Origin of the sequence: Nocardia shimofusensis NBRC 100134 (genome assembly GCF_001613125.1) — a bacterium.
Lineage (GTDB): Bacteria > Actinomycetota > Actinomycetes > Mycobacteriales > Mycobacteriaceae > Nocardia > Nocardia shimofusensis.
On the sequence record NZ_BDBT01000013.1, the window covers coordinates 57,053 to 114,723 of the forward strand.

At 70.3% G+C, this 57,671-nt stretch carries 51 protein-coding genes and 1 tRNA gene (2 of these 52 running past the window's edge); 26 read left to right on the plus strand and 26 right to left on the minus strand.

The window, feature by feature from the left end:
- Window positions 1-1,140: the 3' portion of an MFS transporter gene (locus tag NS3_RS16255; protein ID WP_067860490.1), read on the plus strand. The gene continues 291 nt to the left of window position 1, outside the view; only the last 1,140 of its 1,431 coding nucleotides appear in the window; its start codon lies off the left edge, out of view; its stop codon occupies window positions 1,138-1,140.
- A 10-nt stretch (window positions 1,141-1,150) separates the two neighbouring features.
- Window positions 1,151-1,414 (plus strand): hypothetical protein, encoded by a 264-nt coding sequence (locus NS3_RS16260; RefSeq protein ID WP_067860493.1) that lies wholly within the window; start codon window positions 1,151-1,153, stop codon window positions 1,412-1,414.
- A 67-nt stretch (window positions 1,415-1,481) separates the two neighbouring features.
- On the opposite strand, the gene NS3_RS16265 is transcribed toward NS3_RS16260, so the two are convergent.
- The 3 genes from NS3_RS16265 to NS3_RS16275 are packed head-to-tail and all read right to left on the minus strand — an operon-like array spanning window position 1,482 to window position 4,337.
- Window positions 1,482-2,900 (minus strand): NAD(P)(+) transhydrogenase (Re/Si-specific) subunit beta, encoded by a 1,419-nt coding sequence (locus NS3_RS16265; protein ID WP_067860495.1) that lies wholly within the window; start codon window positions 2,898-2,900, stop codon window positions 1,482-1,484.
- Between the two features lie 4 nt (window positions 2,901-2,904).
- Window positions 2,905-3,219 carry an NAD(P) transhydrogenase subunit alpha part 2 gene (locus tag NS3_RS16270; protein WP_067860497.1) on the minus strand — a complete coding sequence of 105 codons (315 nt, stop codon included), beginning with the start codon at window positions 3,217-3,219 and terminating at the stop codon, window positions 2,905-2,907.
- The gene (locus NS3_RS16275) at window positions 3,219-4,337 is read right to left on the minus strand and encodes a Re/Si-specific NAD(P)(+) transhydrogenase subunit alpha (RefSeq protein WP_067860499.1); all 1,119 of its coding nucleotides are present in this window, start codon (window positions 4,335-4,337) and stop codon (window positions 3,219-3,221) included. The genes NS3_RS16270 and NS3_RS16275 overlap by 1 nt, the downstream gene beginning before the upstream one ends.
- Window positions 4,338-4,566: 229 nt before the next feature.
- Between NS3_RS16275 and NS3_RS16280 the strand changes: the two genes are divergently transcribed.
- From NS3_RS16280 to NS3_RS16290, 3 genes are read left to right on the plus strand one after another with little or no spacing between them, the layout of a single operon-like run.
- A complete protein-coding gene (locus NS3_RS16280; RefSeq protein WP_067860501.1) occupies window positions 4,567-5,007 on the plus strand; it encodes an HIT family protein in 441 nt (146 codons plus the stop codon).
- Window positions 5,004-5,879, plus strand: a complete 876-nt coding sequence (locus NS3_RS16285) for a maleylpyruvate isomerase family mycothiol-dependent enzyme (RefSeq protein WP_245649647.1) — start codon at window positions 5,004-5,006, stop codon at window positions 5,877-5,879. The genes NS3_RS16280 and NS3_RS16285 overlap by 4 nt, the downstream gene beginning before the upstream one ends.
- A gap of 10 nt (window positions 5,880-5,889) precedes the next feature.
- On the plus strand, window positions 5,890-6,528 hold the full coding sequence (locus tag NS3_RS16290) for a Type 1 glutamine amidotransferase-like domain-containing protein (protein WP_067860503.1): 639 nt from the start codon (window positions 5,890-5,892) through the stop codon (window positions 6,526-6,528).
- A gap of 105 nt (window positions 6,529-6,633) precedes the next feature.
- Here NS3_RS16290 and NS3_RS16295 read toward each other — a convergent pair whose 3' ends face one another.
- Complete coding sequence (locus NS3_RS16295; protein ID WP_067860505.1) at window positions 6,634-6,954, minus strand: hypothetical protein; 321 nt, start codon at window positions 6,952-6,954, stop codon at window positions 6,634-6,636.
- A 194-nt stretch (window positions 6,955-7,148) separates the two neighbouring features.
- Between NS3_RS16295 and NS3_RS16300 the strand changes: the two genes are divergently transcribed.
- The 3 genes from NS3_RS16300 (at window position 7,149) to NS3_RS16310 (ending at window position 9,247) form a co-directional block, all read left to right on the plus strand.
- Window positions 7,149-8,507, plus strand: a complete 1,359-nt coding sequence (locus tag NS3_RS16300) for an FAD-binding oxidoreductase (protein ID WP_067860507.1) — start codon at window positions 7,149-7,151, stop codon at window positions 8,505-8,507.
- A 61-nt stretch (window positions 8,508-8,568) separates the two neighbouring features.
- Window positions 8,569-8,856 carry a GNAT family N-acetyltransferase gene (locus NS3_RS16305; protein ID WP_067860509.1) on the plus strand — a complete coding sequence of 96 codons (288 nt, stop codon included), beginning with the start codon at window positions 8,569-8,571 and terminating at the stop codon, window positions 8,854-8,856.
- Between the two features lie 64 nt (window positions 8,857-8,920).
- Window positions 8,921-9,247: a hypothetical protein gene (locus NS3_RS16310; protein WP_067860511.1), complete on the plus strand. Its 327-nt coding sequence runs from the start codon at window positions 8,921-8,923 to the stop codon at window positions 9,245-9,247.
- 152 nt (window positions 9,248-9,399) lie between these two features.
- On the opposite strand, the gene NS3_RS16315 is transcribed toward NS3_RS16310, so the two are convergent.
- The 4 genes from NS3_RS16315 to NS3_RS16330 all read right to left on the minus strand — a co-directional run bounded on the left by NS3_RS16315 (window position 9,400) and on the right by NS3_RS16330 (window position 13,159).
- Window positions 9,400-10,560 (minus strand): acyl-CoA dehydrogenase, encoded by a 1,161-nt coding sequence (locus NS3_RS16315; protein ID WP_067860513.1) that lies wholly within the window; start codon window positions 10,558-10,560, stop codon window positions 9,400-9,402.
- A gap of 133 nt (window positions 10,561-10,693) precedes the next feature.
- A complete protein-coding gene (locus NS3_RS16320) occupies window positions 10,694-11,389 on the minus strand; it encodes a TetR/AcrR family transcriptional regulator (RefSeq protein WP_084495611.1) in 696 nt (231 codons plus the stop codon).
- 89 nt (window positions 11,390-11,478) lie between these two features.
- Window positions 11,479-11,994 carry a 5-(carboxyamino)imidazole ribonucleotide mutase gene (gene purE / locus NS3_RS16325; RefSeq protein WP_067860517.1) on the minus strand — a complete coding sequence of 172 codons (516 nt, stop codon included), beginning with the start codon at window positions 11,992-11,994 and terminating at the stop codon, window positions 11,479-11,481.
- Window positions 11,987-13,159, minus strand: coding sequence for a 5-(carboxyamino)imidazole ribonucleotide synthase (locus NS3_RS16330; protein ID WP_157101376.1), 1,173 nt, complete (start codon window positions 13,157-13,159; stop codon window positions 11,987-11,989). The genes purE and NS3_RS16330 overlap by 8 nt, the downstream gene beginning before the upstream one ends.
- 87 nt (window positions 13,160-13,246) lie before the next feature.
- On the opposite strand from NS3_RS16330, the gene NS3_RS16335 reads away from it, so the two are divergent.
- Entirely contained in the window at window positions 13,247-13,789 is a 543-nt protein-coding gene (locus tag NS3_RS16335; protein ID WP_067860521.1) for a GtrA family protein, read from the plus strand.
- Window positions 13,790-13,834: 45 nt separating this feature from the next.
- Here the strand turns inward: NS3_RS16335 and NS3_RS16340 are convergent, their stop codons facing one another.
- The 4 genes from NS3_RS16340 to NS3_RS16355 form a co-directional block, all read right to left on the minus strand.
- Window positions 13,835-15,142 (minus strand): sensor histidine kinase, encoded by a 1,308-nt coding sequence (locus tag NS3_RS16340; RefSeq protein WP_067860523.1) that lies wholly within the window; start codon window positions 15,140-15,142, stop codon window positions 13,835-13,837.
- Between the two features lies 1 nt (window position 15,143).
- Window positions 15,144-15,821, minus strand: coding sequence for a response regulator transcription factor (locus NS3_RS16345; RefSeq protein ID WP_067860525.1), 678 nt, complete (start codon window positions 15,819-15,821; stop codon window positions 15,144-15,146).
- Window positions 15,822-15,938: 117 nt separating this feature from the next.
- Entirely contained in the window at window positions 15,939-16,442 is a 504-nt protein-coding gene (locus NS3_RS16350; RefSeq protein ID WP_067860527.1) for a PH domain-containing protein, read from the minus strand.
- Between the two features lie 75 nt (window positions 16,443-16,517).
- A complete protein-coding gene (locus NS3_RS16355) occupies window positions 16,518-17,345 on the minus strand; it encodes a biotin--[acetyl-CoA-carboxylase] ligase (RefSeq protein WP_067860528.1) in 828 nt (275 codons plus the stop codon).
- 155 nt (window positions 17,346-17,500) lie between these two features.
- Between NS3_RS16355 and NS3_RS16360 the strand changes: the two genes are divergently transcribed.
- The 3 genes from NS3_RS16360 to NS3_RS16370 all read left to right on the plus strand — a co-directional run bounded on the left by NS3_RS16360 (window position 17,501) and on the right by NS3_RS16370 (window position 20,293).
- Window positions 17,501-19,141: an acyl-CoA carboxylase subunit beta gene (locus NS3_RS16360; protein ID WP_067860530.1), complete on the plus strand. Its 1,641-nt coding sequence runs from the start codon at window positions 17,501-17,503 to the stop codon at window positions 19,139-19,141.
- A 162-nt stretch (window positions 19,142-19,303) separates the two neighbouring features.
- Complete coding sequence (locus NS3_RS16365; protein ID WP_373865315.1) at window positions 19,304-19,618, plus strand: acyl-CoA carboxylase subunit epsilon; 315 nt, start codon at window positions 19,304-19,306, stop codon at window positions 19,616-19,618.
- A gap of 33 nt (window positions 19,619-19,651) precedes the next feature.
- Entirely contained in the window at window positions 19,652-20,293 is a 642-nt protein-coding gene (locus NS3_RS16370) for a Maf family protein (protein ID WP_067860660.1), read from the plus strand.
- On the opposite strand, the gene NS3_RS16375 is transcribed toward NS3_RS16370, so the two are convergent.
- Window positions 20,219-21,058, minus strand: a complete 840-nt coding sequence (locus tag NS3_RS16375) for a helix-turn-helix transcriptional regulator (RefSeq protein ID WP_067860534.1) — start codon at window positions 21,056-21,058, stop codon at window positions 20,219-20,221. The genes NS3_RS16370 and NS3_RS16375 overlap by 75 nt on opposite strands.
- A gap of 193 nt (window positions 21,059-21,251) precedes the next feature.
- On the opposite strand from NS3_RS16375, the gene NS3_RS16380 reads away from it, so the two are divergent.
- The 3 genes from NS3_RS16380 to NS3_RS16390 all read left to right on the plus strand — a co-directional run bounded on the left by NS3_RS16380 (window position 21,252) and on the right by NS3_RS16390 (window position 25,238).
- Window positions 21,252-22,172 carry a sulfurtransferase gene (locus NS3_RS16380; protein WP_067860536.1) on the plus strand — a complete coding sequence of 307 codons (921 nt, stop codon included), beginning with the start codon at window positions 21,252-21,254 and terminating at the stop codon, window positions 22,170-22,172.
- A gap of 251 nt (window positions 22,173-22,423) precedes the next feature.
- Window positions 22,424-24,214 (plus strand): acetyl/propionyl/methylcrotonyl-CoA carboxylase subunit alpha, encoded by a 1,791-nt coding sequence (locus NS3_RS16385; RefSeq protein WP_067860538.1) that lies wholly within the window; start codon window positions 22,424-22,426, stop codon window positions 24,212-24,214.
- A 70-nt stretch (window positions 24,215-24,284) separates the two neighbouring features.
- Window positions 24,285-25,238 (plus strand): patatin-like phospholipase family protein, encoded by a 954-nt coding sequence (locus tag NS3_RS16390; RefSeq protein WP_245649648.1) that lies wholly within the window; start codon window positions 24,285-24,287, stop codon window positions 25,236-25,238.
- On the opposite strand, the gene NS3_RS16395 is transcribed toward NS3_RS16390, so the two are convergent.
- Window positions 25,235-27,220: a protein kinase domain-containing protein gene (locus NS3_RS16395; protein WP_067860541.1), complete on the minus strand. Its 1,986-nt coding sequence runs from the start codon at window positions 27,218-27,220 to the stop codon at window positions 25,235-25,237. The genes NS3_RS16390 and NS3_RS16395 overlap by 4 nt on opposite strands.
- A 311-nt stretch (window positions 27,221-27,531) precedes the next feature.
- Between NS3_RS16395 and NS3_RS16400 the strand changes: the two genes are divergently transcribed.
- The gene (locus NS3_RS16400) at window positions 27,532-27,870 is read left to right on the plus strand and encodes a hypothetical protein (RefSeq protein WP_067860661.1); all 339 of its coding nucleotides are present in this window, start codon (window positions 27,532-27,534) and stop codon (window positions 27,868-27,870) included.
- A 209-nt stretch (window positions 27,871-28,079) separates the two neighbouring features.
- Here the strand turns inward: NS3_RS16400 and lat are convergent, their stop codons facing one another.
- Window positions 28,080-29,435 (minus strand): L-lysine 6-transaminase, encoded by a 1,356-nt coding sequence (lat, locus tag NS3_RS16405; protein WP_067860543.1) that lies wholly within the window; start codon window positions 29,433-29,435, stop codon window positions 28,080-28,082.
- Window positions 29,436-29,499: 64 nt separating this feature from the next.
- On the minus strand, window positions 29,500-29,952 hold the full coding sequence (locus tag NS3_RS16410) for an Lrp/AsnC family transcriptional regulator (protein WP_067860545.1): 453 nt from the start codon (window positions 29,950-29,952) through the stop codon (window positions 29,500-29,502).
- Between the two features lie 121 nt (window positions 29,953-30,073).
- Between NS3_RS16410 and amaB the strand changes: the two genes are divergently transcribed.
- From amaB to NS3_RS16435, 5 genes are all read left to right on the plus strand, one after another.
- Window positions 30,074-31,639, plus strand: a complete 1,566-nt coding sequence (gene amaB / locus NS3_RS16415) for an L-piperidine-6-carboxylate dehydrogenase (RefSeq protein WP_067860547.1) — start codon at window positions 30,074-30,076, stop codon at window positions 31,637-31,639.
- A 65-nt stretch (window positions 31,640-31,704) separates the two neighbouring features.
- A tRNA-Met gene (locus NS3_RS16420) sits at window positions 31,705-31,778 on the plus strand.
- Window positions 31,779-32,020: 242 nt separating this feature from the next.
- Window positions 32,021-34,579 (plus strand): sensor histidine kinase, encoded by a 2,559-nt coding sequence (locus NS3_RS16425; RefSeq protein ID WP_245649649.1) that lies wholly within the window; start codon window positions 32,021-32,023, stop codon window positions 34,577-34,579.
- Complete coding sequence (locus tag NS3_RS16430) at window positions 34,557-34,982, plus strand: roadblock/LC7 domain-containing protein (RefSeq protein ID WP_067860551.1); 426 nt, start codon at window positions 34,557-34,559, stop codon at window positions 34,980-34,982. The genes NS3_RS16425 and NS3_RS16430 overlap by 23 nt, the downstream gene beginning before the upstream one ends.
- Window positions 34,979-35,353 (plus strand): DUF742 domain-containing protein, encoded by a 375-nt coding sequence (locus NS3_RS16435; RefSeq protein WP_067860553.1) that lies wholly within the window; start codon window positions 34,979-34,981, stop codon window positions 35,351-35,353. Before NS3_RS16430 ends, NS3_RS16435 begins: the two co-directional genes overlap by 4 nt.
- Before the next feature lie 116 nt (window positions 35,354-35,469).
- Here the strand turns inward: NS3_RS16435 and NS3_RS16440 are convergent, their stop codons facing one another.
- The 3 genes from NS3_RS16440 to NS3_RS16450 form a co-directional block, all read right to left on the minus strand.
- A complete protein-coding gene (locus NS3_RS16440) occupies window positions 35,470-37,425 on the minus strand; it encodes a GMC family oxidoreductase N-terminal domain-containing protein (protein WP_067860555.1) in 1,956 nt (651 codons plus the stop codon).
- A gap of 135 nt (window positions 37,426-37,560) precedes the next feature.
- Entirely contained in the window at window positions 37,561-38,340 is a 780-nt protein-coding gene (locus tag NS3_RS16445; RefSeq protein WP_067860557.1) for a DNA-formamidopyrimidine glycosylase family protein, read from the minus strand.
- A 9-nt stretch (window positions 38,341-38,349) separates the two neighbouring features.
- Window positions 38,350-42,963, minus strand: a complete 4,614-nt coding sequence (locus NS3_RS16450) for an ATP-dependent helicase (RefSeq protein WP_157101378.1) — start codon at window positions 42,961-42,963, stop codon at window positions 38,350-38,352.
- 72 nt (window positions 42,964-43,035) lie between these two features.
- Between NS3_RS16450 and NS3_RS16455 the strand changes: the two genes are divergently transcribed.
- From NS3_RS16455 to NS3_RS16465, 3 genes are all read left to right on the plus strand, one after another.
- Window positions 43,036-43,587, plus strand: coding sequence for a histidine phosphatase family protein (locus NS3_RS16455; RefSeq protein WP_067860664.1), 552 nt, complete (start codon window positions 43,036-43,038; stop codon window positions 43,585-43,587).
- Between the two features lie 176 nt (window positions 43,588-43,763).
- Window positions 43,764-45,125 carry a hydroxysqualene dehydroxylase HpnE gene (hpnE, locus tag NS3_RS16460; protein ID WP_067860560.1) on the plus strand — a complete coding sequence of 454 codons (1,362 nt, stop codon included), beginning with the start codon at window positions 43,764-43,766 and terminating at the stop codon, window positions 45,123-45,125.
- A complete protein-coding gene (locus tag NS3_RS16465) occupies window positions 45,122-45,742 on the plus strand; it encodes a TetR/AcrR family transcriptional regulator (RefSeq protein WP_307610141.1) in 621 nt (206 codons plus the stop codon). The genes hpnE and NS3_RS16465 overlap by 4 nt, the downstream gene beginning before the upstream one ends.
- 47 nt (window positions 45,743-45,789) lie before the next feature.
- Here the strand turns inward: NS3_RS16465 and NS3_RS16470 are convergent, their stop codons facing one another.
- The gene (locus NS3_RS16470; protein WP_067860563.1) at window positions 45,790-47,523 is read right to left on the minus strand and encodes a glycerol-3-phosphate dehydrogenase/oxidase; all 1,734 of its coding nucleotides are present in this window, start codon (window positions 47,521-47,523) and stop codon (window positions 45,790-45,792) included.
- Window positions 47,524-47,736: 213 nt separating this feature from the next.
- On the opposite strand from NS3_RS16470, the gene glpK reads away from it, so the two are divergent.
- On the plus strand, window positions 47,737-49,236 hold the full coding sequence (glpK, locus tag NS3_RS16475) for a glycerol kinase GlpK (RefSeq protein WP_067860666.1): 1,500 nt from the start codon (window positions 47,737-47,739) through the stop codon (window positions 49,234-49,236).
- A 10-nt stretch (window positions 49,237-49,246) separates the two neighbouring features.
- Here the strand turns inward: glpK and NS3_RS16480 are convergent, their stop codons facing one another.
- From NS3_RS16480 to NS3_RS16495, 4 genes are all read right to left on the minus strand, one after another.
- Window positions 49,247-50,434: an aminotransferase-like domain-containing protein gene (locus tag NS3_RS16480; RefSeq protein WP_067860565.1), complete on the minus strand. Its 1,188-nt coding sequence runs from the start codon at window positions 50,432-50,434 to the stop codon at window positions 49,247-49,249.
- Between the two features lie 90 nt (window positions 50,435-50,524).
- Complete coding sequence (locus tag NS3_RS16485; RefSeq protein WP_245649650.1) at window positions 50,525-51,694, minus strand: DUF8176 domain-containing protein; 1,170 nt, start codon at window positions 51,692-51,694, stop codon at window positions 50,525-50,527.
- Between the two features lie 72 nt (window positions 51,695-51,766).
- On the minus strand, window positions 51,767-52,831 hold the full coding sequence (locus tag NS3_RS16490) for a hypothetical protein (RefSeq protein WP_245649651.1): 1,065 nt from the start codon (window positions 52,829-52,831) through the stop codon (window positions 51,767-51,769).
- A 292-nt stretch (window positions 52,832-53,123) separates the two neighbouring features.
- Window positions 53,124-54,527, minus strand: a complete 1,404-nt coding sequence (locus NS3_RS16495; protein ID WP_067860569.1) for an NAD(P)H-quinone dehydrogenase — start codon at window positions 54,525-54,527, stop codon at window positions 53,124-53,126.
- Between the two features lie 139 nt (window positions 54,528-54,666).
- On the opposite strand from NS3_RS16495, the gene NS3_RS16500 reads away from it, so the two are divergent.
- Window positions 54,667-55,146 carry a gamma-glutamylcyclotransferase family protein gene (locus NS3_RS16500; RefSeq protein ID WP_067860571.1) on the plus strand — a complete coding sequence of 160 codons (480 nt, stop codon included), beginning with the start codon at window positions 54,667-54,669 and terminating at the stop codon, window positions 55,144-55,146.
- A gap of 63 nt (window positions 55,147-55,209) precedes the next feature.
- On the opposite strand, the gene NS3_RS16505 is transcribed toward NS3_RS16500, so the two are convergent.
- Together NS3_RS16505 and NS3_RS16510 are read right to left on the minus strand one after the other, a co-directional pair.
- The gene (locus NS3_RS16505; RefSeq protein ID WP_084495635.1) at window positions 55,210-56,364 is read right to left on the minus strand and encodes a M20 family metallopeptidase; all 1,155 of its coding nucleotides are present in this window, start codon (window positions 56,362-56,364) and stop codon (window positions 55,210-55,212) included.
- A gap of 173 nt (window positions 56,365-56,537) precedes the next feature.
- Window positions 56,538-57,671, minus strand: the 3' portion of a protein-coding gene (locus tag NS3_RS16510; protein ID WP_067860573.1) for a M20 family metallopeptidase. Its footprint extends 81 nt past the window's final position; the window shows 1,134 of its 1,215 coding nt (coding positions 82-1,215); its start codon lies beyond the right edge, outside the window; it ends in the stop codon at window positions 56,538-56,540.

A 57,671-nucleotide genomic window follows, 5' to 3' on the forward strand; every position in this document is an offset into this window, starting at 1 on the left:
GGCCCCGGTCTGGCGACGGGGCCGGTCGGTCTGGGAATCGCGTTGGCCTGCTTCGGCTTCGGCAACGGCGCGCTGGACGTCTCGATGAACGCGCAGGCGGTGCACGTCGAACGGGCCTACCGGCGACCCATCATGTCGGCCTTCCACGCGCTGTTCTCCGGCGGCGGGCTGCTCGGGTCGCTGCTGGGCGCGGCGGCGCTGCGCGCCGGTCTGGATCCGCGGATGACCCTGATGCTGGCGTGCGTCGCCGGTCTGACGCTGGTGGGGCTGTGCGTGCCGCGGCTGCTCGCAGACTCGGATACCACGGCAGCCGCGCCCGGTGCCGGCGCGACCGTCGCGGTGGTCGCCGCGGCGCTGCCCGATCCGCCCCCGAGCACCACAGTGCCGGCCACCGCCGAGTCCGCAGGCGAGGACCACCCGTCACAACCACACCCGACCGCGAGCGCCTCGACGCCGCACCGCACCGCGTTCGCGGGCGATGGCGCCGCGTCGAAACGGCACCAGGTCACGCCCGCGAACAAGGGCACGCATGCGGTGGAGCCGGTCGACGCCCCCGGCGCGCGGCAGCGGCACGGGCGAAAAGTGCTGGCGCTGGCCGTGATCGCCTTCGCGGTGCTGCTCACCGAAGGCGTGGCCGCGGACTGGAGCACCCTGCAGATGCGCGAACGCCTCGGCGTGGACGATGCCACCGCCGCACTGGCCTTCGCCGCCTTCTCGGTGACCATGACCGGCGGGCGGCTGGTCGCCGATCGGGTGAGCGGCGCGTTCGGTCCGGTCGCGGTGGTCCGCTACGGCATGCTGCTGGCCGCCCTCGGCACGGCGACGATCATGATCTCGCCGTGGACGCCGCTGACGCTGACCGGCTGGGCGCTGTGCGGGCTGGGATTGTCCGGCAGCATTCCGCAGATCTTCACCGCCGCCGGGAATCTGGGGTCGGGCACGGCCGCCACGGACATGTCGCGGGTGTTCGCCCTCGGCTATGTCGGGCTGCTCGCCGGGCCCGCGCTGATCGGCGGGCTGACCGAGTGGGTTCCGCTGTCCGTCGCGTTGGTGGTGCCGCTGATCGCGGTGCTGATCTGCGCCCTGTCGGCCGATGTGGTGCACACGCCGGCCGCCGCACGTCATCCGGAGCATCGGTAGGGTCGCCGGTATGTTCGGCAACGCTGAACTCGAGCGCAGGCTGGCCCGCGTCGAGCGCAAACTGGATCTGATCATCGAGCACCTGGGCATCGAGCCCGCGAGCGTCGACACTCGCCCGCTGGTCTCCACCCAGGGGATGGGCGAGATCGACTCGCTGCTGTTGATGGGCAAGAAGATCGAGGCCATCAGGGAGTACCGCAAGATCCATCGGGGGTTGAGCCTGTCCGAGGCGGTGGACGCCATCGAGGAACGCAAGCGCGCCCTGGGCGGCTGAGCGGAAATGCGAAACCCCGGCCCACCCGCCGAGCGGGAGGGCCGGGGTTTCGACCGGACCTGTTGCCCTAGAGCGCCTTCAACTCCTCGGTGACCGCACCGACGGACTTCTTGGCGTCGCCGAACAGCATCGAGGTGTGGTCGGCGTAGAACAGCGGATTGTCGATGCCGGCGAAACCGGAGTTCATCGAGCGCTTGAGCACGATGACGCTCTTGGCCTGATCGACATTGAGCACCGGCATGCCGTAGATCGGGCTCGACGCGTCCTCCCGGGCCGACGGATTGGTGACGTCGTTGGCGCCGATCACCAGGGCGACATCGGTGCGCGAGAACTCGCCGTTGATGTCGTCCATTTCCTTCATGGCGTCGTAGGACACCTCGGCCTCGGCCAGCAGCACGTTCATGTGGCCGGGCATACGACCGGCGACCGGGTGGATCGCGTACTTGACCTCCACGCCCTTGGCCTCCAGCAGCGCCGCCATCTCCTTGACCGCGTGCTGGGCCTGCGCCACCGCCATGCCGTAGCCGGGGACCACGATGACCTGATTGGCGTAGGCCATCTGGATCGCGGCGTCGGCGGCCGAGGTGGCCTTGGCCTGCTTCTGCTCGCCGGAGCCGCCGCCGCCCGCGACCGCGCCGCCGCCGAAGCCGCCCGCGACGATCGCCGGAATGGACCGGTTCATGGCCTTGGCCATCAGGTTGGTCAGGATGGTGCCGGACGCGCCGACGATCATGCCGGCGACGATCATGGCGGTGTTGTTCAGCGCCAGGCCCGCGGCCGCCGCCGACAGACCGGTCAGCGCGTTGAGCAGCGAGATGACCACGGGCATGTCCGCGCCGCCGATCGGCAGCACGACCATCAGGCCGAGCACACCGGCGACGACCAGCAGCAGCAGCATCCACCACCAGGCCGCGCCGCCGTCGCCGGCCTGGACGCCGATGACGACCGCGGCCGCGACGGAACCGACCGCCAGCAGCAGGTTCAGCGGCTGCTGCAGCTTGCCCACGCCGAGCGGGCGACCGGGCAGGATCTCCTGCAGCTTGCCGAAGGCGATCAGCGAGCCCCAGAACGAGATCGAGCCGATGATCGCGGCGAACAGCGAGCCCACGATGATGTGGGCGGTCGGCTCCTCGCCGTGCTTGAAGTTCGAGAAGCCGGTGGTATCGAGGAATTCGGCCCACGCGATGAGCGCGACCGTGCCGCCGCCGACGCCGTTGAACGCCGCGACCAGCTGCGGCATCTCGGTCATTTTCGTGAACTTGGCGGGTGGCACGCCGAGCGCGACACCGACGACCAGGCCCGCGACGATGATGATCCAGTTACCGGTATCGCGGATCGCGATCAGGGTGGCCACGACGGCCAGACCCATGCCCGCGGCGGCAATCCAGTTGCCGCGCACGGCGGTCTTCGGGCCGGTCAGGCCCATCAGACCGTAGATGAACATCGCGAAGGCGACGATGTAGAGAATGTTGACCAGATTGTCCATGGGATTACTCGCCCGCCTTCTGCGCAACAGGCTTCTTGCCCTTGAACATCCCCAGCATGCGGTCGGTGACCACGAAGCCGCCGACCACGTTCAACGTGCCGAAGACCACGGCGACGAAAAGGATGATCTGGATGCCCAGCGACGGGTCCTGCACCTTGCCCAGCACAACCAGCGCGCCGAGCACGACGATGCCGTGGATGGCGTTGGTGCCCGACATCAGCGGGGTGTGCAGGGTGTTGGGCACCTTCGAGATGACGGCGAAACCGACGAACCCGGACAGCACCAGGATCGCGATATTGGCCAGCAGTTCGGAATACATCAGGCGTCCACCTCACGTGTGACACAGGAATCGGCGAGCACCTGGTCACCGAAGTCCGGGGCGAGCTTGCCGTCGACCAGCATCAGCTCCAGCAGGGCCGCGATGTTCTTCGAGTACAGCTCGCTGGCGTGCTCGGGCATGGTGGCGGGCAGGTTCAGCGGCGAGGCGATGGTGACGTCGTGCTTGACGACGGTCTGCCCCGGCTCGGTGAGCTCGCAGTTGCCGCCGGTCTCGCCCGCCAGGTCCACGATCACGCTGCCGGGCTTCATGCCCTCGACCGCGGCGGCGGTGACCAGACGCGGCGCGGGCCTGCCCGGCACCAGCGCGGTCGTGATGACCACGTCGAAACCCTTGATGGCGTCTTCGAGAGCCTGCTGTTGCTGGGCCTTCTCGTCATCGGTGAGCTCGCGGGCGTAGCCGCCCTCACCGGCGGCGTCGATGCCGAGATCGAGCCACTGCGCACCGACCGAGCGGACCTGATCGGCGACCTCGGGACGCACGTCGTAGCCGGTGGTGCGCCCGCCGAGACGCTTGGCCGTCGCCAGCGCCTGCAGACCCGCGACACCGACGCCGAGCACCAGCACGGTCGCCGGCTTCACGGTGCCCGCGGCGGTGGTGAGCATCGGGAAGAAGCGCGTCGACTCCGAGGCGGCCAGCAACACGGCCTTGTAGCCGGCCACGTTCGCCTGCGAGGACAGCGCGTCCATCACCTGCGCGCGCGAGATGCGCGGGATGGCCTCCACGGCGAAGGCCTGCACGCCCGCCGATTTCAGCGCCTCGATCTGGTTGTCGGCGTTGCGCGGGGCGAGGAAGCCGATCAGGGTCTGGCCCTTCGACAGTTTCGCCACTTCGGCGTCGCCCGGCGGCGCGACCTTGACCACGACATCGGCCGACCACGGATCACCGATGACCGCGCCTGCGGCGACGAAAGCCTCGTCCGGAATGAGCGCTCCGTGTCCGGCGCCGGCCTCCACGACCACCTCCAGCCCCTGCTTCACCAGGGAGGGAATGATCTTGGGTACCAATGCGACACGTCGTTCGCCCGCGTTGGTCTCGCGAACGACTCCGACACGCGCTCCGCGCGGGGACGAATCGCCCACGTTTTGCGTTGTCTCCACTTGTCAGACTTCCTGCTCGTGGTGGCCGGAACCACCGGATGACGGCCAGGCGAAGTTACTCACGAGTAACTTCGCCTGAAATCCTCGCAACCATACCCGGCCTGCGGTGAGCCTAGCTGAGATGCCCGTCACAAGGCGCTCCGAAGTCGCCCCGCCACCACAGCGTTCACTCTCCGTTCCCCTGTGGCGGGACTGTCCCGGCGGAGCGGCACACCGTAGGGTCACGGAGGTGAACGACTGCGTCTTCTGCGGCATCGTGGCCGGGACCGCGCCTGCCACCAAGGTCTACGAGGACGAGACCTTGTGCGCCTTCCTCGACATCCGGCCCATCACCCGCGGGCACACCTTGGTGGTTCCCAAGAGACATGCCGCCGAACTGCCCGACCTGGACCCGGAGCTGGGAGCGACCATGTTCCGCGCGGGCCATCGCCTGGCACAGGCCGTGCGCCGCGGCGGGCTGGCCGCCGACGGCGCGAACCTGGTGATCAACGACGGCCGCGCGGCCTTCCAGACTGTCGATCACGTCCACCTGCACGTGATCCCGCGCCGCCGGGGCGACAAACTCGGCCTCGTCAAAGGACTGCTGCTGCGCAGACCGCACGATCCGGAATCCACCGCCGCCGCGATCCGGGCGGGCCTGGCAGCACTCGAGGAAGGAAACCAGCATTGAGCGACTCCCCGAAGTCGAGCGAGAATCCGACGATCGCCGATCCCACCCTGGACAAAGGCGAACTGACCGCACTGCTGTCCGAGCAGTGGCAGGCCATCGACGATCTGGTCGCCGGTCTCGACGAGTCCGCCTGGCGGACACCGTCGATCCTGCCGGGCTGGACGGTCTTCGACATCGTCGCGCACGTGGTCGGCACCGAGTCCTGGCTGCTGGGTGAGAAGCCGCCCGCGCACGATCCCGAGCGCCCGAAGACCGATGTGCACGACCTGCCGCACGTGCGCAACGAGACCGCCGTGCTCAACGAGATCTGGATCGACCGGCTGCGCTCGATGCCCGGCGCCCGCCTGCTCGCGCTCTACCGAGAGGTCACCGACCGTCGCCGCGCGGCACTGGCCGCAATGACCGACGACGCATGGGCGACACCGACCATCTCGCCCATCGGCCAGGTCCCCTACGGCCGGTTCATGCGCGTGCGGTTGTTCGACTGCTGGTTGCACGAACTCGATATCGCCGACTCCCTCGGCGTGCGGGTCGCCGAGGGCGGTGCGCGCGGCGAGCGGGCCTTCGTGGAGTTCGCGGGCTCGCTCCCCCGCGTGGTCGCCAAGCTCGGCAAGGCGCCCGCCGGATCGCGGGTGGAGTTCGTGCTGACCGGCGAGTTCGCGCGGTCCCTGCGGATCGAGGTCGCCGAGCGCGCGGGCTTCGTCGACAGCTTCGCCGAGCCGCCCACGGTCCGGATCACCTTGGACTCCGGGCTTTTCGTGCGCCTCGGTGGCGGCCGGGTGGCTCTCGAGGATCATCTCGGCGAGATCGATTTCGCGGGCGAGGAGAAGCTCGGGTTGCAGCTGGTCCGCAATCTGGCCTTCACGATCTGATCGGGCGGCCGTGCGCCTGTTCCTGGCCTCCTATCGGTTCGGCAGGCACGCCGACCGGCTGACCCGGCTCGTCGGCGAGCCGGGTCGGGTCGCGGTGATTCCCAACGCCTGCGATGCCTGGCCCGCCGCCTGGCAGTCGGCGGTCACCAGCGATCTGGTTCCGCTGCGCCGCCACGGCTACTCGCCCGAGGTGCTGGATCTGCGCGACTACGCCGGGCGCTCGGACGATCTGGACGCCGCGCTGCGCGGATTCCCGATGGTGTGGGTGCGCGGGGGCAATACCTTCGTGCTGCGCGCGCAGTTCGCCCGCAGCGGCGCGGATCGGGTGCTGCCCGCACTTCTCGCCGAGGACGCCCTGGTCTACGCCGGGTACAGCGCGGGGGCTTGTCTGCTGACCCCGGATCTGCACGGCATCGAGTCGATGGACGATCCCGCCGAGGTGTCGCCGACCTGCGGGGTGGAGCCGCAGTGGGACGGGCTCGGGCTCGTCGATCGGCGGATCGTGCCGCACGTGGATTCGCCGACCGATCCGGACGGCGCGAGTGCCCGGCTGGCGGAGGAGTACCGCGCGGCCGGGGTCGCGCATTGGGCGTTGAACGACGACGCAGTCGTGGTGGTCGACGGGCCGTCGGTCGAGCTGTTGCCCTGAGTGCCGTGCCGAATTCGGCCGCCCTACAGCCGGTTCGGCCACCCGCCCGCTCGCCGTGTCCGAACGCGCCGTGGTCGACCACGCGATGGTCGACGCCGACGCGGATCAGCCGATCCGGCTCAGTGGCTCCGGGCGATCCAGCCCCGACCACGCCATCGACCAGCGGCGGCGGGTCACATCGTCGGCGTCGGCGAGCAGCGCGGCGATCAACGACTCCGGGTTCTCGCGCCAGCGCGCGACGATCCGCGCCATGGCCTGCTTGTCGAACAGCCCGGAATGTTCCAGTGCCGCCGACCAAGGGGCGAAATCCCCGCTGTGGATGCGCCGCAGCACCTCCAGATCGACTGCGTCGACTGCGGAGTCACCGAATTCCTCGGCGAATGCGGCGGCCACGAGATCGTGGGTGTCCGGTCCTTCGGTGCGCATGGTCGAGCCCTCCCTCGGTGTTGTCTGCCATCAGCCCCGACCGCGAGCGGCCTCGCCGATGAACGGCCCTGCCTGCGACGCCCGCACCCGAACAGATTGTTGCCCGGCCACGAGGGAAAAACCACTCCGGGCGGCGAAATTCACGCTGCCGAAATCCACCCGGAACACCGCGCCGCGCGGGGTAGCGTGACAGGGTGGATCTGCACGAGCTCGCGGCCGCGCTGTCCGACGGCGCCCTGCACACCGATCGCGATCTGCTGGCAGCCTACCGTCAGGACTGGGCGAAGGATCCGGCCGCCGGGCAACCGCTGGCCTTGGTGCGCGCGCACAGCACCGCCGACGTGGCCGCCACCTTGCGTTGGGCGCACGAACACCGGGTTCCCGTGGTCCCGCGCGGCGCGGGCTCGGGTCTGTCCGGCGGGGCCACCGCGCTCGACGGCGGGCTGGTACTGAGCACCGAACGGATGCGCGCCATCACTGTCGACCCGGTGACCCGCACCGCCGTCGTCCAGCCCGGACTGCTCAACGCCGAAGTCAAGCGGGCTGTCGCCGAACACGGCCTGTGGTATCCACCCGATCCGTCCTCCTTCGAGATCTGCTCGATCGGCGGCAACGCCGCCACCAACGCGGGCGGACTGTGCTGCGTGAAATACGGCGTCACGACCGACTACGTCCTCGGCATGGAGGTGGTGCTCGCCGACGGCACCCCGGTCCGTCTCGGCGGCCCGCGATTGAAGGACTCGGCGGGCCTGTCGCTGACCAAACTGTTCGTCGGCAGCGAGGGAACCCTGGGCGTCATCACCGAACTGACCTTGCGTCTGCTGCCCGCACAGCCTCGTCAGACCACGGTGGTAGCGAGCTTCTCCACGCTGGACTCGGCAACCGACGCCATTCTCGCCATCACCGGCGAACTGCGGCCGTCGATGCTGGAATTCATGGACCGGGTCGCCATCAACGCCGTCGAGGACGAGTTGCGCATGGGCCTGGACCGCGCCGCCGCCGCGTTGTTGGTCGCCCGCTCCGACGCCCCCGGCGAATTCGCCGCCAGGGAAGCCGAGATCATGGCGAAGGCGTGCGAGAAGGCCGGCGCCTCGGAGGTCTTCCACACCGACGATCCGGACGAAGGCGAGGCGTTCACCGCCGCCCGCCGCTACGCGATCCCGGCCGTGGAGAAGATCGGTCCGCTGCTGCTCGAAGACGTCGGCGTGCCCCTGCCCCGCCTCGGCGAACTGGTCTCCGGCATCGCCGCCATCGCCGCCCGCAACGACGTCGTCGTCTCGGTCATCGCCCACGCCGGCGACGGCAACACCCACCCGCTGATCGTCCACGACCCCACCGATCCCGAGAACACCGCCCGCGCGCACCAGTCCTTCGGCGAGATCATGGACCTGGCCATCGCCCTCGGCGGCACGATCACCGGCGAACACGGCGTCGGCCGTCTGAAGAAGGCGTGGCTGCCCGACCAGGTGGGCCCGGACGTGATCGCGCTGACCCGTCGCATCAAGGACGCCCTGGACCCGCACGGCATCCTCAACCCCGGCGCGATCCTGTGATCACCGTCCGCCTCCCGGCCGCTGTGGAACATTCCCGCAGACCGTGCGGTTGGATGCGGATATGACGACCAGGCTCGAGCACAACGCCGCCGACACCCGCTACGAGATCTACATCGACGACACCCTCGCCGGGTACGCCGACTACGCCGAGCGCGAGGACACCAAGGTCCGCGACTTCAACCACACGGTCACCTTCCCCGAGTTCCGCGGCCAGGGCATCGCGGGCAAGGTCGTGAAGTTCGCCCTCGACGAGACCCGCACCGCGGGCTACACCGTGCTGCCGACCTGCTGGTACGTGGACAAATACATCGCCGAGCACCGCGAGTACGCCGACCTCCTGGCCGGCTGAGAACGATCTCCTCCGCCTGCTCCCAGCGGCTCGCCCCCGGCCTCGATGCGGCACGATAGTGGGCATGACGAACCCATCCGGCGGGGACATCTCCGCCAGCGCGGAAGATCAGATTCGTGCCGGTGAGGAGCTGCTCGCCAGCGGCGAGACCGAGCAGTTGATCGAGCAGGCGGTCGAGACGATCGCGCTGGCGCGCGCCCAGGGCCGCCTCGACATCGTGGAGCAGGCGGGGGCGATCATCACAGAGCTGTCGGAACAGCACGCGGCGATGGCGCGGGCGCACGCCGACCTGGTCGCCGAGAACACCCACCTGAAGGCGGCTCACGAGATGCTGCGGGCCGCGGAGGCCCAGTACCTGGCAGCTGTCGAGGCGCTCGACAAGCAGGAGTGACCTGCGGTCGTTCGCCGGAGCAGGCGTGAGCCGGATCGGCCGGGACACTTCGGCGGTCCGGTACGGAGTGCGCCGCACCCGGCCCCTCCGGCGGACGAAAGGGGCGGCCCCGGAAGAATCCGGAGCCGCCCTTTTCCATGGCAACCGAAGGATCAGCCCTTGAGCAGCGCGCGGGACATGACGACCCGCTGGATCTGGTTGGTGCCCTCGTAGATCTGGGTGATCTTGGCGTCGCGCATCATGCGCTCGACCGGGAAGTCGGTGGTGTAGCCGGCGCCGCCGAAGAGCTGGACGGCGTTGGTGGTGACTTCCATGGCTACGTCGGAGGCGAAGCACTTGGCGGCGGCGGAGATGAAGCCGAGGTTCTTCTCGCCGCGCTCGGCGCGGGCCGCGGAGGTGTAGACCATGAGGCGGGCGGCCTCGATCTTCATCGCCATGTCGGCGAGCATGAACTGGGTGTTCTGGAAGTCGGCGATCGGCTTGCCGAACTGCTTGCGGTCCTTGGTGTAGGCGATCGCGGCGTCCAGCGCGCCCTGGGCCAGGCCGACCGCCTGCGCGCCGATGGTGGGGCGGGTGTGGTCGAGGGTCTGCAGCGCGGTCTTGAAGCCGGTGCCGGGCTCGCCGACGATGCGGTCGCCGGGGATGCGGCAGTTCTCGAAGTACAGCTCGGCGGTGGGCGAGCCCTTGATGCCGAGCTTGTGCTCGAGCGGGCCGACGACGAAGCCCTCGTCGTCCTTGTGGACCATGAACGCGGAGATGCCGTTGGCGCCCTTGTCGGCGTCGGTCACGGCCATCACGGTGTACCAGCTGGACTTGCCGCCGTTGGTGATCCAGCACTTGGATCCGTTGAGGATCCAGTCGTCGCCCTCCTGGCGGGCGCGGGTGCGCATGGAGGCGGCGTCGGAGCCTGCCTCGCGCTCGGACAGCGCGTAGGAGGCCATCTCACCGTTGACGATGTCGGGCAGCACCTTGGCCTTGAGCTCCTCGGAGCCGCTGAGGATCAGGCCCATGGTGCCGAGCTTGTTGACCGCGGGGATCAGCGAGGAGGAACCACAGACGCGAGCGACCTCTTCGATCACGATGCAGGTGGCGACCGAGTCGGCGCCCTGGCCGCCGAAGGCGTCGGGGACGTGCACGGCGTTGAACCCTGCGGCGTTGAGCGCGGTCAGCGCCTCTTCGGGGAAACGGGCCTCACCGTCGACGGCCTTCGCGTGCGGCGCGATTTCCTTCTCCGCCAGGGCACGGATGGCCGCACGCAGCTCGTCGTGGAAGTCCTCGAGCTTGAACAGGTCGAAATCGGGGTTTCCCGCCATCGGGCACACTCCTGGGTATCGGGGTCAACGCATCGGCACTCGGTGCCATCCTACCGCTAAGCGCACACCCGACCAAGGGCGGCACTTGGGGATACGTTATGGCACTCAGTGTCAGGTAGTGGTGGTCACCGCTTCACAGCGTACCGAGTCTGCGGGTGAGCAGATCGGCAACGCGGCGAGTGGGCATATCGCGAGGGAACACCGCCACCACCAGCTCGTCGGCGGAGTGTTCGCGCTCGTGCCCGCGCGGGATCGAGGCCAGCTCCTGACGCAGATCGGCGGCGCCCGCATCGGACTCCCCCCGCACCATGCGACGCAGCAGGTAGTTGTGGGTCGCGGTCACCGCGGCGGTGAACTGCACGCGCGCCAGATCGGGCGAGTCGGGCAGGCGGTCGCGCAGGTAATCGGTGAACAGCCGTTCGTAGCGGAACACCGTGACGATCTCGCGTTCGCGCAGCGCGGGCACCCGGCGCACCACCCGGTACCGGCGCGCGGCGATATCGCGCCACTGGGTGAAGCGCTCGAAGACCTGCACCACCGCTTCGCAGACGGCGTCCCACGGATCACCCTGCGCCGCCTCCAGAAAAGCGGAGGCCGCGGCGAGCTGCGCCTCGTGATCGGCGAAGATCACGTCCTCTTTGGACCGGAACTGCCGGAAGAACGTGCGCCGCGAGATGCCCGCGGCCTCCGCGATCTCATCGACCGTGGTCGCTTCGTAGCCCTTGTCCGCGAACAGCCGCAACGCCTCGTCCACCACGGTCAGCCGGAACCGCGCCGGATCCACCCCCGTCACCCCGGGACGCACCCGGGAACTCTCCGCACTCGCCACCGAACCACCGTATCGGCTGACGCGAGCGGCGCGGCCCACGGAACGAGCCGACCTGCCAGTAGCCTGCCCCGGAAACAAGCCCTCCGACGTCAGCCGAGCAGCTTCTCGCGCAGGGCGCGATCCTTGTCGAGGACCATGCTCTCGAGGTTCGCCTGGAACTGCTCCATGCGGGCGCGCAGCGCGGGATCGGCGGCGGCGAGAATGCGCACGGCGAGCAGGCCGGCGTTGCGCGCGCCACCGATGGAGACGGTGGCCACGGGCACGCCCGCGGGCATCTGCACGATGGACAACAGCGAGTCCATGCCGTCGAGGTACTTCAACGGGACGGGCACGCCGATGACCGGCAACGGGGTCGCGGAAGCGACCATGCCGGGCAGGTGGGCCGCGCCACCCGCGCCCGCGATGATCACCCGCACACCGCGGCCCGCGGCCTGACGGGCGTAGTCGAGCATGCGTTGCGGGGTGCGGTGGGCGGAGACGACGCCGACCTCGAAGCGGACGCCGAACTCGGCCAGCGCCTCCGCGGCGGCCTCCATGGTCGGCCAGTCCGAGTCGCTGCCCATGATCAACCCGACCGCCGGGCCGGTGTTGCCGATCTCACTCATGCGGATCCCATCCGTCGGTCCAAACGCCGTGCGACATCCAGTGCGCCGCACGCTCTGCCTTCTCACGAACCTCGGCGACATCCTCGCCGAGTAGGTTCACGTGCCCGATCTTGCGGTCGGGGCGCTCGCTCTTGCCGTAGAGGTGCACCTTGGCCTCGGGCATACGGGCGAACAAGTGGTGCAGGCGCTCGTCCATCGACATCGCGGGCGCTTCGGGGGCGCCGAGGATGTTGGCCATCACGGTGACCGGGGCCAGCGGGGTGGTGTCGCCGAGCGGGTAGTCGAGGACGGCGCGCAGGTGCTGTTCGAACTGGCCGGTGCGGGCGCCGTCCATGCCCCAGTGGCCGGAGTTGTGCGGGCGCATCGCCAGTTCGTTGACCAGCAGGTCGCCCTGCCGGGTCTCGAACAACTCGACGGCCATCACGCCGACCACGCCGAGTTCGCGAGCCAGGTTCAGCGCCATGGTCTCCGCGCGCGCACCCAGCTCGTCGGACAGGCCGGGTGCGGGCGCCAGCACCACCGCGCACTGACCGTTGCGCTGCACCGTCTCCACCACCGGCCAGGTCGCGGCTTGCCCGAAGGGCGAGCGGGCCACCATCGCGGAGAGTTCGCGGCGCAGATCGACCTTCGCCTCGGCGAGCAGCCGGACACCGCGGTCCAGTTGTTCGGTGACCAGCCGCTCGGCTTCGGCGGCGTCGGCGGGCATCCAGACGCCGCGGCCGTCGTAGCCGCCGCGTACCGCCTTGAGGACGAACGGCCAGCCGTGCTCGTCGCCGAACGCGATCGCGTCGGCGGGCGCGCTCACCGCGGTGAAGGCGGGGACGGGCAGGCCGAGTTCGGTCAGGCGCACGCGCATGTCCAGCTTGTCCTGGGCGTAGCGCAGGGCCGACGGCGGTGGGGCCACGGTCACGCCCTCGGCGAGGAGGGTTTCCAGGTGCTCGGTGGGCACGTGCTCGTGGTCGAAGGTCAGCGCGTGCGAGCCGACGGCGGCCTTGCGCAGCGCGGCCAGATCGGTGTGCGAGCCGAGCACGACGTCGGGGCTGACCTGCGCGGCCGGATCGTCGGCCCGCTCGGCCAGCACCCGCAGCCGCTGACCGAGGGCGATCGCGGCCTGATGCGTCATCCGTGCCAGCTGCCCGCCGCCGATCATGGTGACGGTGGGCATGGCGGAAGGGTCGAAACTACGGGTGCTCACGTCGGGCAATCTTGTCACGTCGGGTCGGCGGGACCCCTACCGGTACACTTCGACCCCGTGTCCATCGTCGACGACGCGGTCAGCGTCCTCCCCCAGCCCGTGCGGGAGATGGCCTACCGCCACCACGAACTGATCAAGTTCGCCATCGTCGGGGCCACCACCTTCATCATCGACAGCGGCATCTTCTACCTGCTCAAGTGGACGGTACTGACCGACAAGCCGGTCACCGCCAAGATCATCTCGGGCGTCATCGCCGTCATCGCCTCCTACGTCCTCAACCGCGAGTGGTCGTTCAAGCACCGCGGCGGACGCGAGCGCAGTCACGAAGCGCTGCTGTTCTTCGGGGTCAGCGGTGTGGGCGTGGCGCTCAGCAATATCCCGCTGTGGATATCGAGCTACGTGTTCGACCTGCGTCAGCCCTCGGTCAGTTTCCTGGTCGAGAACGTCGCCGACTTCGTCAGCGCGTTCATCATCGGCAATCTGCTGCAGATGGCATTCCGCTTCTGGGCCATGCGCAGATGGGTGTTCCCCGACGAGATGGCCGAGCTCGAGGCCGAATTCGAGGAACTCGTCGAGGAAGAGCGGCTCGACCGCAGCTGACCGGCACGGATCGGTTCGGCGCGGGTGGGTCGAGCACGGGCCGGTTCAGCGTGGTTCGGGAGCGACGGACACCGGTTTGCCGGTCACCGAGGAACCCAGGAACACCCGGAACATGGCGGGACGGCGCTGCTGGAGTTCGAGCCTGCCGCCGTCGGCTTCGATGAGCGCGCGAGCCAGCGCCAGGCCGACGCCCGTCGAGCCACCGGCGGAGAACCCGCGGTCGAAGATGTGCGGGGCGAGTTCATCGCGCACGCCCTCGCCCTGGTCGCCGACCTCCACGCAGACCAGCGGCTCCCGGGCGAAACCGGGACGCACCGCGCGCACCGAGACAGTGCAGGTCCCGCCGCCGTGCATGAGCGCGTTGTCGACCAGCACGGTGACCGCCTCGCGCAACCGAGACGGGGTGATCCTGGCCCGCAGCGACTCGTCGCCTGCCAGCACCAGCCGTCTGCCCACCTCGCCGAACGGCGGCTTCCATTCCTCGATCACCGCGCGCAACTCCTCCATCACCGGGATGGGATCCCGGTCGGCGGCATCCTCGTCGCGGGAGGCGCGCACCAGGTCGTCGATGGCCTCGGTGAGCCGGTCGACCTGCGCCATCGCCTCCTCGGCCTCGTGCACGACCTCGGGGTCGTAGTGCGCGGACAGCTCGTCCAGCCGCAGCCGCACCGCGGTCAATCGGCTGCGCAGCTGATGGGAGACATCGGCGACGAGGGCATGCTCGCGTTGCAGGCGGCCGGCGATCTCGACGGTCGCCGAATCGAGCACGTCCGACACCCGGTCCAGTTCGGAGATGCCGTGCCTGCGCGGGTCGGGCCGAAAATCGCCCATCGCCAGCCGGGCCGCCCTGGCCGCCACATCGCGCAGCGGATCGGCGACCCGGCGGGCGGTCACCACCGCGACGGTCGCCGCCGCGGCGAGCGAGGCCAAGACGGCCAGCGCCACCACCGCCGCAGCCTGGCGCTGCATCTCCTTCATGGGCGCGGCGGGCACTTCCAGCCGCAGCGAGCCCGAGGCTCCCATCGCCAGCGACTCCACCAGCGGGTCTTCGACGGAGGGGACGCCGATGTCGGCGCGCGCGGCATTGTCCAGGCGCGTCGGGTAGACGATGGTCAGCCGTCCGTCGACCGGCACGATCGCGCGCACCGACCGCAGATCGAGACCACCGTCGACCCGGCCGTCGGGGCCCTCCTGCAGCACGATCTCGGTCGCCGCGCGGTCGAGGCGGCCGCGCAGGTCACCGCGGGTGATGTCCTCGACCCACAGCCAGGCCAGATAGGTCAGCGGCACGCCGAACACGACCGTGGTGACGGTCAGCACGGCCAGCATCGAGCGCAGGATGCGACGGCGCACGTCAGTCCGTGTTCAGCCGGAAGCCGACACCGCGCACGGTGACGATGCGGCGCTCGGCCATCGGCCCCTCGTCGCCGATCTTGCGGCGCAGCCAGGACATGTGCATGTCGAGGGTCTTCGAGCCGCGTAGTTCGGCGTCGCCCCAGACCTCGCGCAGAATCGTCTCCCTGGGCACCACCTGGCCCGCCCGGTCGATGAGCACCTTGAGCAGTTCGTATTCCTTGTTGGCCAGACCGACCTCGACGCCGTTGACCAGCACCCGGCGCGCGGCGGGCTCCAGGCGGATACCGCCGACCTCGACGGCTTCGTCGCCGATGCCGCTGCGGCGCAACAGCGCACGCACCCGAGCCAGCAGCTCGGCCAGCCGGAAGGGTTTGCCCACGTAGTCGTCGGCGCCGGCGTCCAGGCCGACCACGAAATCCACTTCGTCGGTGCGCGCGGTGAGCATGAGCACCGCGAGATCGGCGCCGCGGGCCCTGACCTGGCGGCACACCTCGAGCCCGTCCATGCCGGGCAGGCCGAGGTCGAGGATGAGCAGATCGTGGTGACCCTCCAGCGCGCGGCTGAGCACGGCGGGGCCGAAACTCTCCACGGTCACCGAATATCCCTCGCGCCCCAGCGCCCGCGAAAGCGGCGCAGCGATGGCCTCGTCGTCTTCGGCCAGCAGTACCGCGGTCATGGGACCAGATTACGGATCGACGACCGGCTCGGCGCGGTCATCGGCTCGGCGCGGTCATCGGCTCGGCGCGGTCATCGGCTCGGCGCGGTCATCGGCTCGACGCGGCCATAGCTCGACTCAACGATCTGCGGAGGCCTCGAACACCTGGTGATAGAGCAGCGAGTGCACGCCCTGCACGTCGGGGATGTCGTCGTATTCGAGCGGCTCGTCCGAGGAGGAACCGATGATCAGGGTGCCGGTGCCCAGCATCCGGTCGAAGATCCCGTGGCGGAACTGCACGCTGGAGATGCGGCTCATCGGGATGTCGATGCCGGTGTGGGTGAGCACGCCCTCGCGCACCAGCACCCGGCGGTCGGTGACGATGAAATGCGTCGACTTCCAGGCCAGGACAGGGGCGAGCACGCGCCAGAGCACCACGAGAACCCACGCCACGGGCACCGCGATCAGCAGCACCGTGCGCAGCGTGCCCTCGGTGGTGCGGTAGGCCAGCCCGCCGCCGAAACCCGCCAGCGCCGTGCCGACGATGAGCGTCACGACCGGCCAGAACAGCATTTTCCAATGCGGATGGCGGTGGAGTATCAGCTGCTCTTCGGGCGCGAGCACATCCTCCGGGTAACCCATGTCCGAAACGCTACCCGCGCCGATGGCCCCTACCGGGGATCTCCGGCCGTGGCGGGCACCGCATTTCGGAGCCCGTCACGGCCGGTACTGGCCGCGCAGATGGGTGACATCGCCTGCCGAGACCGCCTCGTCGCCCACGAGCAAACGTCCCGCATCGTCGATGCCGGTGGCGATTCCGGTGAGCGCTCGGCCACCGGGCAGCTCGGCTCGCACCTCGGTGCCGATGGTTGCGCAGCGCTCGCGATAGGCATCGACGAGTCCGGCGGTGGCCCAGCCGCCGTCGCGCCAGGCGGTGAATCGGCGGTCGAATTCGGTGAGGATCGACGCCACCAGCTCGGTGCGGTCCAGTTCGGCGGCCCCGGCGAGTTCGAGCGAGATCGCGTGCGGCACAGGGAGTTCGGCCTCACCCAGGGTGACATTGACGCCGATGCCGATCACCACGGCGGGGGCGGGACCGCCCGCGGCGACCTCGGCCAGGATGCCGGCCACCTTGCGACCGCCGATGAGAACGTCGTTGGGCCACTTGAGCTCCGCGGGGACCCGCGCGGTCGCGCGCAGGGCGTCGATCACGGCGATCCCGGTCAGCAACGGCAGCCAGCCCAGCACCGCGGGATCGACTCCGGGCAGGCGCACCAGCATCGACAGGGCGATCTGCGCGCGCGGGGGACTGGCCCAGGCCCGGGCGTGCCTGCCGCGCCCGGACTCCTGCGCCTCGGCGAGCAGGACCGAACCGTCCGCGCCCGGCTCACGGGAGCGGACGATGAGGTCGGCGTTGGTGGATCCGGTCGACTCGACGACGTCCACCCGGGTGAACGACAGCCCGGCCGAGGCGACGGCGGCGCGTAACCGGCCGACGTCCAACGGCGTCCTGCGCTGCGCGGTATCCGGTGAAGGGCTCTGCACGGACGGCGACGCTACCCGCCGCGCGGAGCGTCCGTTCTGCCAGGGCAGAGGGGCCGGAAAAGCGCCGCGGGCGTGGTTCGACCTGGGCTTTTCTACTCGCCGGTAGGCACCGCGCCGTTACGGACCGTTCCTGTCTCTGGTTACACTCCGAACCCATGACGAGTGTCCAGCAGCAGTCCGCCTCGGGTTCGGCGGACTCCCCCGATATCCACACCACCGCCGGGAAGCTGGCTGACCTGCGGAATCGGCTGGAAGAGGCCAAACACCCCATGGGTGAGGCCGTGGTCGACAAGGTGCACGCCAAGGGCAAGATGACCGCCCGCGAGCGCATTCTCGCGCTGCTCGACGAGGGTTCCTTCGTCGAGCTCGACGCGCTGGCCCGGCATCGCAGCGTCAACTTCGGCCTGGAGAACAACCGGCCGCTCGGCGACGGCGTCGTGACCGGTTACGGCACCATCGACGGGCGCGACGTATGCATCTTCAGCCAGGACGTCACCGTCTTCGGCGGCAGCCTCGGCGAGGTCTACGGCGAGAAGATCGTCAAGGTGATGGACCTGGCGCTCAAGACCGGCCGTCCGCTGGTCGGCATCAACGAGGGCGCGGGCGCTCGCATCCAGGAGGGCGTGGTCTCCCTCGGCCTCTACGGCGAGATCTTCCACCGCAACATCCAGGCCTCCGGCGTGATCCCGCAGATCTCGCTGATCATGGGCCCCGCCGCCGGTGGTCACGTCTACTCCCCCGCGCTCACCGACTTCGTGGTGATGGTCGACCAGACCAGCCAGATGTTCGTCACCGGCCCGGACGTCATCAAGACGGTCACCGGCGAGGAAGTCACCATGGAGGAGCTGGGCGGCGCGCACACCCACATGGTGAAGTCGGGCGTGGCGCACTACGTCGCCTCCGGCGAGCAGGACGCGCTGGACTACGTCAAGGACCTGCTGTCCTACCTGCCGAGCAACAACCAGGCCGAGGCGCCGCGTTTCCCGGCGACCGACCCGATCGAGGGCGCCATCGAGGACTCGCTCACCGCCGAAGACCTCGAGCTGGACACGCTCATCCCGGATTCGCCGAACCAGCCCTACGACATGCACGAGGTCATCCGTCGCCTGCTCGACGACGACGAATTCCTCGAGGTGCAGGCCGAGCGCGCGGCGAACATCATCGTCGGCTTCGGCCGCATCGACGGTCGCAGCGTGGGCATCGTGGCCAACCAGCCGACCCAGTTCGCCGGCTGCCTGGACATCGACGCCTCGGAGAAGGCCGCGCGGTTCGTGCGCACCTGCGACGCGTTCAACGTCCCGATCGTCACCCTGGTCGACGTCCCCGGCTTCCTGCCCGGCACCGGCCAGGAGTACAACGGCATCATCCGGCGCGGCGCGAAGCTGCTCTACGCCTACGGCGAGGCCACTGTGGGCAAGATCACGATCATCACCCGCAAGGCCTACGGTGGCGCCTACGACGTCATGGGTTCCAAGCACATGGGCGCCGATGTGAACCTGGCCTGGCCGACCGCGCAGATCGCCGTGATGGGCGCTTCCGGCGCCGTCGGATTCGTCTATCGCAAGCAGTTGCAGCAGGCCGCGAAAGACGGCAGCGACGTCGATGCGCTGCGGCTCGAGCTCCAGAACGAGTACGAGGACACTCTGGTGAACCCGTACGTCGCGGCCGAGCGCGGATACGTCGACGCGGTCATCCCGCCGTCGCACACCCGCGGTCAGATCGTCTCGGCGCTGCGACTGCTCGAGCGCAAGATGGTCAGCCTGCCGCCGAAAAAACACGGCAACATCCCGCTCTGAATAAGCGATACCCTCGATAGGCCGCGCACACTGGAAAGTCGAGAGACCTACGGGCTCACCGGAGACGTGGGTTGCAAGGCCTGGAAAGTCGGGAGGCGCCCTGCGCCTGTCGAGGGGACACGCCTGATCGAGTTAGAGAGAGGATCTGGCACTGTGACGACCGTGGCAGAAGAAGATGTGTTGACCGCCGCCGAGCTGGATCTCGCTGTCGACACCATCGCCGAGGACACCGAGGCCGCCGTGGACGCGGCTGCCACCCCCGAGCCGAGCGCGGCGCCGTTCCTGCAGATCCTGCACGGCTCGCCCACCGACGCCGAGATCGCCGCCCTGGTGTGCGTGTTCGCAGCCGCGGCGGGTGGTTCCGCGGACTCCGATTCCGGTAGGCCGCGGGAGCTGTGGGGCAGGCCGACGCAGATGCATCGCGGCGCGTCCCCGTTCTCGCCGTACTCCTTCCCGGCGCTCTCGCGTCGGCACTGAGTCACGGCGGACATGACCTCGTTGCGGGGCACAGTGCCGACGCTGATTCTGGCCTCCGCCTCGCCCGCGCGCAGGCAGGTTCTACGCTCGGCGGGCATCGACCCGGTGGTCCGGGTATCCGACGTCGACGAGGACGCGGTGGCCGCGGCACTGCCCGCGGGCACCGCTCCCGAGACGGTGGTGACCGAGCTCGCGCGCGCGAAGGCCGTGGACGTCGCCACCTCCGCCGATCTCGGTGAGTACCGCGACGACTGTGTGATCGTCGGCTGCGATTCCATGCTCCTGATCGACGGCGTCCTGCAGGGCAAGCCGCACACCCCCGAGGTGGCGCGGGCGCGCTGGTCCGAGATGGCCGGGCGCAGCGCCGATCTCATCACGGGGCACTGCGTGCTGCGGCTGCGAGCGGGCGAGATCGTCGGCGAGGCGGTCGACTGCAGCACCACCACAGTGCATTTCGCCAAGCCCGAAGCCGAGGAGCTCGAGGCCTATCTGGCTACCGGGGAACCCCTCCAGGTAGCGGGGGCGTTCACCCTCGACGGGATGGGTGGCTGGTTCGTCGACCGCATCGAGGGCGATCCGTCCAGCGTGATCGGCATCGGCCTACCACTGCTGCGCCGACTGCTTGGCGACGTCGGCACCGGAGTTGCGCAATTGTGGAGCGACCCGGCCCGCTGACGGCGGGGTGAGGGCGGGCTCGGCCTGCCCCTCGGGACCCCTGCCCTCGGGACCCCTGCCCTCGGGACCCCTGTTGCCCTCGGGACCCCTGCCCTCCGGCTCCCTGGCCAGGCCGTTGGTCCTGGCCGGCTTGCGGGCCATCTCCAGCCGGGTCAGGCACAGTTCCGGCTCCACGAACGGATTCAGCCGCACGGTCACCGCGCCGCGTTCGCCGCTGCGATCGAGCACTTCCTCGATCAGGCCACGGTGCACCGCGCACACCACGTCGGAGTGGGTGCGCGCGAGATCGCGCAACGGGCAGCCGGTCATCCGGATCACCGCGTGTTCGCCGTCGTCGGAGGCGGTGTCGCGCTCGGGGGCGAAGCCCAGCTCCGACAGCAGCCCGATAGTGATGTCCTTGGCGTCGGACAAGGTCTCGAGGCGACGTTCGTCGGCGTCGAGTTTGGCGCCCCAGGCCCGGCCCGCGGCCAGTCCCGCTTCCGCGCGGGTGCGCGGGTCGGGGCCGAGTTGGTCGGCGAGGACCTGCGCCAATTCCTGATATCCCAGCGTCCGTTGCACGGCGCGGTAACCGATCCGCGGACGTCCGCGCCCGCGCGGGGGCTGCTGGAACTGGCGGACCTGGGATTCCTTGGTGAGCACATCGAGATGGAAACGCACGGTGGTGACGTGCTGCCCGGTGATTCTGGCCAGTTCCTGGGCATCGAGGGGCTCGCTCGCGCCGCGCAGGATCGCGAGCAGTCGCCGCCGCGGCCACGAATCGGACATAGCTCACCCCTCCTCTGAAGGAGACTTTATCGGATGCGGGTTCGATCTAATCGGCCATTGCGTCAATCGGTCGTCGCGGCGATTCGTTGCCTGAAACAACTTCCGGTAACACTCCACCTCTACCATCGCTGGAGAAGCGGACCCACCTCATGACCTATCACGACGGCCCCTCACGTGCGAAGGAAAACCGACAGTGCCCGTTGCCCCGGACCCCTACGCCCCCTTCGGCGCCTACGCACATCCTCGCCGATTGGTGACCACGGAGTGGCTCTCGGCGAACATCGGCGCGCCGGGACTGGCGATCGTGGAGTCCAACGAGGACGCGCTGCTCTACGACATCGGTCACGTTCCCGGGGCGATCAAGATCGACTGGCATCGCGATCTCGAGGACCCGTCGATGCGCGACTATATCGACGGCGCCCGGTTCACCGAACTCATGCGAGCCAAGGGCATCGGCCGCGAGGACACCGTGGTGATCTACGGCGACCGCGGCAACGCCCAGGCCGCGCACACGCTGTGGCTGTTCACCTTGTTCGGGCACGAGGACGTCCGATTGCTCGACGGCGGCCGCGAGGCCTGGATCTCCGAGAGCCGCGACACCACCTTCGAACCGCCCTACCCGCGCGCGGGCAGCGCCTATCCGGCGGCGCGCCGCGACGACGGCATCGCGCGCGCCTTCCGCGACGACGTGCTGGCCACCCTGGGGGTCGCCCCGCTGCTGGATGTGCGCTCGGCGCGCGAGTACTCCGGCGAGCTCAACCACGACCCGGTCGATCCGGCCGATGCCGCACTGCGCGGCGGACACATTCCGACCGCGGTCAACATCGAGTGGACCGAGGCCTTCGGCCCGGACGGCCGGTTCCGCGCACGCGCCGAGCTCGACGCGATCTACGGCGGACTGAGCGAAGCCGAGGACCTCGTGGTCTACAGCCGCGTCGGCGAGCGGTCCAGCCTGACCTGGTTCGTGCTGACCTACCTGCTCGGCCACCGCGGCGTGCGCAACTACGACGGCTCCTGGACCGAATGGGGCAACTCCGTGCGGCTGCCCATCGTCCAGGGCGTCGAACCCGGCGAGGCGCCCGCGCGGGCCGGGCGGCGCGCACGGGCCCGCTGAGGGCCGCATAAACTGACGTGGGATGCCAGCACAATGGACGCCGGACACATCTCCCGCGGAGTGTGATCCGACACCTACTGTTCAGTAGGGCTATCCGAGTTCGGTAGCAGTTGGCAGACTGCCTACACTCGCCCAGACGTACATTGTCGGCACGGGCGGAGCTCGTGTGGTGTTCCGACTCCCTACCGGGGAGCGGGCCGCGCGGCCACCGTCCCGCGAAGCGACCAGAAGAATGCAAACCAGGAGGCTCAGTGCCCAGCCATGCCAGCGCGCGGATCACGAAGGTACTCGTAGCTAACCGAGGCGAGATCGCCGTACGCGTGATCCGGGCGGCGAAGGACTCCGGCATCGCCAGCGTCGCCGTGTACGCCGAGCCGGACGCCGACGCGCCCTTCGTGAAGCTCGCCGACGAGGCCTTCGCGCTGGGCGGCCAGACCTCGGCCGAGTCGTACCTCGTGTTCGACAAGATCCTCGACGCCGCGGCCAAGTCCGGCGCCGACGCGATCCACCCCGGCTACGGATTCCTGTCCGAGAACGCCGACTTCGCCCAGGCCGTGATCGACGCGGGCCTGATCTGGATCGGCCCCTCGCCGCAGTCCATCCGCGACCTCGGTGACAAGGTCACCGCTCGCCATATCGCCGAGCGCGCCAAGGCGCCGATGGCCGCGGGCACCAAGGATCCGGTGAAGAACGCCGACGAGGTCGTGGAGTTCGCGAAGCAGTACGGCGTCCCGGTCGCCATCAAGGCGGCGTTCGGTGGTGGTGGCCGCGGCATGAAGGTCGCGCACACCATCGAGGAGATCCCCGAGCTGTTCGAGTCGGCCACCCGTGAGGCGATCGCGGCCTTCGGTCGCGGCGAGTGCTTCGTGGAGCAGTACCTGGACAAGGCCCGCCACGTCGAGGCCCAGGTCATCGCCGACCAGCACGGCAACGTCGTGGTCGCGGGTACCCGCGACTGCTCGCTGCAGCGCCGCTTCCAGAAGCTCGTCGAGGAGGCGCCCGCGCCGTTCCTGTCCGACGAGGTCCGCACCAAGATCCACGAGTCCGCCAAGCGCATCTGCCGCGAGGCCGGCTACTACGGCGCGGGCACCGTGGAGTACCTGGTGCAGGGCGAGACCGTGTCGTTCCTCGAGGTGAACACCCGCCTGCAGGTCGAGCACCCGGTCACCGAGGAGACCGCGGGCATCGACCTGGTGCGCGCACAGTTCCGCATCGCCAACGGCGAGGAGCTGGAGATCACCGAGGATCCGACGCCGCGCGGCCACTCCTTCGAGTTCCGCATCAACGGCGAGGACGCCGGTCGCGGCTTCCTGCCCGCCCCCGGCCCGGTCGTGGTCTACCGCGAGCCCACCGGCCCCGGCGTGCGCGTCGACTCGGGCGTGGTGCAGGGCAGCGTCATCGGCGGTCAGTTCGACTCGATGCTGGCCAAGCTGATCGTCACCGGCGAGAACCGCACCCAGGCGCTCGAGCGCGCCCGTCGCGCGCTGGCCGAGTTCCAGGTCGAGGGCCTGGCCACGGTCATCCCGTTCCACCGGGCGATCGTCGAGGATCCGGCCTTCATCGGTGACGGCGAGAAGTTCGACGTCTACACCAAGTGGATCGAGAACGAGTGGAACAACACCATCGAGCCGTACACCGGCGCCGGTGACGTCGCTGACGAGGACGAAGAAGGTCCGCGTCAGAAGGTCGTCGTCGAGGTCGGCGGCCGTCGCGTCGAGGTCTCGCTGCCCGGCAACTTCAGCATCGGCGGCGGCAACGGCGGCGGTAGCGCGATCCGCAAGAAGCCGAAGCCGCGCAAGCGTGGCGGCGGTGGCGCGGGCGCCGCGTCCGGTGACGCCGTGACCGCCCCGATGCAGGGCACGGTCGTCAAGGTCGCCGTCGAGGAGGGCCAGTCCGTCGAGGCGGGCGACCTGATCGCGGTGCTCGAGGCCATGAAGATGGAGAACCCGGTCAACGCGCACAAGGCCGGTGTGGTCACCGGTCTGGCGGTGGAGGCGGGCGCCGCCATCACCCAGGGCACTGTGCTGGCCGAGATCAAGTAGTCACCGGCTGATCGCCCGAGGGCGGGTTCGGACCACGGTCCGAACCCGCCCTCGGGCGTATTGTGATCGGGTGTCCAGCTCACCCGTGGCCGACATCATCCGCGGCCGTAAAGCGACAGGTTCCCGGGCCGACGGTCATCGCCTCTTTCTCGTCGTCGAGGGAGGCGGCAGCCGGGGAGTGTATTCCAGCGGCATGGTGCAGGCGATGGAGGAACTCGGTCTGTCCGGGCTGTTCGACGCGATCTACGGCACCTCGGCCGGGGCGATCAACGGCGCATGGCTGCTGTCCGGACGGGCCGTGCCCGGTATGCGATCGTGGTCGAATCCGGAGATCATGAGTGCCGTCATCAACCCGGCGCGGATGCTGCGTGGTGGGGCCGCCTTCGACGTGCGCTACCTGGTCCATCGTGTGTACGACGGGGTCGAGCCGATGGACTTCGACGCCATCCTCGGGCATTCGACCACCCTGCATCCCATCGCCACCGACGGACGCACCGGCCATCCGGTGGACCTGCGCCCGCACATCACCGACAAGCGCAGCCTGATGCGCGCGCTGCGGGCCAGCGCGAACCTGCCGATCCTGGCAGGCGGCCCGCTGATGCTCGACGGGGTGCCGTACTTCGACGGCGGTATCGCCGAACCGATCCCCATTCGCTCGGCCGTGCGCGCGGGCGGCACGCACTTCTTGGTGCTGCGCACCCGCCGCGCCGACGAGAAGCGCGTACCCAACTCGCGGGTGCACCAGGTCGTGGGCGGCAGCTATCTGCGATTCGTCGCGCCGGGCGCCTATCGGGCCTTCCTCGCCCGGCCCGCACTGGAGGAGGCGGAGAGCCGAGCCTTCGCCGAACTCGGAGACGCGGTCCTGCAGATCCATCCGCCCGCCGGCTCACCCGCGGTGGACTCCACCGCCCGCGACACCGATCTCCTCGCCCGCGCCCTGGAGATCGGCCGCCGGGCTGTGTACTCGGTCTTCGCCCCGCAGGATGCCCGGCCCCGGCCGGAGAACCAGGAGCCCGTCGTCTAGTACAGCGCCACCGATACACCCTCGGACAGCACGAAGTCGTGCAGCTCCAGGTGCGCGGCCGAGGCGGTGTCCGGCACGTCGAACACCAGCACGGCGGTCCCGGACGCTCCCGGTGGCAGTTCGAAGGAATGCCCGAGCCGATGCTGCACGGCCTGCCACGCCGTCGCGGTGGCATCGTGTTCGACGATCGCGCCGTCGTCGAGGATCAGCTTCTGCCCGAACGGCAGGAACCACTTCGTCTCGTCGGAATGGTTGAGCACCGCCAGCGTGACGATCAGAAACGATCCGTTCGCATTCTGGAAGCCCACCCGCTCGCCGGAGTCGAGCCCGGCGACGGCGAATTCGAACTTCCCGTCCCGCACCGACGTGCCCGCCGGCGCCACACCGGCCCGACCGGGAGCCGGTTCCTCCACTGTCGCGGCGGGCGGCGGAGTCTTCTGCTCGGACGAGCCGTCCGAGGAACTCGACGCAAGCACGGCCAGGCAACCCACCGCGAACACACACGGCGCGACCAGGATCAGCGTCGTCGTCCACAGCAGTGTGCGCAAAACGCCACCGCGGCGCCGACGTCTGCGCGGCGCGGGCTGCCGCGATCGCGGGGTGGTTCGCGAGATCGGTCGTTCCCGCCGATCCATCCGTCGAGGGGCGGCGGTGCGCTGGTCTACCGAGGACGGGGCGGGCACGGGATCGACGCGACGGCTGTCCGGCGGCGGAACCCAACGCTGCCCGCCCGCCGGTGGCCCGGGCGGGAGGACCGGCGCAGGAGCGACCGCTCCGCCGGTCGGCTCGACGACGGGCATCACCTTGGTCGGATGCGGAGTCCGTACCGGAACTCGGTCCGCGCCGACCTCGGCCGCCTCGGGATCGGGCATCCGTCCGGGCGGCCGCAGGCCGGGATCCGGGATTCCGGCCGCGTCGGCAGCATCGACTGGTTCCGCGTAGCGCGAGGCGCCGGGGTGGACGCCCCGATCGGGCCGCCCCGGTGCGGGCGCGGTATCGGTCGGGCCCGGAATCCGCGCCGAGGCCGGCGGCGCACCGGCGGCACCTGCCGATGCGGGTGCGGGCAGCGCTTTCGTCGGGGTCGGCGTGCGTCCCACGGCCGAGGCGGCGGTTTCGATGCGCGTGGGCGGCGGAGCGGTCGCCGAGCCCGTACTCGAGCGATCGTGCGCGGCGCGGTCGCCGAGTGCCGTGCGGGCGGCGCGGACGAATTCCCCGGCGCCGGCGGGCCGGAGAGCGGGTTCCTTGGCCATGCCGCGCGCGAGGATCTCGTCGAGGGCGGGCGGGACGGCCGGGTTCGCCACGGCGGCGCGTGGCGGGTCGGTCATGAGGTGGCCGTGCATCTGCTGGGCCGGTTCGGTGTCGCCATAGGGGCGGCGGCCGGTGAGGGCTTCGAACAGAACGCAGGCCAGCGAGTAGATGTCGGAGCGGGCGTCGGCGTGGCCGTTGAAGCGTTCCGGCGCCATGTAGGCCCAGGTGCCGATGGTCAGGCCGGTCGCGGTGACCGAGGTCTGGCCGAGGGTGCGGGCGATGCCGAAATCGATCAAGTAGGCGAAGCCGTCGGGGCGGACCAGGATGTTCGACGGTTTGACGTCGCGGTGGATCAGGCCCGCGGCGTGCGCGGCGTCCAGGGCCGCGGCCACCTGGGTGAGGATGTCCACCGCGGTGTGCGGGTCGAGCGGCCCGTGCGCGGCCAGCCGCGCCGACAGGTCGGCGCCCTCGACGAGTTCCATGTCGATGAACAACCGTCCGTCGACCGCGCCGTGGCCGTGGATGGCGGGGATGTGCGGGTCGCGCAACGCGGCGGCGAGCAGAGCTTCCCGCTCGAACCTCGTGCGGTATCCCTCGTCGGCGGCGAGTTCGGCGGGCAACAGTTTCAGCGCGAGGCGACGGCCGTCGCGGGTGTCGAGGGCCGCCCAGACCTGGCCCATACCGCCGCTGCCCAGTGGCCGTTCCAGCCGGTAGTGACCGAACTGCGCAGTCATCGCGCACCTCCCTGTCACATCGACGCGGATTCCGCGCCCGCCGAACGCCAGGCCGTCCTGGCGCCGTCCCCGCGCGAGGTCGCCTACCGTGCTCCCGGCAGCGGCGGGTCGAGCCGTAATCGGAGCCTACCCGGCGCGTGGACCCCGCAGCGGGGTGATGCGGCGGGCACCACTGTCGCTAGCCTGACCCGTGGATCGGAAGCGTCCGGCTCGAGGACGCATCCAGCTCGAGGACGCGCCCGGCAGGACGCATCGAGCACCGGGTGGACGGGCAGACAGCGTCAGCAGATGCGGACGCACGAGGAGTGGTGATGGAACCGATCGAGATCAACGCGGGCAGCTGGTATCTGCGCGCACTGCGTGCCGACGAGCGCATCGACGACCGGCCCGCGCTCGCCGAGGGCGGCATCACCGATCCCGAGCACGTGGGACGCCGTAATGCCGAGTGGGAGAACGAGACCCGCTACTCGTGGGCCGTGTGCGAACCCACCACCGCCGAACTGGTGGCCGAGATCGTGCTGACCCCCGGCGCGGACGGTTCGGCCGAGATCACCGGTTGGGCGCGAGCCGGCCAGGACCCCGCGCTGGTCGCCGCCCGGGCCGCGGTCTCCCGATTCGCCGTGGGCGCGCTGGGACTGCGCCTGGGCTGACCACGCCGCCGGGCCGGGAGCGGTCCTCACGCGCGAGGACGGTAGCGCCCGCGCCAGGAGTTCGGCCGCAGTGCACACCGCGTGCCAGGGGGCGCACGTCTCCACTCTCGGCAGCGTCCCGCGCTTCCCGCGCTGCGCCGGTCACCCGTCGGTGCCGCAGCCGAGCACACCCTGCTCTGGACGGGTGAGCCGTCGGCGCGGCCCGAGTCTCATCCGAGGGTGGTGAGCACCCGGTCGAGCGCGTCGACAGCCTGATCGAGTTCTTCGGCGGTCACGGTCAGCGGCGGCCGGAAGCGGATGCCGCGGTGGCCGGTGCCCAGAATCAGCACGTGCTCGCGTTCCCGCAGTGCCGTCACCGCCGCGTCGCGTAATTCGGGAGTGTCCAGCGTGATCGCGCACATGAGGCCGCGGCCGCGGGGCTCGGTGACCGACGGGTGGGCGGCGGCCAGCGCCCGCAGGCGCGTGAGCAGATGGGCGCCGAGCGGGCGGGAGCGTTCGAAGAGGCCGTCGCGTTCTATCACCTCGAGGATCCGGCGGGCGCGCACCATGTCGGTGATATTGCCGCCCCAGGTCGAGTTCAGCCGGGAGCCGACCACGAAGACGTTGTCGGGCACCTCGTCGACGCGACCGCCCGCCATGATCCCGCACACCTGGGTCTTCTTGCCGAAAGCCACCACATCCGGTTCCAGGCCCAATTGCTGGTAGGCCCATGCGGTTCCGGTGCCGCCGACGCCGGTCTGCACCTCGTCGAGGACGAACAGCGCGTCGTGGTCGTGGCAGAGCCCTTGCATCGCGCGCAGGAACTCCGGGCGCAGGTGCCGGTCACCGCCTTCGCCCTGGATCGGTTCGGCGATGAAGCAGGCGATGTCGTGCGGGTGCTCGGCGAAGGCTCGTCGGGCCTGGTCGAGCGCCAGCGCTTCGGCGGCCTCGACGGGACGGCCGTCGCGCAGATACGGGGTGTCGATTCGCGGCCAGTCGAAGGCCGGGAAGCGGGCGGTCTTCACCGGATCGGTGTTGGTCAGCGACAGGGTGTAGCCGGTGCGACCGTGGAAGGCCCCGGTCAGGTGCAGCACCTTGGCGCCGCGGGTTCGCCCGAGCCTGCCGTTGGCTTCGTTGTGCCTGCTCTTCCAGTCGAACGCGACCTTGAGCGCGTTCTCCACCGCGAGCGCGCCGCCGTCGATGAAGAACAGGTGCGGTAGCCGCGAATCGCCGAGCACGCGGGCGAAAGTCTCCACGAACGCGGCCATCTCGACGGTGTAGATGTCGGAGTTGCTCGGCTTGTTCAGTGCGACGTCGGCCAGTTCGGCGCGGAAGTCCGGGTCCCGCGCCAGCGCCGGGTGGTTCATCCCCAGCGCGTTGGAGGCGAAGAATCCGAACATGTCGAGGTAGGCGGTGCCGTCGCGCTGGTCGACGAGCGTGCGGCCGTGCGAGGCGCGCAGGTCGAGCACGAGCGGGAAACCGTCGGCGAGGATGTGCGTGGACAGCGCGTCGTGTACCCGGGTGGCGGGCACGATCGCCGACGCCGTTCCTGTCCCCGGTCGGGGACGTTCCAGTTCGAGGCTCACACCCGCAGGATACGAAACTATTCAGGCGTCGTCCACGACACGCCGTATAAATTACGGTACAGACCTACTTGTCATAGAATGTCTGCAGAATGATGGTGCTGCGGGTGCGAACATTCGCGGTCGCCCTGATCTCCTGCAACAGCTGCTCGAGATGCCGGGGCGAGGCGACCCGGACCAGCAGGACGTAACTCTCGTCCCCCGCCACCGAGTGACACGCCTCGATGCCGGGAATGTGCTGGAGCACGGCGGGAGCGTCGTCGGGTTGCGAGGGATCGAGAGGAGTGATCGCGACGAATGCCGACAGCAACTGCCCGAGCGCTTCGGGATCCACGTCGGCGGTGTACCCACGGATCACCCCGCGTGCCTCGAGCCTGCGCACGCGCGACTGCACGGCCGAGACCGACAGACTCGCTTTCTCGGCCAGGTTCGACAAAGTGGCGCGTCCATCGGCCATCAGTTCCCGAATCAGCAGACGATCGATGTCGTCGAGTGCAGGTTTCGCCGGTGTATCCGCCACCAGCGAAGGCTAACGCAGCCGACACGCACCGTGTCGAGAAGTTGTCCGCGATCACCATTGCCCGGGGTCCGGTCGCCCACCCGGCACCGCCCGCGGGCTCGAAACCGAAGGGGAACAACCGATGACGGCAACCACCCGCGACGCTGCGGCCACCGCCCGCACCGATCCGGCAACCTCGCCCGCCGATGAGGCCGCTGAGGCGTTGCGCGCCCTCGGCGTCGACCTGCCCGCACCCGGCGAACTGACCGTGCGCACCCCCATCACCGGCGAGCGTCTGCTCACCCTGGCCGCCGACGACGCGGCCTCGGCCGATGCCGCCGTGCAGCGGGCCGCCGTGGCGTTCCGGCAATGGCGCACCGTGCCCGCGCCGGTGCGCGCCGCGGTGGTGCGCAGGCTCGCCGAGCTGCTGGTCGCGCACAAGACCGACCTGGCGGCGCTGGTGACCCTGGAGGCGGGCAAGATTCGCGCCGAGGCACTGGGCGAGGTGCAGGAGATGATCGATGTCTGCGAGTTCGCCGTCGGTCTCTCGCGCCAGTTGTACGGGCGGACGATGCCCTCCGAGCGGCCGGGGCACCGGTTGATGGAGACCTGGCATCCGCTCGGGGTGGTCGGGGTGATCTCGGCGTTCAATTTCCCGGTCGCGGTGTGGTCGTGGAACACCGCGATCGCCTTGGTCTGTGGTGACACCGTGGTGTGGAAGCCCTCGGAGACCACCCCGCTGACCGCGCTGGCCTGCCACACCCTGGTGCGCCGCGCCGCCGTCGAGGTGGGCGCCGATCCCGAAGTGCATCAATTGATCCGAGGCGACGCCGGGATCGGGGAGCGGCTGGTCGACGACGAACGAGTGGCGCTGCTGAGCGCGACCGGCTCGGTACGGATGGGCCGCGCGGTCGCCCCGCGTGTGGCCGCCCGGTTCGGCCGGTGCCTGCTCGAATTGGGCGGTAACAACGGCGCGATCGTGACGCCCTCGGCGGATCTGGACCTGGCGGTGCGCGCGATCGTGTTCGCCGCGGCCGGCACCGCGGGGCAACGCTGCACCTCGCTGCGCAGGCTCATCGTGCACGCCGAAGTGGCCGACCGGCTGGTGGAACGGCTCGCCGAGGCGTATCGCGGTCTGCGCGTGGGCGATCCGCGTGCCGACGGCGTGCTGGTCGGCCCGCTGATCGACGGGAAGGCCTACGCGGGCATGCGTTCGGCGCTCGAACGCGCGCGCGCCGACGGCGGTGAACTCGTCTGCGGCGGTGAACGAGTCGAGGGATCCGGCGAGCTGTTCACCGCCCCCGACGCGTTCTACGTGCGCCCGGCCGTGGTGCGGATGCCGGAGCAGACCGAGGTGGTCCGCGAGGAGACCTTCGCGCCGATCCTGTACGTGCTCACCTATCGGGATTTCGAGCAGGCACTCGACCTGCACAACGCTGTTCCGCAAGGACTTTCCTCGGCGGTCTTCACCCGCGACCAGCGCGAGGCGGAGCGGTTCCTCGCCGCGGATGGCTCGGATTGCGGAATCGCCAATGTCAATATCGGCACCTCGGGCGCGGAGATCGGCGGCGCGTTCGGCGGGGAGAAACAGACCGGCGGCGGACGCGAATCCGGCTCGGACGCTTGGAAGGCCTACATGCGCCGGGCCACCAACACGATCAACTACTCCACCGCGCTCCCACTCGCCCAAGGTGTCGAGTTCGGCTGAAGAACCCTCCTGACCAGGCGATTAGGTGTCCCCATCCGGCGTGTGTAATGTTGGGGACACCCCGACGCGGGGTGGAGCAGCTCGGTAGCTCGCTGGGCTCATAACCCAGAGGTCGCAGGTTCAAATCCTGTCCCCGCTACAAAGAAAAACCCAGGACGGCATCCGGTCGTCCTGGGTTTTCCCATTTCCGGCGCCACGCCGCTCCGCGGAAGCGCCGCTCCCACACCGTCCGCGCCACGCGAGCGGCGGCGAATCGCCGAGCCGACCTGGAAAACTCGACTTTCTACTTGTCAGTTTTCTTGCGCACGTGATCTTGCACTGGATAGGGTGACGCATATATCCGCACATAGGGCGCTCAATGCCCAGAAGTAGGCAAGATCGGTGATCAGCAGCAGTATCAAGCGCATATTACCGACCGATGTGCTGAAGTCGAGTTCTCGCGCCCGCATTCGCGGACCCATCGGAATCAGAACCCGATTGCTGGCAATCGTGCTCATCCCGAGCCTCGCATTGCTCGCCATCGGCATCGGCGGAGCAGTCTATCTGGTCGACGACGGTCGTAAGTCGCAGGACTTCTCCGACGTAGCGGCCTCCGTCACCACCCCCGCCATCCGGATGGTCGAGGCGATGCAGGACGAGCGGCAGGCTTCGCTGTTGCACCTGGCCGGCTCGCCGCGCGGCACCGAGAGTCTGGTGGTGGCCCGGCGCAATGCCGACACCGCGCTCGACGGCCTCTACGATCTGGCCCAGGCGGCCAAGGAGGCCCAGGGCGCGGTCGCCTCGGATGTCGACGGCTACTCCGAGGTCTACGACCAGCTGCCGCAGCTGCGCAGCGCCATCGACGCCCGGGTGATCCCGGCCGCGCAGGTCTCCATGGTCTTCAGCACGGTCATCGACACCGTGGTGCAGGCTTCCCTGGTAGCCGCCGAGATCGCGCCCACCCCGGAGATCGCGGTGGGCCTCTACAACGCCGTGCACGCGCTGCGCGCCGGTGAGGCCGTGGTCCGCGCGGCGTCGATCGGCATCACCGCGATGCTGACCGGCCAGTTGCCCGCCGGACAGCTCAGCGAGTTCGCCAGTCAGGTCGGCGACGCCCGCGGCGAGGTCGCCTTCAGCACCGGCATCATCGAAGGCGAGCGGCTGGCCGAACTCGAGGCGATCATCGCCGGCCCCGACTGGCAGCGCCTGGTCGCCATGGAGGACGCGTTCATCCAGCGCGGCCCGGTGGCGGCCGAGGACTCCTCGCCGGGCTCCGGTTCGTCGAGCTCGTCGAGTTCGAGTTCCAGTTCGAATTCCACTGCCGGTTCGACGAGTTCGAACGGTTCCGCCGGCTCCGCCGACTCCGATGCCGCACTGCCGATGAGCGCCGAGGACTGGGAGCGCACGGCCGATGCCGTCAGCGCCCAGCTGATGGGGCTGTGGGAGAACCTCAGCCGCGACCAGCACGCGGTGGCCATCGCCGAGGGCGACGAGCTGGCCAGCAATTCCCTCTGGGTGGGCGGCGGCATCCTCGCCATCGCGCTGATCGCGTTCGCCGCGGCCATGCTGCTGGCCAACCGCTTCGTCGGCCGCATGCGCGGCCTGCGCCGCGAGACCCTCGAGCTGGCCGACGAGAAGCTGCCCGCCACCATCCGCAAACTCAGCGCGGGCCAGGATCTCCGAGCCGACGAGGACATCGCGCCGCTGAAGTTCGGCAACGACGAGATCGGCCAGGTCGCCGACGCGTTCAACCGCGCCTACGCCTCCGCCGTCGCGGCGGCGGTCGCCGAAGGCAAGACCCGCGCGGGCGTCAACGCTGTCTTCCTCAATATCGCCCATCGCAGCCAGGTGATGGTGCACCGGCAGCTGGTCCTGCTCGACAAGGCCGAGCGCGAGGAAGAGGACCCCGATCGCCTCGACACCCTGTTCCAGCTCGATCACCTGGCCACCCGCTCCCGGCGCAACGCCGAGAACCTGGTGATCCTCGGCGGCGAGCAGCCGGGCAGGCGCTGGCGCAATCCCGTGCCATTGGTCGAACTGGTCCGCAGTGCCGTGGCCGAGAGCCTCGACTACACCCGCATCCAGGCGGGCAAGCTGCCCGAGGTCCGGGTACTGGGCAATGTCGTGGCCGACTTGATCCACCTGATCGCCGAGCTGACCGACAACGCGACCGCGTTCTCGCCGCCGGAATCGCGCGTGGAGGTCTCGGGCAACCTGGTGGGCAAGGGCCTGGCGCTCGAGATCACCGACCAGGGCCTGGGCATGTCCGAGGCCGAGCTGAGCGAACGCAACGAGCTGCTGGCCGAACCGCCGGACTTCAGTGTCGCGGCGCTGTCCGGCGATGCCCGCCTCGGCCTGTTCGTGGTCGCGAAACTGGCTGCCCGCCACGGCATCTCGGTGCGGCTGACCGATTCCGACTACGGCGGCGTCAAGGCGATCGTGCTGGTGCCCACCCCCCTGCTGTCCACCGGACGCGAACAGGCGCAGGTCACCTCCGGGCCCGCGGCGGTACCCGCGGCCCCGGCCGCCGCTTCGCCGCCGCCGCAGCCGGGCGGCTATCCGGTGCCGCACCCGTCCACCACGACGACCGCGGTCATGCAGCCGATGGGCGGTGGTCTGGCAGGCCGCGGCACGTTCAACGGCTTCGTGCCGCCTGCCACCACGGTGAGCACGGTGTCCGCGCCGGGTGCGCCGGTCGAACAGCCCGCCGCCGCGCCCGGCAAGCCCGCGCTGCCCCGGCGGCGCAGGCAGACGCCGGCCGCCACCCAGCCGATGCCCGCCGACACGCCGCCGCCGAGCCCGGCCGCCGCCCGGCCGCGCACCGCCGAGCAGGCCAGAAACCTGATGTCGGCGATCGAGAACGGCACCAGGCAGGGCCGCCTGAACCGCATCGATACCGACGCCGGACACCCGGCGTCCGATCACAAGGAAGGTGCCGGTGACGACTCCTCAGCCCCGTAGTCTCGATTGGCTGCTCGACGACCTGATCGATCGCCTGCCCGACGTCCGCTACGCCGTCGTGTTGTCGACCGACGGTCTGCTACTCGGCCACAGCACCAAGATCGACCGCTCCGACGCCGAGCGTTTCTGCGCGATGGCCTCCACCCTGCACGGCGTCGCGCGCAGCGCGGGCATGCATTTCGAGGCAGGCGGCGTGCACCAGACGGTGGTCGAACTCGATCGGGCCGTCCTGTTCATCACCGCCGCGGGTGACAACGCGTGTCTGGCCGTGCTCACCGCCGAATCGGCCAACATGGGCATGGTCGCCTACGAGATGAACCAGACCGTGCAGCGCGTCGGTGTCCATCTCTCCGTCGATCCACGACCTCATCCGTTCGATGAGGCCGGCCTGCGGCAGCCATGAACGACCGGCGTGAGTCCTGGTTCGACGACGAGGCCGGACCGCTGGTCCGCCTCTACGCGGTCACGCGCGGACGGTCGGACGGTCGTCCCGAGCTGAACATGCTCACGCTCGTGGTGTATTCGGGCGCGGCGATCCTGCGCCGCACCGAGCCCGAATACGCGGAGATTCTGCGACTGAGCCGCACGGTGCAGTCCATCGCGGAACTCGCTGCCCAGATGAATTTGCCGCTGACCACGATGAAAGTCCTGGTCGGCGACCTCATCGATGACGGTCTGCTCGATCATCGCGCGCCCGAATCGGCGCCGGACGCGGGCCCGCCGCGCGACGTGGGCATGTTGCGAGCGGTGCTCAGGGGCATCCAGGCGCTCTGAGCGCCGTCCGCACCGGCGACCGGATCGGTGCACACCGCCCGGCGCGCACGACACAGCGGCCGGGGGCCGGGTCCGAACGAATCGGACCCGGCCCCCGGCTTTTTCGTGGTGCCGGCTCAGCCGAGCCTGGCAGCCAGCCGCTTGGCGTTCATGTAGGCGATCGCCTCGATCGAGACCATCGGGTTCACGCCCGAGGAGGTCGGGAAACACGAGGCGTCGGCGACCACCACATTGGGCACGTCCCAGGTCGCGCCGTCCGGGTCGAGCGCGGAGTCCTCTCGGCTGCCGCCCATCCGCGCCGAGCCCATGATGTGCAGCGCCGCCACGCCGCAGCGGCCGGGCGCGTAACCGGACGCCGCGCAGGCCGCCGCGAACTCCGCGTGCGAGCCCTGCTCGCCCGGCCGGTAGCTCGCACCGGACTGGTGCCCGGAATAGATCTTCTTCGCCCCCGCCGCTTCGAGAAGCTGTGCGGCGCCGATGATTCCGGTGTGCAGATGGTCGCGATCGCGGTCGGACAGGGTGTATTTCACGATCGGGTGCCCGGCCTTGTCCACGTCGACGCGGCCGGAGTCCCTGTCCCGGGTGATGACGCCGATCGAGGCGGTGTGCGCCAGATCCAGCATGGCGTTGCGATGGGCCTCGCCGCCGCGCCAATTCATGAAGCCGACGAGCATGCCGGGGTGCACCGGACCGGTCTCGTAGATGACGCCGTAGCCGTCGCCGTCGAGATCGGCGTGCTCACGCGAGATCCGGGTCTGCAGCCCGCCTTCCCAGGGACGCAACTGCTCCTCGAACACGCCGAAGACCGCCGAGGCCGGGTGCAGGCGCAGGTGCGCGCCGATGTTCTTGTTGCGCAGGCCCGATCGGCGCAGCAGCGCCGGAGTCTGCACCGCACCCGCCGACACCACGACGGCCTTGGCCCGCACGTGCAGGCGCGCGCCGCTGTCGGTGATCGCGACGACGCCCTCGGCCCGGCCCGCCTCGACCTCGATGTGGCGCACGTCCGCACCGACGACCAGGCGCGCGCCGCGCTCGGCGGCGTCGGCCAGCCAGGTCTTGGTGGCGGACTGCTTGGCCCCCACGCGGCAGCCGTAACCGCAGCGACCGCATTCCACGCCCGCGTCGCAGGCATCGGTGACATTGCGCGGCAGCGGCCCCATGTCCCAGCCCAGCGCCTGCGCGCCGCGTTCGAGGACGGTGTCGCGCGCCGAGATGGTGGACCGGTCGAAGGTGACCGAGATCCGCTTCTCCACGGCGTCGAGCGCCGCGCCGAACTCGTCGGTGGCGAATTGGGTCGCGCCGAGGCTCGCCCACTCCTCGCGCACCTTGTCCGGGGTGCGCAGCGACGTGCTCCAGTTGACGACCGTGCCGCCGCCCAGGCAGCCGCCCGCGACGAGTGTGAGCTGGCCCTCGGCGGTGCCGTTGGGACCGGGCGCGTAGAGCTTGGTCAGCGCGTCGAGTTCGCCCGCGCCGAAGTCGGCGTCGTCGTAGTAGCCGCCGCGTTCGAGGACGACCACGTTCAGCCCGGCCTCGGCGAGCACGGCGGCCGCGGTGCCGCCGCCCGCGCCGGAGCCGACCACCACGACGTCGCAGTCGAGGGTGGTGTCCTGGCTGTAGCGGAGCGGTTTCAGCGCGGGCTGGGCGGCGGCGGCCGGCTTACCGGGCGGGCCGGGGTATTCCATCTGCTTCCACAGCGGATTGAAGCCCTCCGGTCCCGGCGCGACGTAGTAGGACAGCAGCGTGCCCTTCTTGAGCGCCTGGAACACCGAGCGCTTGGCACCGAGCCGGGATTCGCTCAGCTTCAACAGCACTTTCTCACGGTCGGCCGGCGAGAGCTTGGAGAACGAGCGCGGGCCCGCACCGGCGAGCAGACCGAACAGCGGGCTGTCCCAGAGGCCCAGCAGCGTCGCCAGTTGCTTGCCGCCCGACGGGTCCGGATCGCGGGCGAGCATCGACAACATGACGTCGGGGACGCCGAGGGCGGTGGCCGAGGGCAGGCCGAGCCCGTCCCCGGGGGCGAAAGTATCGCAGATCAGCTCGAGCGCAGCGCGCTGCTTTGCCGTCAGCTCCATGTGGTGTGGCTCCAGAACGAAAGAAGGATGGCGAGAAGGCGCGATGTGGTTATCGCGACGGAATAGACGATCACATATTTTGAGTGATCAGAAACCTACTCTGCTGAATTATGGGAGTAAAGAGCGGTTTTTTGCTCACTCCGGCGCGGGCTGGCAGCGCGGGCAGAAGTAGATTCCCCGCTCGCGTTGGAGGAACCGGTCCGACATCGGAACGCTCTCGCCGAGCGCGCGCACCACGATGTTCGCGCCACACCGCTTGCACGGCATCCTGGCGCGTCCGTAGACCAGATCGCGCCAGGGCGGACGGTGCGCCGCGGTGTGCATGACGCGATGCGATTCGTTGATCAGCGCGGGCAGATCCGGCACCTGCGCGACCGGGACGGCCGGGTGCACGCGGCGCAGGAAGCAGATCTCGCTGCGGTACTTGTTGCCGATCCCGGCCAGGTTGCGCTGGTCGAGCAGGGCCAGGCCGATGGCGCGCTCGGGCGCGGCCGCCAGTCGGCGCCCGACCTCCTCGGCGTCCCAGTTCGGGCCGAGCAGGTCGGGACCGAGGTGGCCGATGACGGCCTGCTCGTCCGCGCGCCGCACCACGTCGACCGTGCCGAGGGAGAATCCGACCGCCTCGGTGTCGTCGGTGGTCAGCACCAGCCGGGCTTGCACCCGCGGGCGGGTCCAGCGCTCGCCGGCACAGTAGGTGCGCCACACCCCCTCCATCTTCAGGTGGGTGTGGATGCTGACCTCCCCGACCCGGATGAACAGGTGTTTGCCGTAGCTGACGACCTCGTCCACCAGTTCACCGGACAGATCGAGCGTGGCGTACCTGGGCACGCGGAAGTCGCTGCGCACCAACGTCTTGCCCGCCAGCGCCAGGCGCAGCCGGTTGGCGGCGAAGAAGACGGTGTCACCCTCGGGCACGGCGAATCCTCACGGCCTGCCGCGCAGCCGCAGCCCGCGCGGAGTGGCGGAGAACCCGGCCTCGGTGAGGAAGTCGGCGAAGGTGTGGCCGTGCACGGTCTCGCCGTCGATCTTGTCGATGACGAGGGCGTCGACGCGGCGGCGGCGGACCAGCGCGGCCAGTTCGAGGGCGGCCACGCGCCTGGGATCGGGGTCGGCGGTGAAGGTCAGCAGGGTCTTGCCGCCGCGCTCCAGGTAGAGCACCAGTTCGCCGTCGACCAGCACCACGATCGCCCCCGCTTTGCGGCCCGGCCGATGCCCGCCCTCCCCTTCGCCCTTGGGCCAGGGCAGCGCCGCGCCGTACGGATTGGCGGGGTCGCAGGCGGCCAGCGCCGCGGCTGCCGGGGCGCGCCCGCCGTTGCGCCCGGCGTCGGAGGCGCGCAGCCGATCCACCACGTCGGTGGTGGAGAACTGGGCGCCGCCGAGAGAGTCCACGAAGTAGCCGCGACGGCAGCGCCCCCGATCCTCGAACTCGGTGAGCACCCGGTACATCAGCGCGAACCCGCCCGGCACGCCTTCGCTGTGCACCGATCCTTTGGTGAGCACGCCGTAGCGTTCCAGCAGGATGTCGGCCTGAGCATGCGCGCGCACGGTGTTGTCGGCGACCCGTTCGGGCAGCAGCGACCAGCGCCCGGCCACCGACGGCGGCCCGGTACGGGTCGGCATCGCCGGGCGCGGCAGGTAGGCGCGGCCGCGCGGGGTGCGCCGGGGCGGGCGGTGCGCGGTGGTGGTGCGCGTCGTGCCGGACAGCAGGGCGCGTACCGGGGCGAAGGTGTCGCCGGAGACCTGCCCCGCCCACACCAGGTCCCACAGCGCCGTCGCGACCGCCGCGTCGTCGAGCAGCCCGGTCGCGTCGGAGAGCTGACGGAAGAAGTACGCGCCGCCGCCGCGCGGGACCGCGCCGTCGGCCGGGCCGGGAACGAGCACCGCGCCGAGCGCCTCCAGCAGCCGCAGCGCGATCTCGGAGTATTCGATCTCGGCGGGCGGAGTCAGCGTGAAGGGCGCCTGCTCGGCGGGGTGCAGCGCGATCCAGCCGTCCTTGGCGGTGATCGCGCCGTGGCCGGACCAGATCACCTCGCCGGTGGCCATGAGTTCGTCCAGCATGGCGGGGCTGTAGTCGTTCACCCGCGCGGGCAGGATCAGCGATTCCCACGCCGAGGCGGGCGCGGGCACCCCCGCCAGTTGCTCGACCACCGAGGCGACCCCGTCCACCCCGCGCAACTCCCCCGTACCCACGTGCTGCCAGGCGGACAGGAACCGCCCGAACGCCGCCGTGGCGACCGGCTCCACCTCGTGGCGCGCCGCGGCGAGCGAGCGCCGCCGCAACCGGCGCAGCACCTGGCTGTCGCACCATTCCGAGCCGGTCGCTCCGGGCGTGAATTCGCCCTCCACCACGCGTTTCTCGGCGGCCAGCCGGTGCAGGGCGGTGGCGGCCACCGCCGGTCCGATACCGAACCGGCGCGCTACCGCGTCGATCTCGAACGGCGCGTGGGTGCGTGCGAAGCGGCCGACGAGGTCGCCCAGAGGATCGGGCACCGGCTCGGCGAACGCCTCCGGGAGACCGACCGGCAGCGGCACGCCCAGCGCGTCGCGCAGGCGGGCGGCGTCCTCGACGGCCACCCACCAGGTGCGGCCCGCGAAGGCGACCGTCAGTGCGCGCCGGGCGGCTGCCAGTTCGGCGAACCACTGTTCGTGCGCGCCGACGGGCCCGGCGGACATCGCCGCGTCGGCACAACGCAGACCCGCCTCCTCCGGCGTGAGCGGGCCGAGCAGGCGCAGCAGGTCGGCCAGCCCCTCGGCGTCGCGAGCCTGCCGTTCGGGGGTGAGTCGTTGCAGCTCCCGCTCGGTCTGTTCGAGGATCTGCGGATCGAGCAGTTCGCGCAGTTCCACCCGGCCGAGCAGTTCGGCCAGCAGGCTGGAGTCCAGGGACAGGGCGGCGGCCCGGCGTTCGGCCAGCGGGCTGTCGCCTTCGTACATGAACTGGCCGATGTAATCGAACAGCAGCGCATGGGCGAAGGGCGAGGGGGTGGCGGTCTCCACTTCGACCAGGCGCAGTTGCCTGCGGGCGACGCGACCGAGCACATCGGTCAGTGCGGGCAGGTCGTAGACGTCGCGGAGGCATTCGCGCACGGTTTCCAGCAGGATCGGGAAATCGGGGAACTTCCTCGCCACGTCCAGCAATTGGGCGGAGCGTTGCCGTTGCTGCCACAGTGGGGCGCGTTTGCCGGGGTCGCGGCGCGGCAGCAGCAGCGCCCGGGCGGCGCATTCGCGGAAGCGGGAGGCGAACAGGGCCGAGGCGCCGACCTGCTCGGTGACGATCTCGTCGATCTCGTCGGGCTCGAAGACGAACAGTTCCGCGCCGGGTGGCTCGTCGGTGGTGTCGGGTAGGCGCACCACGATGCCATCGTCGGAGGCAGTGGGCGCGGCGTCCACGCCGAACCGCTCGCGCAGCCGGGATCCGACCGCCAGCGCCCACGGCGCGTGCACCGGCAGCCCGAACGGCGAGTGCAGCACCAGTCGCCAGTCGCCGAGTTCGTCGCGGAACCGTTCCACCACCAGGGTCTTGTCGGTGGGCACCTGCCCGGTGGCTGCGCGCTGATCGGCGAGCAGGGCGACCAGGTTCGCCGTCGCGTTCTCGTCCAACCCGGCGCCGGCGAGCAGATCGCCGAGCATGCCCCGCGGGTCCGCCGAAACGGTGGCGGCGTTCGCGGGAATCGTCTTCACCGCCTTGCGCACGAATTCGCCCAGCGCCGCGCCGAGTTCGGCGGGACGGCCGAGACCGTCACCGTGCCAGAACGGCAACCGGCCGGGCTGCCCGAACGCCGGGGTCACCAGCACCCGGTCGAAGGTGATCTCCTCGATGCGCCAGCTGGTGGCGCCGAGGGCGAACACATCACCCACGCGGGATTCGTAGACCATCTCCTCGTCGAGTTCGCCGACCCGTGAGTTCTTCTCGCCCACCATGTAGACCGCGAACATCCCGCGATCGGGGATCGCGCCGCCGGAGGTCACCGCGAGGCGTTGCGCGCCGGGTCTGCCGGTGAGGGTGCCCGCGTCGCGATCCCACACCAGGCGCGGGCGCAGTTCGGCGAATTCGTCGGAGGGGTAGCGGCCGGCGAGCAGGTCGAGCACCGATTCGTAGGCCGAGCGGGGCAGACCGGCGAAACTGCCGGTGGCGCGCACGGTCCGGAACCAGGCGTCGGCGTCGACGGGTTCGAGCGCGCACACCGCCACGGTCTGCTGGGCCAGGATGTCGAGCGGATGCGCCGGGATGCGCAGCGCCTCGATCTGTCCGGTCACCATCCGGTGCGCGGCCACCGCGCAGTGCACTACGTCGGTGCGGTGTTTGGGGAACAGCACGCCGCGCGAGATCTCCCCCACCTGGTGCCCGGCCCGGCCGATCCGCTGCAACCCGCTCGACACCGAGGGCGGCGCCTCCACCTGCACCACGAGGTCGACCGCGCCCATGTCGATGCCCAGTTCCAGGCTGCTGGTCGCCACCACACAGCGCAGCCGCCCGGTCTTGAGATCGTCCTCGATCAGCGCACGCTGCTCCTTGCTCACCGAGCCGTGGTGCGCGCGGGCCAGCAGGTGCCCCGCGCCGTGCACGACCTCGGTGCTCGGACCGAGTTGGGCGGGCGGGGCGTGCGAGGTCGACACCGGATCGCCGAGGCGGGCGGCGTAGGACTCGTTGAGCCGGGCGGTCAGCCGCTCGGCGAGTCTGCGCGAATTGGCGAACACGATGGACGAGCGATGCGCGAGCACCAGATCCACCACAGCCTCGTCCACGTGCGGCCAGATCGAGCCCGGCTGATCGGAATCGCCCGGCTCGGTCATGTCCGGCACCGGCACCCGCACGCTGAGGTCGAAGGTCTTGGGCGCGGGCGGCGCGACGATCGTGACCGGAGCCGATCCGGTGAGGAACCGGCCCACCTCCTCGGCCGGGCGCACCGTCGCCGACAGGCCGATGCGCTGGGCGGGCCGCTCGGCGAGCAGATCCAGCCGGGCCAGCGAGAGCGACAGATGCGCGCCGCGCTTGGATCCGGCGACGGCGTGCACCTCGTCGACGATCACCGTCCGCACGGTGCGCAGGGTCTCGCGCGCCGCCGAGGTGAGCATGAGGAACAGCGATTCCGGGGTGGTGATCAGGATGTCGGGCGGGGTGCGCGCCATGGTGCGACGCGCGGCCTGAGAGGTGTCGCCGGAGCGGACGCCGACGGTGATCTCCGGGGCGTCCAGGCCGAGGCGGGCGGCGGTGCGGGTGATGCCGGCCAGCGGTGCGCGCAGATTGCGCTCGACGTCCACCGCCAGCGCCTTGAGCGGGGAGACGTAGAGCACCGAGGTGCCCTTCGGCGGCGGTTCACCCGCCACCTCACCCGCCGGGCTCCGGCGGGCGAGCTCGTCGATCGCCCACAGGAAGGCCGAGAGCGTCTTGCCCGAGCCGGTCGGCGCCACCACCAGCGTGTGCTCGCCCGCGGCGATCGCCTGCCACGCGCCGAGCTGGGCCGAGGTGGGCGCGGCGAACGCGCCGTCGAACCATTCCCTGGTCGCGCGGGAGAACCTGGCGGTCGAGAACGGAGGCACCAGTTCAGTGTGCACCCGCGCACCGACAGCAAGCCGCGACCCGCACGACGACCGGGCCGTACGCTGCTGTGCGTGCGCAGCGTGCTGAAACTCGACCTGATCGCCCACGGCATCACCGAGGCGTTGCGCGCCGCGCGCTTCCCGGCCGACGAGCCGCTCACCGAGGCGGGTCGCCACGCGCTGCCCGGCTACGTCCCGCCCGCGCAGGCCGTGGTGCTGACCGGTCCCGAGCGCCGGACGGTGGAGACCGCCGAGCAACTGGGACTGGCAGGCACGCCCGACGACCGGCTGCGCGATCTCGACGCGGGCCGGTGGCGCGGAGCCGAGATGACCGCACTACCGCCCGGGGAGCTCCAGAGCTGGCTCACCGAGCCCGCGTTCACCGGACACGGCGGCGAATCGGTCGTCGACATCGTGGCCCGCACCCGGCGCTGGCTGGACGACGTCGGCGCCACGGGGGCCTCGACCGTCGCGGTGACCCACCCCGCGGTCATCCGGTCCGCGCTGCTGGTCGCCCTCGACGCGCCGCCCGCCTCGTTCTGGCGGCTGGACGTGGGCCCCGGCAGCGTCACTCGTCTGCACCACCGGGGAGGATGGACCGTGCGGTTGACTTCCCGGCCCTGAGTCTGCGCGCTACGACCTCGGCACGTCGTGACTCCCCGGTGCGGTCACAGCGGTGATCCACACCCCGCCCCACCTCCCTCGGCCGGGTCGGACATCGGCGAAGAGACGACTCCCCTTGCGCCCGTAGGCGAATGCCGATTAACTAACAATCCGTAACTCGAGCGGGAGGAGCGGGTATGGGTGATCCGCGGCAGTACGTGGTGATCGGCGGCGGATTGGCGGGGCTGGCCTCGGCGGTCTGGCTGGCCGAGGCGGGAAAGCAGGTCACGCTGCTCGAGCGGCGGGGCAGGCTGGGCGGGCGGGCCCATGCGATGAAGGTCGACGCGGTCGACGATCCGCCGGACAACGGTCAGCACGTGATCGCCAGTGGATACGAGCACCTCTTCCGCTACCTGACCAGCGTCGGCACCCGCGAGCACGTCGCCTTCCCCGACCACTCCACCCTGCGCTGGCCCGACGGCCGCTCGGTGACGATGTCCATCAGCGGCCTCGGCGCGATCCGCACCCTCACCGGCCTGCACCCCGATACCGGACTCCTGGACCGGCTGCGCACCCTGCGCGCCACCGGGCTGCTGGTCTGGCAGGCCCTGAACCAGCCGCACGACCTGGCCGACATCACCACCGCGCAGTGGTTCGAGCGAATCGGCATGCCCGCCAAATCCCGTGAGGCGCTGTGGGATTGGCTGGCCCTGGGCATCGCCGCCGAGCCCGTCGAGATCGAGTCGGCGAAGGTGTTCGCCGATGTGATGGCCACCGGGTTCCGACTGGGCGCCAAGCACCGGCGCGCGGTCAGCATCGGCTACCCGACCACCGACCTGGACACCCTCTACATCGACGGCGCGTTGAAAGTGTTCGAGGAACGCGGCGTGGACGTGCGCTACCGGGCGGTGGCGCGGCGCATCCACATCGTCGACGGCGAGGTCACCGGTGTGGCCATGGCCGACGGCACGGTGGTGCCCGCCGACGCGGTGATCTGCGCGGTCCCCAACACCGGCATCGGCGGCCTGCTCGACGATCTGCCCGAGCACTCCGAGATCTACGCCGCCGCGGACAAGCTGCACTACACCCCGATCGTCAGCACCAACCTGTACCTGGACCGGCCGCTGGGCACCACCGCCGAATTCGAGGCGCTGATCGGCGGCACCGGCGTCATCGACGAAGTGTTCGACCGGCAGTTGATGACCGGGCGCAGCACCGAGAAGGCCTGGCTGTACTGCTTGACCACCAGCGGCGCCTACGACCAGATCCACAAGACCAACGCCGAGATCATCGCGGAGCAGATGGACCTGCTGCGCCGCTACTACCCGGCCGCGGCCGAGGCGAGGGTCGTGCAGGGGCAGGTGGTGCGGATGCCGAAGGCGACGTTCTCCCAGACCGTCGGCACCCACGCGCTGCGCCCGCCGCAGCGCACCTCGGTGCCCTCGCTGGTGCTGGCAGGCGACTGGACGGCCACCGACTGGTCGGCCACCATGGAAAGCGCCGTCCAGAGCGCCGCCAAGGCGGTGGACCTCCTCTTGGCGCAGCCACCCGCGCGGTGAGTCCCGAATCGGGGGGCAAGCGCAAGCGGATGTCGGCCGCCGACAGGCGCGATCAGCTGCTCGACGTCACCCGCGACATCGTGGTGGCCGACGGCTTCGCCGCCGTCGGCATCGACCGGGTCGCGCGCACGGCCGGTGTCGCCCGCGCGCTGATCTACCAGCAGTTCGGCGACCTGGCCGGGTTGACCGCGGCCCTGCTGGAACGCGAGACCCAGACCGCGTTGAGCGGCATGCTCACCGTGGACTGGTCGGGCACGGAGACCGACACCGCCGATGTCGACACGGTCGGGCGCGGTGTACTCGCCTATGTGCACACCGCGCCGGACAGTTGGCGCATCCTGCTCAGCCCGCCCGAGGGCGGGCCGCCGCTGCTACGCAAGCAACTGGAGGTCGGCCGTAAGTACGCCCGCGCGATCAGCGCCAGGCATCTTTCGCGCTACGCGGGCGTCACCGTCGACCCCGACGGCGTGACCACCCGGCTGATGCTCGCCTCGATCGAGGAATTGTTCCGCCTGCACCTGGCGGACGCCGAGACCTACGGCGACGACACCGTGCTGCGGTATCTCCGGGCCGTCGTCGGCTGGGCCGTGCGCATGGAGGCAGGCGAGCGCCGGTAGCCCACGCCACACCCGGCCCGACCAACGCACGTCACCGGGCCGACGGCTCAACTCTCGACAGGCACCGGTTCGAGTAGTTCCGGGCGCGGTTCCGGTGCGGCCACCCGGAGCGCGTCCGCGGAGGCGTCGTCGGGCTGTTTCTGTGATCGGATCTCGGCGTCGACACGGGAAAGGTAGGTGGCGATCTCCCGCTGCGTCTCGGCCTCGTCCCAGCCGAGCACGGGCCCGACCAGCCGCGCGACTTCCTCGGCGCAGTCCGCGCCGCGATGGGCGTATTCGATGGAGATGCGAGTGCGCCTGGCCAGGATGTCATCGAGGTGCAGCGCGCCCTCGGCCGTCACCGCGTACAGCGCCTCGGCCCGCAGGTACGACGGCGCGGCCGCGATCGGATGCAGCAGGTCGGGAGCGTCCTCGGCGGCGGCGAGCACCTCGTCGATCAGCGAGCCGTAGCGGTCGAGCAGATGCTTGACCCGATACGGGTGCAGGCCGTAGAGCTCGGCCAGCTGCACCGTCTGGTTGACCAGCGCGAAGTAGCCCTCCGCGCCCAGCAGGGGAACCTTCTCGGTGATGGTCGGCGACACCCGGGCCGGGAGGTCGCGGGCGGCTTCGTCCACCGCGTCGTAGGCCATCACCCGATAGGTGGTGTACTTGCCGCCCGCGATGGCGACCAGGCCGGGCGCGATCCGGGCGACCGCGTGCTCGCGGGACAGCTTCGAGGTCGAGTCGCTCTCCCCCGCCAGCAGCGGGCGCAGCCCGGCGTACACACCGGTGATGTCGTCGTGGGTGATCGGAGTGACCAGCACCTCGTTCACCCGGTCCAGCAGGTAGGCGATGTCGGCTTCGGTCGCGGCCGGATGGGCGAGATCGAGATTCCAGTCGGTGTCGGTGGTGCCGATGATCCAGTGCGCGCCCCAGGGGATGACGAACAGCACCGAGGTCGCCGTCCGCAGGATCATGGCGGTGTCGCTGACGATGCGGTCGCGCGGCACCACGATGTGCACGCCCTTGGAGGCGCGCACCTGGAAACGGCCCCTGGTCTTCGACAGCGCCTGCACCTCGTCGGTCCACACACCGGTCGCGTTGATCACCACATGCGCCCTGACCTCGGCGGTGCGCCCGTCCTCGGTGTCGCGGATCTTCACGCCGCTCACCCGGTCGGCCTCGCGCAGGAAGCCGACGACCTGGGTGGAGGTGCGGATGACCGCGCCGTAGTGGGCGGCGGTGCGGGCGATGGTCATGGTGTGGCGGGCGTCGTCGACGACGGTGTCGTAGTAGCTCACCCCGCCGATCAGCGCGTCGCGGCGCAGGCCGGGCGCCAGCCGCAGTGCGCCGTGCTTGGTCAGATGACGTTGCCCCGGAACGGATTTCGATCCGCCCATGGTGTCGTAGAGGACCAGCCCGGCGGCCACGTAGGGGCGTTCCCAGCCGCGGTGGGTCAGCGGGTAGAGAAAGCGCAGCGGCTTGACCAGGTGCGGCGACAGGAACGACAGCGCGAGTTCGCGCTCGCGCAGCGCCTCGCGCACCAGCCCGAACTCCAGTTGCTCCAGATAGCGCAGGCCGCCGTGGAACATCTTCGACGACCTGCTCGATGTGCCGGAGGCCAGGTCGCGCGCCTCCACCAGCGCCACGTCCAGGCCACGGGTGGCCGCGTCCAGCGCGATACCCGCGCCGACCACACCGCCACCGACGACCACCACGTCGAAGTGCTCCTTGCCGAGCCGACCCCAGGCCAGATGGCGTTGCTCGGGGCCGAGCAACTGCGATTGCGGTTTCTTGGTCATGCTCGACTCCTCCAGCGACTGGTCTGCGAGCGCGTGTTGCGGCGGTCGGCCCTGCGGGCGGTTTCTCCTACAGGCTAGGCAATCGTGACACCCGTGATCGTGATGCCCCGCCGCGCCCCGGCTGGGACAACTCGACGGTAACTCCGATGCCGGCCCGCCGCTGTGCGCGTCGATGTGATCCCCGCCATCGGGGCCGTTGCGTATTCTGCCTCCATGAGTCGGTATGTGGCCGCCCTCGATCAAGGCACGACCTCGAGCAAGTGCATCGTCTTCGACCGCGGCGGGCGCGTCATCGGCGTCGCCCAGCGCGAACACGAGCAGATCTTCCCCCGCCCCGGCTGGGTCGAGCACGATGCCCGGACCATCTGGCGCAACAGCGAACTCGTACTCGCCGAGGCGCTCGGCCGGCTCGATCTGAGCCACGAGGACATCGCCGCCGTCGGCATCACCAACCAGCGCGAGACCACCGTGGTGTGGGACCGCGCCACCGGCGAGCCGATCCACAACGCGATCGTCTGGCAGGACATCCGCACCGACCGATTGGTCACCGAACTCGGCGGTGACCAGGGCCCGGCCCGCTACCAGGATCGCACCGGCCTGCCGCTGTCGACCTACTTCTCCGGGCCGAAACTGCGCTGGATCCTCGACACCGTGCCCGGGGCCCGGGAACGCGCCGAGGCGGGCGAGCTGTGTTTCGGGACGGTGGACAGCTGGTTGCTGTGGAACCTGACCGGCCGTCATGTCACCGATGTCACCAACGCCTCGCGCACCATGCTGATGGATCTGCGTACCCAGCAGTGGGACGAGGAGATCTGCGCGGACATGCGGGTGCCGGTCGCGATGTTGCCGCGCATAGCCAGTTCCTCGGAGGTCTACGGCGAGATCACCGTGGGGCCGCTCGCGGGCGTGCCGGTGGCAGGCATCCTCGGCGACCAGCAGGCCGCCACCTTCGGACAGGCCTGCCTGTCCCCGGGCGAGGCCAAGAACACCTACGGCACCGGCAATTTCATGCTCCTGAACACCGGAACCACCCCGGTGTTCAGCAAGCACGGCCTGCTCACCACCGTCTGCTACCGGCTCGGCGAACAGCCCGCCGTCTACGCGTTGGAAGGTTCGATCGCGGTCACCGGATCGCTGGTGCAGTGGCTGCGCGACAACCTGGGCCTGATCTCCTCGGCCTCGGAGATCGAACCGCTGGCCCGCAGTGTCGCCGACAACGGCGGCGCCTACATCGTGCCCGCCTTCTCCGGCCTGTTCGCGCCGCGCTGGCGGCCGGACGCGCGCGGGGTGATCGCCGGGCTGACCCGGTTCGTCACCAAGGCGCACCTGGCGCGCGCGGTGCTGGAGTCCACCGCGTTCCAGACCCGCGAGGTGGTCGACGCCATGCGCGCCGACGCCGAATCCCAGCGGCTGGGACTGGAATTGACGACTCTGAAGGTCGACGGCGGCATGACCGGCAACGAACTGCTCATGCAGTTCCAGTCCGACATCCTCGACGTACCCGTCGTACGCCCCGTCGTCGCCGAGACCACCGCGCTCGGCGCGGCCTACGCGGCGGGACTCGCGGTGGGGTATTGGTCGGGCACCGACGACATCCTGGCGAACTGGGAGGCCGACACCACGTGGCTGCCCGCCATGTCACAGCAGGATCGGGACGCGCATCTCGGCGCCTGGAACAAGGCGGTCGAACGCACCTACAACTGGATGGACTGAGCGGAAGCGATCAGGCGCTCGCGGCCGCGTGTGCCTTCGCCAGCCGCGCGATCGCTTCCTCGAGCACGGGCGGGGCCGAGGTGGTGAAGCACATCCGCATCGAGCCCCGGTAGCCCGCGCCGGTCGCGAAGGCCGTGCCGGGCACGTAGGCCACACCGGCCGCGAGCGCGTCGGAGAGCATTCGCTGGGTGTCGGTGCCGTCGGTGAAATCGGCCCACACGAACATGCCGCCCGCGGCATCGGTGCAGACCACACGCTCGCCGAAGGTCGTGCGCACCGCGTTCACCAGCGCCTTCGCCCTGGTGCCGTAGCTGTCGCGGACCCGGTCCAGATGCCCGGACAACCACGCTTCGTCGGCCAGCAGATCGGCGGCGATCTGCTGGGTCAGCGCCGAACCGCACAGGTCCGCGCCCTGCTTGAGCAACTCGACCGCCCGGCACACTTGCTCGGGCGCGATCATCCAGCCGACCCGCAGGGTCGGCGCGAGGATCTTGGAGGCGCTGCCCAGCCGGATCACGTGCCGCGAGTAGGAGGCCACCGGCGCCGGGGCGGGCCGGTCGAACCACAGTTCGCCGTAGGGGTCGTCCTCGACGACCCAGAACCCGTACCGCTGCGCGAGCTCGGCCAATTCGGCGCGGCGGGCCGGGCTCATCGTCACCCCGCCGGGATTGTGGAAATTGCTGACGGTGTGCACCACGGCCGGTCGCTCACCGGACGCCAGCAGTTCGCGCAGCACGTCCACCCGCATACCGTCGGCATCCAGCGGGACAGCGACGATGCGCGCGCCCGCGGCCCGGAACACCTGCAGCGCACCGACGTAGGCGGGGTCCTCGACGACCACCAGCGCACCCGGATCGAGCAGCACCTCGGCCAGCAGCGACAGCGCCTGCTGCGAGCCGTGGGTGACGAAGACCTCCGCCACCGGCACCGCCCGGCCCAGCCGCGCGGACTCCCGCTCGGCCAGCACCGCGCGCAGCGGACCCCAGCCGGGTGACTCGGTGTACTGCAGACAGCCGGGACCGCTCAGGGCGGCCTCGGCGGCCTCGGCGATGCGCTCGCGCGGCATGAGCTCGGCGTCGGGCAGGCCGCCGGCCAAGCTGATGATCTGCGGATTCGCGGTGAGTTTCAGCAGGTCACGAATGGCCGAGCTCTGCAGGCCGGCGAGCTTGGCGGACAGCGACGGGAACGTCGACGACATCGAGACCTCCGGGAGATGCCACGGAACGGGATAGCTTCACTGTTTCACATTCCTAACCAGAATATGAAACAGTGTTCCCGAATAGTGAGATCACGCGCGGCCGTCGATGGCGGTCACCAAGATCTTGCCTTCCCGCTCGACCGTGGTCACACGCTGCGGATACACCGTGGTGGTGCCGTCCGGCCGATGCTCGGTGAGGTCGACGTCGAAGGTGTCCGATGCCACTTCGGTGATCCGCAGACAGTGCGTGGTGCCCACCGGGATCTGCTCGTCGATCGCCTTCTGGATGATCGGCGCGCTGGAGATGTTGGCGGCATCGGCGGCGACGAAATCGCGCACCCGCTCGCCGTCACGCTCGACGTAGAACGCGTACTGGAAGCCCATGATGGCGTCGGCGCCACTGGCCGTGGAGCCCTGCCCGTTGCCGACGACGACCTTGCCGCTGCGGTTGGGCGGGCAGCTCAGCGCGGCGGTGGAGTTCGGTCCCGACGAACGGCCGGTCTCGTCGTCGCCGCTGAGCGAGACGATGGTGACCACGAGCGCGATCAGCAGCACCACCACGATCGCGATGCCGATGAGCATCTTGCGGGTGGAGATGTGCTGCGCGGAGCCGGAGCCACCGCCGGAAGCGGTGGCCGCGGGCTTGGGCGCCAGGCGCTTGGCGATCGGATCGTCGGCCCACGAGAGGCCGGCGGGCGCCCCCGCGGTCTCGGGCGGCTTGGGCACGTCGCCCGACTCGGTCGGGCTGTTCCACCACCGCTGCGGGCCACCCTGCCCCGGCTTGGCCTGCGAGGCGGGCTTGCCGGCGGGCGCGGCGGATTCGGTGGAGTAGCGCACGGTCTCGTCCACGGAGACGTCGCGCTCGGGATCCGTCGATGCGGCGGCCGGGGCATCGGCGAACCCGGAGCTGTCCGGCGCGCGGAACGGGTCGGCGGCGGGCGCGGCGAAATTCACGGTCGGATCGGCGGAAGCGGGCTGGGGTGCGGGTGGCGGCGCGACCGGCGGCGCCGGGACCGGGCTCGCCGGTGGCAGCGAGCCGTCGGCCGGGCGCCAGCCGATCTCCGGAGTGTCGGCCGGGGGTTTCCACATCGGCCCGGTCTCCGCCAGGGACGGGCCGCCGAACTCGTCCACCGGCGGGCCGAAATCGCCGACGGGCGGGCCGAAGTCATCGACCGGAGGACCGAAATCACCTACCGGGGGACCGAATCGCGATCCCGGCCGGTCGGTGTCGCGATCCTTCGCGTCATCCTCGGAAACCACACGAATCCTCTCCCCGGGAACACGCGGGTGGGGCGGCCGTTACCGACCGCCCCACCCGTCGAAGCATCCCGTTCAGTACTGGAACGAACCACCCCACTGGGTGGTCACGCCTGCGACGTTCACCGTCTGCGGCGCGACGTCGCCCGCGGGGACGAGCGGCGGAAGTTTAACCTGTGCGGCCGCTTCGAGCGCGGCGGCGCCGCCCGGCTGCGCGGCGATCCAGGACTCCACAGCGGCTTTGGCGGCGTTGACCTGGGTGGTGTCGAGCACGAACTCGCCCTTGTTGTCGGCCAGGCCCGCGCCACCGGTGTAGGTGGTGACCTTGATGGTGTTCACGTCGATGAACTCCACCGACGCGCCCGCCTCACCGGCTCCCGTCGGCGTGGAGTAGCCGATGGTGCCGACGTAGCCCGCCTCGTTGCTGAAGTGATGGGTGTTGGCGACGTAACCGGGCAGCAGCGCGCCGCCGTCGATGTTGGCGCCGATCTCCTGGTGCGGACCGGTCATCTCGACGACCGGCGCGGCGGGCGCGGACTCCAGGCGCGGGGCCGACCAGCGCGGCTCCTGCACCAGGGTGTCCGTGTCCGACGGTGCGCCCGGCTCGGCGGGGACGCCTGCCTGCGGCCGCGGCTGCGTGACACCCGGCTCCGCGCCCTCGTTCTCGGCGCCCGGCTCGGCGTCGGGCTTGTCCGTCTCGGGCTTGTCGGTCCCGGGCTTGTCGGTCCCGGGCTTCTCCGTGCCGTCCTCCGGTGTCACGGCGGGCTGCGGGGCGTCGGCCTGACCAGGCACCGGCAGCGGCGCGACACGCGGGGTGGTGACACCCGGCTGGGTCGGCGTGGCCAGCTTCGGATCCTTCGGCGGCTCCGGCATCACCTGGTCCTGCTCCGGCGTGGTCACGCCGGGCTGGCTCGGAGTCGGCTTGCTCTCCGGCTTGTTCTCGTCCCCCTGTTCCTGGCCGCCCTGCTCGGGCTGCGCGGTGCCGGGCTCGGACCCGCCCTGCGGCGCGTCGTTGGTGCCCGGCTGCACCGGAGCCGGCGTGGCCGGCGTGGTCGGATCGTTCGGAACGGCCCCCGCCGGCGACGCGAACAGGGTAGCCACGGCAGCAGCGGTGGCCAACGGCAACGACGTGCTCGCCATCGCTCGCTGCGCCCGACTCGGCTTGCGATGTTTCACTTTTCGCCAATCCCTTTCCCGGGTACGCCCGTGAATTCGGTCGCACTCAGTTGTCCCTGACGAGACGCGCCGGATCGCCGAAATGACCGAGGGCCATTCTCGTTCGGTTCGGAAAGGACCATCCCCCCACACCAGAACCCCATGGCGACCCACTCGATCGCATCTCTCGCGAGCGAGTCAACCACACCACAGCCGTCGCTGGCAACGCGACGAAACCCCGCGCGCCGCCAGCGATATCGGCGTTCTCCCGTAGTTGTCAGTCCAGGTCGTCGTGGCGCATGAGCAGGCGCGCCGCCTCGGTGACCGATCCGGTGAGCGAGGGGTAAACGGAGAATGTCTGGGCGAGGTCGTTGACGGTCAGATTGTTCTGCACCGCCAGCGCGATCGGCAGGATCAGCTCGGAGGCGATCGGCGCCACCACCACCCCGCCGATCACCACACCGGTGGCCGGGCGGCAGAAGATCTTGACGAAACCCCTTCGCAGGCCCGACATCTTGGCACGCGGGTTGGTGTTCAACGGCAGCATGACCGTGCGAGCGGGCACCTCGCCGTTGTCGATCGCGGTCTGACTGACCCCGACGGTCGCGATCTCCGGACGGGTGAACACCGCCGAGGCGACGGTCTTGAGCCGGATCGGGCTGACCCCTTCGCCGAGCGCGTGATACATCGCGATGCGGCCCTGCATGGCCGCGACCGAGGCCAGCGGCAGCAGACCGGTGCAGTCGCCCGCGGCGTAGACGCCCGACACCGAGGTGCGGGAAACCCGGTCGACCCGCAGGTAACCGCCCTTGTCGAGCTCGATGCCGACCTTGTCCAATCCCAGATCCGCGGTGTTGGGGGTGGAGCCGACGGTCATCAGCGCGTGGGTGCCCGCGACGGTGCGGCCGTCGGCGAGGTGGACCACGATGCCGTCCGCGGTACGCACGACCGCGTCCGCGCGGGCGTGCTTGACCAGTTCGACGCCGCGCTCGGCCAGCGCCTCCTCCAGCACCAGGGCGGCGTCGGCGTCCTCGCCGGGCAGCACCCGGTCGCGGCTGGAGACCAGCTTCACCTCTACGCCCAATTCGGTGTAGGCGGAGACGAATTCGGCGCCGGTGACGCCGGAACCGACCACTACCAGCGTTTCCGGCAGCTCGCGCAGGTCGTAGAGCTGACGCCAGGTCAGGATGCGCTCGCCGTCGGGTTCGGCGCCCGGCAGCACGCGCGGGCTGGCGCCGGTGGCGATCAGCACCACCTCGGCGTCGATCTCGCGGTCGCGCCGGTCGGCGGTCTCCACCCGGATGCGATGCGGGGATCGGCCGGGCGCGGGCTCGGCGAACTGGGCCTTGCCGGAGAGCAAGGTCACACCGGCCGATTGCAGCTTCGAGCGGATGTCGGAGGACTGGGCCAGCGCGAGCGCCTTCACCCGCGCGTTGACTTCGGGCAACTGCACAGCGGCCTGGTCGGGGTCCAGGGTGATGCCGAGGCCACGGGCCCGGCGCAGGTCGGTACGCATGCCGGTGGAGGCGATGAAGGTCTTGGAGGGCACGCAGTCCCACAGCACGCACGCACCGCCGATGCCGTCCCGATCGATCAGGGTCACCTGGGCGCCGTGCTGCGCCGCCACCAGCGCGGCCTCGTAGCCGGCCGGTCCGCCGCCGATGATCGCGATTCGGGTCATGGGTACTTCCCTTTCGGCTCGTCGACCGGGATCTCCGGTATGAGGTTCACGTTAATCGCCGGGCCGGTGTCGGCTTCACCACACACCTGGACGGTGGATGCGCGGCGAACTGTGACCCGGGCAGGCTAACCTTTGCAACGTGCCGATTTACGCCGCTTACGGGTCGAACATGGACTCGTCGCAGATGCTCGAGCGCTGTCCGCACTCCCCCATGTCCGGGACCGGCTGGTTGGAGGGCTGGCGGCTGACCTTCGCCGGTGACGACATCGGCTGGGAGGGCCCGCTGGCGACGGTGGTGGAAGACCCGAACTCCCGGGTTTTCGTCGTGCTCTACGACGTCTCGCCCGAGGACGAGCAGCGGCTGGACCGGTGGGAGGGCTCGGACTTCGGAATCCACAAGAAGATCCGGCTACGGGTGACCCCCAGCCCCGGCAGCGGCACCGAACCGCGCCTGGCCTGGCTCTACGTCCTGGACGCCTACGAAGGCGGCCTGCCCTCGGCCCGCTACATCGGCGTGATGGCCGACGCGGCCGAGAAGGCGGGCGCGCCCGCCGACTACGTGCACGCGCTGCGCACCAGGAACAGCCGCAACGTCGGACCGGGCAACTTCTCGGTCTGAGACCGGCGAACACGAACGAGCCTCCGGTCCCGCGACGGGACCGGAGGCTCGTGTCGTCTGCGCTCAGCGGTGCGGGTTCAGCACCAGATTGGTGAACAACCGGACACCCACGGCCAGCGCCCGCTCGTCGATGTCGAAGGTGGGCTGGTGCAGGTCGAGCTGTTCGCCCTCACCGGACCACACGCCCAGCCGGGCCATCGCGCCCGGCACTTCCTCGAGGTACCAGGAGAAGTCCTCGCCGCCACCGGACTGCGGGGTGTCGGCCAGCGCGTCGGGACCGAGCGCGCGGATCGCGCGCTCGAACCACCGGGTCGAGTGTTCGTCGTTGACCACCGGCGGCACGCCGCGCCGGTAGTTCAGCTGGTAGCGCACGCCGGTGGGCGCGAGCAGGCCGTCGACGATCTCGTGCACCATCGGCTCGAGCAGCGACCAGGTCGCGTGGTCGCCGGTGCGGACGGTCCCGGTGAGCATGCCGGTCTGCGGGATGGCGTTCGGCGCCTTGCCCGCCGAGACCGCGCCCCAGACCATCACCGTGCTGGTCCTCGGGTCGATGCGACGGCTGAGCAGGCCGGGAAGTCCGGTGATGACCGTGCCGATGGCGTAGACCAGATCGCTGGTCAGGTGCGGACGCGAGGTGTGCCCGCCGGGCGAGTCGAGCACCAACTCGACGGTGTCGGCGGCGGAGGTGATCGCGCCCACCCGCACACCGACCCGGCCCACCTCGAGGCGCGGATCGCAGTGCACGGCGAAGATGCGGTCCACCCCGGCCATCGCCCCGGCCGCCACCATGTCGATCGCGCCGCCCGGCATGACCTCCTCGGCGGGCTGGAAGACCAGCCGCACCCCGATCGGCAGGTCGGGCATCTGGGCCAGGGCCAGGGCCGTGCCGAGCAGGATGGTGGTGTGCGCGTCGTGACCGCAGGCGTGCGAGACGCCCGGCACGGTCGAGGAGTAGGGCCGGCCGGTGAACTCCTGCAACGGCAGCGCGTCGATGTCGGCGCGCAACGCGATGCGTGGCGCCGAGTCGGCGTCGGGGCCGATATCGCACAGCAGGCCGGTGCCGCCGGGGATCCGGCGCGGGGTCAGCCCGGCTTCGGTGAGCCGTTCCTCGAGGAACTCGGTGGTGGCGAACTCGGTGCGCGACAGCTCCGGGTGGGCGTGGATGTGCCTGCGCCACCGGATCAGGTCCGCTCCGTGGGCGGCCAGCCACTTCTCGATCACGGGATGCCCGCCGGGCGAGGGAGCCGGCACCGGCTCGGCGTCCGGAGCCGCGGCCGCGGTCGCCGCACTGGTGTCCGTCGCCGGGGTGTCCGTCGCCGGTCCTTCCGCGGTCACACATGCGCCCGCGCCCGCGGGGCTGTGCACGTGCTCGAGGGACCGGCCGAGATTGTTCACCGAAATTCCTCCTGTCGTCGGGCCAGACGTTGCAACACACTCTCTCTGTGGTGTTCATCGCGGGCAACGGCGATCGCGGTACGCGCGAGCGCGAGCGCACCGTCGGTCACCGCGCGGTCGGCCGAGGCGTTGACACTCGCCGCGGCGAACCCCGGCTGATGCGTCACCGCCCCATCGGTGTCTATGCCGATGACCGGATGGATGCCCGGGATGACGTTGGTGACGTTGCCCATGTCGGTGCTGCCGAGTGGTCGCCGCGCCTCGAGATCCGCGGCGATGGGCACCCGGCCCAGGTCGGCGATCTGTTCGCGATAGACCGCCAGCAGACCCGGATCGGGCGTGAGCTCGGTGTAGGTGGGCGCCACCGTCCGGATCTCGTGGGTGCAACCGGTCGCGAGGGCGCCCGCCTCGAAACAGGCCGAGGCTCGTCGCATCAGGTCGTCGAGCGACGCGGAGTCGGCTGCGCGCAGGTAGTACAGCAGTTCCGCATGGCCGGGCACGATGTTCGGGGCCACACCACCGTCGCTGATTATACCGTGCAGTTGCTGGCCGGGCCGCAGGTGCTGGCGTAGCAGACCCAGCGCCACCTGTGCGACCGTGACCGCGTCGCCCGCGTTGCGGCCCTGATCGGGCGCGGCGCTGGCGTGTGCCTCCTTGCCGTGGAACCGGACCGCGATGTCGGCCAGCGCCAGCGAATGCGCCCCGGCGATCTCGAGCGGGCCGGGATGGACCATCATCGCCAGCGCGATGTCGTCGAAGGCGCCCGCCTCGAGCATCAGCACCTTGCCGCCGCCGCTCTCCTCGGCGGGCGTGCCGAGCACCACCACGGTCAGGTCGAGCGCCTCGGCGACCTCGGCGAGTCCCAGCGCGGCGCCCACCGCCGCGGCGGCGATGATGTTGTGCCCGCAGGCGTGCCCGATCTCCGGCAGCGCGTCGTACTCGGCGCACAGGCCGACGGTCAGTGCGCCGCTGCCGTACTCGGCGCGGAAAGCGGTCGGCAGGCCCGCCACGTCGCGGTGGACGGTGAAACCTCGCTCGGCCAGCGGTTCGAGGATCTTGGCGACGCTGCGGTGTTCGGCGAAGGCCAGTTCCGGTTCGGCGTGCAGCGCGTGTGAGAGGGCGACCAGCCG

Bases quoted from the DNA above. Each gene is read 5' to 3' on its own strand.
- NS3_RS16360 (WP_067860530.1), top strand. From the start codon at position 17,501: ATGACGAGTGTCCAGCAGCAGTCCGCCTCGGGTTCGGCGGACTCCCCC.
- purE (WP_067860517.1), bottom strand. From the start codon at position 11,994: ATGAGTGAGATCGGCAACACCGGCCCGGCGGTCGGGTTGATCATGGGC.
- NS3_RS16470 (WP_067860563.1), bottom strand. From the start codon at position 47,523: ATGACCAAGAAACCGCAATCGCAGTTGCTCGGCCCCGAGCAACGCCAT.
- NS3_RS16440 (WP_067860555.1), bottom strand. From the start codon at position 37,425: ATGGAGCTGACGGCAAAGCAGCGCGCTGCGCTCGAGCTGATCTGCGAT.
- NS3_RS16490 (WP_245649651.1), bottom strand. From the start codon at position 52,831: ATGGCGAGCACGTCGTTGCCGTTGGCCACCGCTGCTGCCGTGGCTACC.
- NS3_RS16350 (WP_067860527.1), bottom strand. From the start codon at position 16,442: ATGGGTTACCCGGAGGATGTGCTCGCGCCCGAAGAGCAGCTGATACTC.
- NS3_RS16260 (WP_067860493.1), top strand. From the start codon at position 1,151: ATGTTCGGCAACGCTGAACTCGAGCGCAGGCTGGCCCGCGTCGAGCGC.
- NS3_RS16270 (WP_067860497.1), bottom strand. From the start codon at position 3,219: ATGTATTCCGAACTGCTGGCCAATATCGCGATCCTGGTGCTGTCCGGG.
- glpK (WP_067860666.1), top strand. From the start codon at position 47,737: ATGAGTCGGTATGTGGCCGCCCTCGATCAAGGCACGACCTCGAGCAAG.
- NS3_RS16310 (WP_067860511.1), top strand. From the start codon at position 8,921: ATGACGAACCCATCCGGCGGGGACATCTCCGCCAGCGCGGAAGATCAG.
- NS3_RS16480 (WP_067860565.1), bottom strand. From the start codon at position 50,434: ATGTCGTCGACGTTCCCGTCGCTGTCCGCCAAGCTCGCCGGCCTGCAG.
- NS3_RS16330 (WP_157101376.1), bottom strand. From the start codon at position 13,159: ATGCCCACCGTCACCATGATCGGCGGCGGGCAGCTGGCACGGATGACG.
- NS3_RS16395 (WP_067860541.1), bottom strand. From the start codon at position 27,220: ATGACTGCGCAGTTCGGTCACTACCGGCTGGAACGGCCACTGGGCAGC.
- NS3_RS16265 (WP_067860495.1), bottom strand. From the start codon at position 2,900: ATGGACAATCTGGTCAACATTCTCTACATCGTCGCCTTCGCGATGTTC.
- NS3_RS16345 (WP_067860525.1), bottom strand. From the start codon at position 15,821: ATGACCGCGGTACTGCTGGCCGAAGACGACGAGGCCATCGCTGCGCCG.
- NS3_RS16400 (WP_067860661.1), top strand. From the start codon at position 27,532: ATGGAACCGATCGAGATCAACGCGGGCAGCTGGTATCTGCGCGCACTG.
- NS3_RS16435 (WP_067860553.1), top strand. From the start codon at position 34,979: ATGAACGACCGGCGTGAGTCCTGGTTCGACGACGAGGCCGGACCGCTG.
- NS3_RS16295 (WP_067860505.1), bottom strand. From the start codon at position 6,954: ATGCGCACCGAAGGACCGGACACCCACGATCTCGTGGCCGCCGCATTC.
- NS3_RS16315 (WP_067860513.1), bottom strand. From the start codon at position 10,560: ATGGCGGGAAACCCCGATTTCGACCTGTTCAAGCTCGAGGACTTCCAC.
- NS3_RS16375 (WP_067860534.1), bottom strand. From the start codon at position 21,058: ATGTCCGATTCGTGGCCGCGGCGGCGACTGCTCGCGATCCTGCGCGGC.
- NS3_RS16495 (WP_067860569.1), bottom strand. From the start codon at position 54,527: ATGACCCGAATCGCGATCATCGGCGGCGGACCGGCCGGCTACGAGGCC.
- hpnE (WP_067860560.1), top strand. From the start codon at position 43,764: ATGGGTGATCCGCGGCAGTACGTGGTGATCGGCGGCGGATTGGCGGGG.
- amaB (WP_067860547.1), top strand. From the start codon at position 30,074: ATGACGGCAACCACCCGCGACGCTGCGGCCACCGCCCGCACCGATCCG.
- NS3_RS16305 (WP_067860509.1), top strand. From the start codon at position 8,569: ATGACGACCAGGCTCGAGCACAACGCCGCCGACACCCGCTACGAGATC.